The sequence below is a fragment of the Flammeovirga sp. OC4 genome, assembly GCF_000812565.1.
GTDB lineage: Bacteria > Bacteroidota > Bacteroidia > Cytophagales > Flammeovirgaceae > Flammeovirga.
In genome coordinates, this window is sequence record NZ_JTAM01000013.1 from 1 (window position 1) to 57671 (window position 57671).

44 protein-coding genes (1 of these 44 running past the window's edge) are annotated in these 57671 nt (G+C 35.2%); 27 read left to right on the forward strand and 17 right to left on the reverse strand.

What is annotated here, in order from left to right:
- Positions 1-161: 161 nt before the first annotated feature.
- From PL77_RS11220 to rhuM, 8 genes are all read left to right on the forward strand, one after another.
- Positions 162-1118 carry a FecR family protein gene (locus tag PL77_RS11220; RefSeq protein ID WP_044204985.1) on the forward strand — a complete coding sequence of 319 codons (957 nt, stop codon included), beginning with the start codon at positions 162-164 and terminating at the stop codon, positions 1116-1118.
- Positions 1119-1208: 90 nt separating this feature from the next.
- Positions 1209-4529: a TonB-dependent receptor gene (locus PL77_RS11225; RefSeq protein ID WP_172665835.1), complete on the forward strand. Its 3321-nt coding sequence runs from the start codon at positions 1209-1211 to the stop codon at positions 4527-4529.
- Between the two features lie 13 nt (positions 4530-4542).
- Positions 4543-6162 (forward strand): RagB/SusD family nutrient uptake outer membrane protein, encoded by a 1620-nt coding sequence (locus PL77_RS11230; protein WP_044205200.1) that lies wholly within the window; start codon positions 4543-4545, stop codon positions 6160-6162.
- A 67-nt stretch (positions 6163-6229) separates the two neighbouring features.
- Complete coding sequence (locus PL77_RS11235) at positions 6230-7159, forward strand: metallophosphoesterase (RefSeq protein ID WP_172665836.1); 930 nt, start codon at positions 6230-6232, stop codon at positions 7157-7159.
- Positions 7149-8399, forward strand: a complete 1251-nt coding sequence (locus PL77_RS11240) for an NPP1 family protein (RefSeq protein WP_044204988.1) — start codon at positions 7149-7151, stop codon at positions 8397-8399. The genes PL77_RS11235 and PL77_RS11240 overlap by 11 nt, the downstream gene beginning before the upstream one ends.
- Positions 8400-8591: 192 nt before the next feature.
- Positions 8592-9860, forward strand: coding sequence for a folylpolyglutamate synthase/dihydrofolate synthase family protein (locus PL77_RS11245; protein WP_044204991.1), 1269 nt, complete (start codon positions 8592-8594; stop codon positions 9858-9860).
- Positions 9861-9999: 139 nt separating this feature from the next.
- Positions 10000-10485 (forward strand): hypothetical protein, encoded by a 486-nt coding sequence (locus PL77_RS11250; RefSeq protein ID WP_156152327.1) that lies wholly within the window; start codon positions 10000-10002, stop codon positions 10483-10485.
- A gap of 182 nt (positions 10486-10667) precedes the next feature.
- Positions 10668-11690 (forward strand): virulence protein RhuM/Fic/DOC family protein, encoded by a 1023-nt coding sequence (gene rhuM, locus PL77_RS11255; protein ID WP_216595901.1) that lies wholly within the window; start codon positions 10668-10670, stop codon positions 11688-11690.
- 61 nt (positions 11691-11751) lie between these two features.
- Here rhuM and PL77_RS11260 read toward each other — a convergent pair whose 3' ends face one another.
- A complete protein-coding gene (locus PL77_RS11260) occupies positions 11752-13494 on the reverse strand; it encodes an alkaline phosphatase (protein ID WP_044204998.1) in 1743 nt (580 codons plus the stop codon).
- A gap of 298 nt (positions 13495-13792) precedes the next feature.
- Here PL77_RS11260 and PL77_RS11265 point away from each other — a divergent pair, with 298 nt between their 5' ends.
- The gene (locus PL77_RS11265; protein WP_156152328.1) at positions 13793-14020 is read left to right on the forward strand and encodes a hypothetical protein; all 228 of its coding nucleotides are present in this window, start codon (positions 13793-13795) and stop codon (positions 14018-14020) included.
- 260 nt (positions 14021-14280) lie between these two features.
- Positions 14281-14901 (forward strand): DUF4251 domain-containing protein, encoded by a 621-nt coding sequence (locus PL77_RS11270; RefSeq protein WP_044205005.1) that lies wholly within the window; start codon positions 14281-14283, stop codon positions 14899-14901.
- Between the two features lie 463 nt (positions 14902-15364).
- Here the strand turns inward: PL77_RS11270 and PL77_RS11275 are convergent, their stop codons facing one another.
- Positions 15365-16903, reverse strand: coding sequence for a PepSY domain-containing protein (locus PL77_RS11275; RefSeq protein ID WP_044205008.1), 1539 nt, complete (start codon positions 16901-16903; stop codon positions 15365-15367).
- 223 nt (positions 16904-17126) lie between these two features.
- Here PL77_RS11275 and PL77_RS11280 point away from each other — a divergent pair, with 223 nt between their 5' ends.
- Positions 17127-17564, forward strand: a complete 438-nt coding sequence (locus PL77_RS11280) for an Rrf2 family transcriptional regulator (RefSeq protein WP_044205010.1) — start codon at positions 17127-17129, stop codon at positions 17562-17564.
- Between the two features lie 402 nt (positions 17565-17966).
- On the opposite strand, the gene PL77_RS11285 is transcribed toward PL77_RS11280, so the two are convergent.
- Together PL77_RS11285 and PL77_RS11290 are read right to left on the reverse strand one after the other, a co-directional pair.
- Positions 17967-18482 carry a hypothetical protein gene (locus PL77_RS11285; RefSeq protein WP_044205012.1) on the reverse strand — a complete coding sequence of 172 codons (516 nt, stop codon included), beginning with the start codon at positions 18480-18482 and terminating at the stop codon, positions 17967-17969.
- 21 nt (positions 18483-18503) lie between these two features.
- Complete coding sequence (locus PL77_RS11290) at positions 18504-21929, reverse strand: AAA domain-containing protein (protein WP_044205013.1); 3426 nt, start codon at positions 21927-21929, stop codon at positions 18504-18506.
- A gap of 244 nt (positions 21930-22173) precedes the next feature.
- Here PL77_RS11290 and PL77_RS11295 point away from each other — a divergent pair, with 244 nt between their 5' ends.
- Positions 22174-23877 (forward strand): hypothetical protein, encoded by a 1704-nt coding sequence (locus tag PL77_RS11295; protein WP_044205015.1) that lies wholly within the window; start codon positions 22174-22176, stop codon positions 23875-23877.
- Between the two features lie 27 nt (positions 23878-23904).
- Positions 23905-25296, forward strand: coding sequence for a DUF5723 family protein (locus PL77_RS11300; RefSeq protein WP_044205017.1), 1392 nt, complete (start codon positions 23905-23907; stop codon positions 25294-25296).
- Between the two features lie 100 nt (positions 25297-25396).
- Here the strand turns inward: PL77_RS11300 and PL77_RS11305 are convergent, their stop codons facing one another.
- The 3 genes from PL77_RS11305 to PL77_RS11315 all read right to left on the reverse strand — a co-directional run bounded on the left by PL77_RS11305 (position 25397) and on the right by PL77_RS11315 (position 29575).
- A complete protein-coding gene (locus tag PL77_RS11305) occupies positions 25397-26695 on the reverse strand; it encodes a pyridoxal phosphate-dependent aminotransferase (RefSeq protein WP_044205019.1) in 1299 nt (432 codons plus the stop codon).
- Positions 26696-27074: 379 nt separating this feature from the next.
- On the reverse strand, positions 27075-27986 hold the full coding sequence (gldA, locus tag PL77_RS11310; RefSeq protein ID WP_044205021.1) for a gliding motility-associated ABC transporter ATP-binding subunit GldA: 912 nt from the start codon (positions 27984-27986) through the stop codon (positions 27075-27077).
- 53 nt (positions 27987-28039) lie between these two features.
- Entirely contained in the window at positions 28040-29575 is a 1536-nt protein-coding gene (locus PL77_RS11315) for an FGGY-family carbohydrate kinase (protein ID WP_044205024.1), read from the reverse strand.
- Positions 29576-29635: 60 nt separating this feature from the next.
- Here PL77_RS11315 and PL77_RS11320 point away from each other — a divergent pair, with 60 nt between their 5' ends.
- The 3 genes from PL77_RS11320 to PL77_RS11330 all read left to right on the forward strand — a co-directional run bounded on the left by PL77_RS11320 (position 29636) and on the right by PL77_RS11330 (position 32133).
- A complete protein-coding gene (locus PL77_RS11320; RefSeq protein WP_044205026.1) occupies positions 29636-29863 on the forward strand; it encodes a hypothetical protein in 228 nt (75 codons plus the stop codon).
- 176 nt (positions 29864-30039) lie between these two features.
- Entirely contained in the window at positions 30040-31419 is a 1380-nt protein-coding gene (locus PL77_RS11325; RefSeq protein WP_044205028.1) for a glutamate decarboxylase, read from the forward strand.
- Positions 31420-31494: 75 nt separating this feature from the next.
- Positions 31495-32133 carry a YrhK family protein gene (locus tag PL77_RS11330; RefSeq protein WP_156152329.1) on the forward strand — a complete coding sequence of 213 codons (639 nt, stop codon included), beginning with the start codon at positions 31495-31497 and terminating at the stop codon, positions 32131-32133.
- An 8-nt stretch (positions 32134-32141) separates the two neighbouring features.
- Here PL77_RS11330 and PL77_RS11335 read toward each other — a convergent pair whose 3' ends face one another.
- The 3 genes from PL77_RS11335 to PL77_RS11345 form a co-directional block, all read right to left on the reverse strand.
- Positions 32142-34004: a M23 family metallopeptidase gene (locus tag PL77_RS11335; protein ID WP_044205029.1), complete on the reverse strand. Its 1863-nt coding sequence runs from the start codon at positions 34002-34004 to the stop codon at positions 32142-32144.
- A 138-nt stretch (positions 34005-34142) separates the two neighbouring features.
- Positions 34143-34970: an energy transducer TonB gene (locus PL77_RS11340; protein ID WP_082026495.1), complete on the reverse strand. Its 828-nt coding sequence runs from the start codon at positions 34968-34970 to the stop codon at positions 34143-34145.
- A gap of 227 nt (positions 34971-35197) precedes the next feature.
- Positions 35198-36262 carry an aminotransferase class V-fold PLP-dependent enzyme gene (locus tag PL77_RS11345; RefSeq protein ID WP_044205031.1) on the reverse strand — a complete coding sequence of 355 codons (1065 nt, stop codon included), beginning with the start codon at positions 36260-36262 and terminating at the stop codon, positions 35198-35200.
- A gap of 139 nt (positions 36263-36401) precedes the next feature.
- Between PL77_RS11345 and PL77_RS11350 the strand changes: the two genes are divergently transcribed.
- From PL77_RS11350 to PL77_RS11375, 6 genes are all read left to right on the forward strand, one after another.
- Complete coding sequence (locus tag PL77_RS11350) at positions 36402-37226, forward strand: queuosine precursor transporter (protein WP_371199215.1); 825 nt, start codon at positions 36402-36404, stop codon at positions 37224-37226.
- 55 nt (positions 37227-37281) lie between these two features.
- Positions 37282-37626 carry a hypothetical protein gene (locus PL77_RS11355; protein WP_044205033.1) on the forward strand — a complete coding sequence of 115 codons (345 nt, stop codon included), beginning with the start codon at positions 37282-37284 and terminating at the stop codon, positions 37624-37626.
- Between the two features lie 182 nt (positions 37627-37808).
- Positions 37809-38864, forward strand: coding sequence for a pseudouridine synthase (locus PL77_RS11360; RefSeq protein WP_063769015.1), 1056 nt, complete (start codon positions 37809-37811; stop codon positions 38862-38864).
- A gap of 357 nt (positions 38865-39221) precedes the next feature.
- Positions 39222-40562 carry an NAD(P)/FAD-dependent oxidoreductase gene (locus PL77_RS11365; protein WP_082026502.1) on the forward strand — a complete coding sequence of 447 codons (1341 nt, stop codon included), beginning with the start codon at positions 39222-39224 and terminating at the stop codon, positions 40560-40562.
- 229 nt (positions 40563-40791) lie between these two features.
- Positions 40792-43590, forward strand: coding sequence for a phosphoenolpyruvate carboxylase (locus PL77_RS11370; RefSeq protein WP_253273981.1), 2799 nt, complete (start codon positions 40792-40794; stop codon positions 43588-43590).
- 221 nt (positions 43591-43811) lie between these two features.
- Positions 43812-44288, forward strand: coding sequence for a histidine phosphatase family protein (locus PL77_RS11375; protein ID WP_044205035.1), 477 nt, complete (start codon positions 43812-43814; stop codon positions 44286-44288).
- On the opposite strand, the gene PL77_RS11380 is transcribed toward PL77_RS11375, so the two are convergent.
- Positions 44283-45065, reverse strand: a complete 783-nt coding sequence (locus PL77_RS11380) for a TIGR01458 family HAD-type hydrolase (RefSeq protein ID WP_044205037.1) — start codon at positions 45063-45065, stop codon at positions 44283-44285. The two genes, PL77_RS11375 and PL77_RS11380, sit on opposite strands and share 6 nt — an antisense overlap.
- Positions 45066-45176: 111 nt before the next feature.
- Here PL77_RS11380 and PL77_RS11385 point away from each other — a divergent pair, with 111 nt between their 5' ends.
- A complete protein-coding gene (locus tag PL77_RS11385) occupies positions 45177-46163 on the forward strand; it encodes a kelch repeat-containing protein (protein WP_082026497.1) in 987 nt (328 codons plus the stop codon).
- 15 nt (positions 46164-46178) lie between these two features.
- Positions 46179-47243, forward strand: coding sequence for a histidinol-phosphate transaminase (hisC, locus tag PL77_RS11390; protein ID WP_044205041.1), 1065 nt, complete (start codon positions 46179-46181; stop codon positions 47241-47243).
- Between the two features lie 72 nt (positions 47244-47315).
- Here the strand turns inward: hisC and PL77_RS11395 are convergent, their stop codons facing one another.
- The 4 genes from PL77_RS11395 to PL77_RS11410 are packed head-to-tail and all read right to left on the reverse strand — an operon-like array spanning position 47316 to position 50185.
- Positions 47316-48140 carry an aminotransferase class IV gene (locus tag PL77_RS11395; protein WP_044205043.1) on the reverse strand — a complete coding sequence of 275 codons (825 nt, stop codon included), beginning with the start codon at positions 48138-48140 and terminating at the stop codon, positions 47316-47318.
- 4 nt (positions 48141-48144) lie between these two features.
- Positions 48145-48612 carry an SsrA-binding protein SmpB gene (gene smpB / locus PL77_RS11400; RefSeq protein ID WP_044205044.1) on the reverse strand — a complete coding sequence of 156 codons (468 nt, stop codon included), beginning with the start codon at positions 48610-48612 and terminating at the stop codon, positions 48145-48147.
- Positions 48613-48622: 10 nt separating this feature from the next.
- Positions 48623-49330: a 2-phosphosulfolactate phosphatase gene (locus PL77_RS11405; protein WP_044205045.1), complete on the reverse strand. Its 708-nt coding sequence runs from the start codon at positions 49328-49330 to the stop codon at positions 48623-48625.
- Positions 49331-49333: 3 nt separating this feature from the next.
- The gene (locus PL77_RS11410; protein WP_044205046.1) at positions 49334-50185 is read right to left on the reverse strand and encodes a hydroxymethylglutaryl-CoA lyase; all 852 of its coding nucleotides are present in this window, start codon (positions 50183-50185) and stop codon (positions 49334-49336) included.
- A 269-nt stretch (positions 50186-50454) separates the two neighbouring features.
- Here PL77_RS11410 and PL77_RS11415 point away from each other — a divergent pair, with 269 nt between their 5' ends.
- The gene (locus PL77_RS11415) at positions 50455-51276 is read left to right on the forward strand and encodes an alpha/beta fold hydrolase (protein ID WP_044205047.1); all 822 of its coding nucleotides are present in this window, start codon (positions 50455-50457) and stop codon (positions 51274-51276) included.
- Between the two features lie 114 nt (positions 51277-51390).
- Complete coding sequence (locus tag PL77_RS11420; protein ID WP_044205048.1) at positions 51391-53283, forward strand: hypothetical protein; 1893 nt, start codon at positions 51391-51393, stop codon at positions 53281-53283.
- 87 nt (positions 53284-53370) lie between these two features.
- On the opposite strand, the gene rsmH is transcribed toward PL77_RS11420, so the two are convergent.
- Together rsmH and PL77_RS30465 are read right to left on the reverse strand one after the other, a co-directional pair.
- A complete protein-coding gene (gene rsmH / locus PL77_RS11425; RefSeq protein ID WP_044205050.1) occupies positions 53371-54294 on the reverse strand; it encodes a 16S rRNA (cytosine(1402)-N(4))-methyltransferase RsmH in 924 nt (307 codons plus the stop codon).
- 6 nt (positions 54295-54300) lie between these two features.
- On the reverse strand, positions 54301-56613 hold the full coding sequence (locus PL77_RS30465) for a cache domain-containing protein (RefSeq protein ID WP_052444332.1): 2313 nt from the start codon (positions 56611-56613) through the stop codon (positions 54301-54303).
- Between the two features lie 361 nt (positions 56614-56974).
- On the opposite strand from PL77_RS30465, the gene rimO reads away from it, so the two are divergent.
- Positions 56975-57671: the 5' portion of a 30S ribosomal protein S12 methylthiotransferase RimO gene (gene rimO / locus PL77_RS11435; RefSeq protein ID WP_044205052.1), read on the forward strand. Its footprint extends 623 nt past the window's final position; 697 of the gene's 1320 nt are visible here — the first part of the coding sequence; it begins with the start codon at positions 56975-56977; its stop codon lies beyond the right edge, outside the window.

Consider the following 57671-nt stretch of genomic DNA (forward strand, 5'->3'; position numbering starts at 1 on the left):
GCACTTTCAGTGCAGAGAGTGGTTTAGTTTTGACTTGGTACTTACAATTAAAATGAACAAACTATTACTTGAATAAACTGTTTGTGAACACTCCACTTTTTCCTAAAAATGACTACGTGTATCCTTCCTTATTTGATACTAATAGTTGAAAACACATCAATATGAAAGATAAAGACTTTTTACATATCATCGATAAGTACGCTGAACAAAAAGCAAACGACAATGAGACAAAACTTGTAGATCATTTCTTTGAGAAAAGTCAAAGTATTCATTCAAAAGGACAGAGTGATGCCAACAAGTTAGTGACCAAAAAGAGGGTGCTTCATAAAATACATCAAGAGATTGGAGTAAAGAAACAGGTTACTTTTTATCACTCTTCGGTCTTTAGGTATGCGGCCTCGATTCTGTTTTTAGGACTGTTGGTCGGTCTTTATTTTTCTTCGCAGAAAGCAGTTGTTGAAAGAATAACAATACAGACAGCTGTAGGAGAGCAAAAAGTAGTAAAGCTTCCCGATGGATCAACTGTACACCTTAATAATCTAAGTAGCCTTTCTTATGGAAGTGATTTTGAAAAGAATAGGGTTTTAGAACTGCAAGGAGAAGCATTTTTCGATGTGCAAAAAGATAGTTTACACCCTTTTCAAGTGCTTACAAAAAATACTGTAACGCAGGTTTTGGGAACTTCTTTTAATATCAAATCATATGATGAAACTGATGTAAAAGTGGTCGTAAGAACAGGAAAGGTGAACGTAAAAAGTAGAACAGACCACAAGAATTCCGTGGATTTGTTACCACAACAAATGACGAATTATAAAGGAGAACTTAAAGTATTAGAGAGAATAATTACTACCCAAAATGAGGATTTTCAGTGGATGAACAAAGTAATTGTTTTCGATCATACACCTATAGAAAGTGCTATTGAGGAGTTGGAGAGGTGGTATAACATTGAAATTGACATTGCTGATCACAATATCAAAAATTGTCAATTAAACGGTAAATACAAAGTAGGAAAACTAGAGGAAATCTTAGAAGGATTAGCCTTTATGAATAATATTCAATACCAATTTCAGGACAAGGACGTCATCGTTCTGAGTGGTAGAGGGTGTCAATCGCAATAAATAAAAAAACCGACACTGTTGGCGCAGGACGGGTGATAAATCAATCGCAAAATTAATTTATTTATGAGTACAAATGTAAACAAATTGTTGATGAAATTATCAACAAAACGGCTTATTTATGCCTTAATTTTTCTAGGTGTTTTAATTATAAACCCACCAATACATGCATTTCATATTCAAAATACAGATAAGACTATACACTTAAATGTTGAAGGTATTTCTTTGCAAGACTTATTAAAAGCCATAGAAAGTAAAACAGATTATGTTTTTATGTACGATCAATCTGTTGAGCAAAACAAGACGGTGTTTAATATCTCTTCTTCCTCCATTTCTATAACAGAGATTTTAGAAAAAATTACGACTAAGACAGGATATACATTTAAGGTTATCAATCAAACGGTCTATGTAAAACAACCAACTGATACTACAGATAAACCAATTGGTTATTCGAAAGAGCAACAAGAAAAAATTATTGAAGGGCAAGTCATTGATAGTGATACAAAAGAGCCTTTGATCGGAGCCTCAGTTTATATTAAAAATTCTACAAAAGGAGTTGTAACAGATTTTAATGGGAATTTTAGACTTAAAGTTCAAAGCACTACCACAACGTTAGTTTGTTCTTATATCAGTTATCAAACACAAGAGGTGGCTATTGATGGGGAGAACACCATTACAATTGCTTTGCAAGCGGACTTACAAGCACTCCAAGAAGTAGTAGTGGTTGGGTATGGTACACAAGAGGCGAAAGATGTGACCGGTGCTGTTGGTATGGTCAAGGAAGAAAACTTTAACCAAGGAATGATTAATTCTCCAGAGCAACTTTTACAAGGGAAAATGGCAGGTGTTAATGTTGTGGCATCGAGTGGTGAGCCGGGTGCGGCAATAAATATTGTGATCCGTGGAGCAAGCTCAATCAGAAGTGGAAACTCTCCGCTGTATGTAATCGATGGAATGCCATTGGACAATTCTGATGTTTCTCCAGAAGGTGCAGATATGGGTGTAGGGCGTTCACAAGCAAAGAATCCTTTGAATTTTTTAAACCCCAATGATATCGCTTCCATCAATATTCTAAAGGATGCTTCTGCAACAGCAATTTATGGTGCAAGAGGTTCTAATGGGGTCATTTTAATTACAACTAAAAAAGGAAAAGAAGGGAAAGGTACTTTGAGTTATGCCGGATCTGCAGGTCTTTCCACTTTGTCTAAGAGAATTGATGTTTTAGAAACTCCCGCTTTCATCATTGCGACAGATAGAATAGCAGAAGATAATGGAACGGAGAACAATTATATCTACAATCGAAATGTGAATACGGATTGGCAAAGAGAAATGACAAGAACAGCCAAGACCCAAAACCATAATCTTTCGTTTTCAGGTGGAAAAGATCAATCTTCTTACCTAGCTTCTATCAACTATTTTGATCAGGAAGGTATTATGAAGCAGAGTCAACAAACTCGATTTTCGGGAAGAATTAATGTTACTCAAAACTTCTTTGAAGATCGATTGAAACTAGGAGCTAATTTAACAGCAAGCCAGGTGGAAGACTCGGGAATTCCAAGAAGTAATGGTGCAGGATCTGGAGGAGAATTAATCACTAATATGCTAAAGTCTAATCCTACTTACCCTACGCATGATGAAAATGGGGAACTGTTTGTATTCCCTTCCGGTGTCAATCCTTATGCTTTCTTAGAGTTATATCAAGACTACACCAAGACAAACCGTATCATAGGTAATTTTAATGCTGAAATTCAATTATTAAAAGGGTTGAGTTATAAGTTGAATACAGGTGTCGACAATGCTACTTCCAATAGAAATTTACAGATTGACCCAAATAATATTGAATTCTTTAGCCCTGATGGGCGTGCGACAATTCTTAATGTAGAGAGTGATAATAGATTGATAGAGAACTATTTTAACTATCAATTAAAAACAGGCAGACACAATATTAAATTTCTATTGGGTCATTCTTATCAGCGATTTTACAGAAGAACTTATGGCTTTACAGTCAATAACTTAACAACGACTGAGGTCGATGCGATTAATAATCCAAGTATTGGTACTGACTTAACTTCAACTCCACCAACAGGTAGTGCTCAGGTCAATGAACTACAGTCATTCTTTGGAAGAGTGAATTATACTTTCAATGAAAAATACATCTTTACAGCATCATTAAGAGCGGATGGTTCTTCGAAGTTTGGAGATAATAACAAGTATGGTATTTTCCCTTCTTTTGCAGCTGCTTGGCGATTAAGTGAGGAGCCATTTATTCAGAACTTAGGCGTATTTTCTAATCTTAAACTAAGAGCTGGCTGGGGACAGACGGGTAATCAGGAAATTCCAAATAAAATCACCCAAGCGTCTTATTCAACAAGCGTATCGAATGGCTATTGGTTGAATGAAGGTGGTGAAATTACGAATGGAATAACATTGGCTCGTACTGCAAATCCAGATATCAAATGGGAGGTGAATACACAAGCAAATATTGGTGTTGATTTCGAACTTTTCCAAGGGAAATTATATGGTACTTTCGATTATTTCAACAAAAAAACAACGGATTTACTATTAAAAATGACTTCTCAAGATCCATCACCATCTCCTTTCGTTTGGAAAAATGTTGATGGTACGATTACGAATAAAGGTTTCGAATTTTCATTAGGCGGTCATATTATCACAAGAGGGAACTTTAATTGGAATGTAGATGCTAATGTGACTCGCATTCAAAACGAAATCAATAAACTGCCTTTAACTTTAATTTCTACAGGTTCATTGTCAGGTCCTGGTTTATCAGGTGCACAAGTCAATGCTTATGCAAATGGACAACCCATTGGCGCTTTTTACTTGTTAGAGCATCTTGGGTTTGATGAAGAAGGCAAAAATATCTTCAATGATGTAGATGGAGATGGTACTATCACTAACAATGATAGAATCTTTGCTGGAAGCGCACTTCCAAATTACACATTAGGTCTTACGAATAATCTATCCTATAAGAATGTTGATTTATCATTTTCTCTGAATGGAAGTATCGGAAACAAGGTGTATAATAATACAGCTAATGCTTATTTCTCAATTCCATCACTTACGAATGGTAATAATATTACGAATGCCATTGCCAATACCAATGAAAGCAGTCAGAATGTTCCTCAGCCTTCTACTTATTACTTAGAAGATGCCGATTTCTTGAGATTAAACTACCTCACTATTGGTTATAAGTTTAATACAAACAAATGGAACAATGTAAGTAACCTTCGCATTTATGCTACTGGTCAAAACTTATTGACCATCACCAATTATTCAGGATTTGACCCTGAGGTAAACACTGATAAATCATCAGATGGAAACCTTTCATACGGTATTGATTATGCCAATTACCCAAGAGCGAGAACTTACATTTTGGGTGTCAATGTATCTTTCTAAATCTAACAACATCATGAAATCTCTTATCAAAGTATCTTATATATTTTTAGCTTCCGCAATAGTCGGTTGTACAGACCTGAAAGAAGAAATTCTGGACGAAACGCTAAACAAAGATCTCATCACTTCTACTGAAGCAGCAGAAAGTGTTACGGCTGCAGCCTATGCTCGTTTACGTTCCACTTTTACGCACAACGCCAAAGTATTTGGTCTCCAAGAAATCACAACAGATGAAGCCATCTGCCCCACAAGAGGAACAGACTGGGATGATAATGGTCTTTACAGAGAATTGCACACACATACTTGGACGGCCAATAATGGAGCTATCCGTAATACTTGGAATGAACTGAACCAAGGGGTAGCAAAGTCGATGATTGCCATTAAAACAATGCAAGACATGGAGGGTAACTTTGACCGATATATTGCTGAAACTACCGTTTTAAAAGCATTTTATATGATGCATTTATTGGACTTGTATGGCCAGGTACCGACAAGAGATGTTGAAACTTTGAAGTTCAATGAAGATCCTTTAGTGTTGAAAGGTGAAGAAGCAGTACAATACATAGCGGAAGATTTATTGAACACTTTAGATCATTTAGGTACAAAAGAAGAAGTAGGCAGTTCAAGAATCACAAAAGAAGTGGCTCAAGCTTTATTATCACGCTTATACCTCAATACAGCTGTATATATCGATCCGTATGCTTCTTCTTATGAATTCAAATCTGAAGATTTAACGAAAGTAATTCAACATGCGACAGAAGTCATAAATTCTTCAAGCTATCAATTAGAAACCGCTGATTACTTCTCTATTTTCGATACGGATAATCACGGGCATAGCGAAATGATTTTTGCAGTAGATCAACGCTTAGAATACAATTTAGGTGACAACCGTTTTGCAGTCGTTAGTTTAGCAAGGTCACAAAAGCCAACACCCACTAGAAGAGGATGGAATGGATATGCAACATTGCCTGAATTTGTTGATACTTGGGATGTAACAGATCCACGATTCTCAAAAGTGAATTTCGCTCAAGAAGAAGGTACTTTAGCTCCGGAACTCTACGAGTTGAATAGAGGTTTTATGTCAGGGCAACAGTATGGTCCTGTATTAAATGAGGATCAAAGTGATTTTGAAAAAGATGCATCTGGTCAATTAATCATTACGGCCTTGATGAACGATAGAGACGGACAACCGACTGACTTTACAAAAGAAGTGAAGCTTTTTGATAATCAATCTTCTGGGATTCGCGTGGCAAAATATCAATTTGATGTCAATGGCTCATCCAACAGTCGTGGTCAAGTAGACATTCCATTGGTAAGACTAGGAGATGTTTATCTGATGAGAGCTGAGGCGAAATTTAGAAATAATGATGTGGCAGGAGCACTTTCTGATATCAATACTTTAAGAACAGCAAGAGGTGCCGAACTATTGACCTCACTAACAGAGGAAGCACTTTTTAATGAAAGAGGTTTTGAGCTGTATTGGGAAATGCAGAGAAGAACAGATATGATTCGTTTTGGAAAGTTTGAGGATAAGTGGACTGAAAAAAGTAGTTCAGACCCTAATAAAAGGGTTTTCCCACTTCCTCAAACAGCACTAGATGCCAATTTAAACTTAGTACAAAACAAAGGATACTAAATATTTCTAATCAATTCATGGGGATTCAATACTTCATATTACGATGAGAATCCCCTTTTTCTTTACTATGAAATACGCTATCAACAGGCGCACATTTTTACGACTTTCCGCAACTACAATCTCTGCTGTTCCTTTTCTTAGTTTTAGCAATATTATTTCCGAAAAACCATTGTTGCAATTCGGGATGATGACGGACTCTCATTATGCTGACTGCCCTTCGAGAGGAATACGTTTTTTTCAACAGTCAAAAGCAAAAATGAAAGAGTGTGTAGACTTAATGAATCAACGAAAGGTAGATTTTATGATTCATTTGGGTGATTTGAAGGACGAATCCAAACCTGCAATTGAATCAGAAACGCTTCAATATTTGAAGGACATTGAAAGTATTTATGCTGCATTTTCGGGACCGAGATTCCACGCTATCGGCAATCACGATTTGGACAGTATAAGCAAAAAACAATTCCTTGATCATATTGAAAATACAGGTATCCCTAAAGATCAAAGCTATTACTCTTTTGATCAAAATGGGTTTCACTTCGTTGTTTTGGATGCCAATTATCTCAAAGATGGAACAGATCATGGCAATCGCAATTTTCACTGGGAAGACACACAGTTACCACCTGAAGAGCTTCAATGGTTAAAGGAGGATCTTAATAAAATCACTTATCCCACTTTCGTTTTTTTACATCATACACTTTATGATGTAGGGGAAACAGGGAAAAAATATCATGTTACCGATGCAGATCAAATCAGAAATATTTTAGAACAATCAGGTAATGTGATGGCTGTTTTTCAAGGGCATTATCATCGAGAACAGTATCAAAAAATAAATGGTATTCATTACTATGTGCTTAAGGCGATGGTGGATTATTCAGGGAAGGAGAACAACAGTTATGCGATTGTGAAGCTGTATAAAAATGGCGTATTGGAGATAGAAGGATTTCGTAGAGCAATAAGTAAATCATTACATTTCAAAGCAATTAAAAATGAAAACTAGAAACGCTTATTTCTGGATGCTATTCCTTTGTTCAATGACCTTTTATGGTTGCAACAAAAACAGCGACATTCATCAAATGGAAACAGCCCATCTTAAAAACACCAATGTTGTTGTTAATGAGGAAAAGGGTACGTTTGATCTTTATTTTTATGGCGATCAAGTTTCAGTTTCTGATGAAGGACAAGCAAAAGGTAAGGGAGATATTCTTTCTTTTCGTGTAAATAATTGGTCAGAAAATCTGTTAGGAAAACAACTAAAAGTCTCAGAGTTTGGTGATGTTATATTAAGCAATGCAGCAGGTCAGTTAGAGTCATTTACTGAAGGCTATCTACTCATCAATAAAAATAAAGAGGCTTACAACATTTCGTATTCTATTCAGAATGCAACGAAAAAATGGTCTGATCAAGTAGAGGTGACATCATGGAGAGATGTTTCAAAAAGTAATCTCCGATCAGTAAATACAACTTGTGGTACTTGTACTGATACTTATAGCGAAGTGCTAAATCCTTCTGTTAGTCTTCAAGTGGCAGAGCTGTTTGCTCCTAGACTTTATTTCGATAAAGCAGCCAAAACATTTCCTTCTACAGGACAAAAAATCTTTGATTTATCAAAAAATAAAGATTGTGGGCAAAAACTAGCCTTGAACTCTGGGATTGATAAATCAGGGAGTATTGCAGAAGCTGAAACATATTATCAAATCACCAATTGCCCGGACGATAACCGCCGATTGTTTATCACTTATTGGTGGACTTACATAAGACAAGATAATTGTTTCTTTAATTCTGGTGGACATGACTACGATTGGGAGAGAATTGTAGTGCAAGTCAACAAAGATACTTGGACGGCTACCACGGTGACTTATTATCAACATGCGGGTTGGTATACGCATAAACTGACCCAAAATAGGGCAACCGTTTACATCGGTAAAATTGGTCATGGTGCTTACCACAATTCTGGCGGAAGTGGCGGATGTTGTTACTGGGCCGACTATAGAAACCCAGGCCCGCTTTGGGAAACTTGGAAAAGCCCAATCAAAGAACTCCGTTGTGATGGAGAAAATTGGATGGCTTTCGATGGAAAGTGGGGGAATCCTGCACAAGGACCATTATTTAGAGATAGAAATTATTGTGACTTAGATCCATGTAAGGGATCTACAGTTTTAGGATGTACAACAAGTGGTTGTGCACGTAGTGAATATACTTCTACAAATTTAGGAGGCATTGATTACGGTTTCAATTAAATAGAGAAAGCCAAGGGTCATGGATTTTTCGTGACTCTTGGTACTTTTTTATTATGGTTTTAAGGGGAATATTAAAATACAGCGTTAAGTACAAGAAGGTAGAAAAAAACAAGATGTTAACCTTTGTAGGGGCAAGAGTGTTTAAAATCGAAAAATTACCTACATTCGCTTTTCAAAAATTGAATTAAGAATATGACCTACCAGGAAACTTTAGATTTTTTATACGCACAGCTTCCAATGTTCCAGAGAGAAGGGAAGTCTGCTTTTAAGAAAGATTTATCGAATACCATTGCTTTGTGCGAGGCATTGGAACACCCTGAAAATACATTTAAGTCCGTTCATGTTGCAGGAACAAACGGCAAAGGGAGTTCTTCACATATACTTTCAGCGGTATTACAATCGGCAGGGTATAAAGTAGGTTTATACACATCTCCTCATCTGAAAAGTTTTACAGAGAGAGTTAAAATCAACGGTAAACCTATCGCTGAAGATAAGGTAGTTGAATTTGTAGAAGGAATAAAAACACATATAGAAGAGATCAAACCTTCCTTTTTTGAATTGACAGTAGCCATGGCCTTTGATCATTTTAGAAATGAAAAAGTAGATATCGCCATTATTGAAGTAGGTTTGGGAGGAAGATTGGACTCTACGAATGTGATCAATCCAGAAGTAAGCTTAATTACAAATATTGGAATGGATCACATGGATATGTTAGGCAATACTTTAGAACTGATTGCTGCAGAAAAAGCCGGCATCATTAAACCTAATACTCCAGTAGTAATCAGTCAAAAGCAAGAGGAAACGACAACAGTCTTTTTAGATAAATCATCAAAGGAAAATGCTCCAATTACTTTTGCAGAGGAAGTGTATCAGTGGGAAGGTGCAAACCTTTTAAAGAATGGTAGTCCATTTTTAGAAAATGTAGAACTGGAAGCCAAGGGGAATTATCAACGACACAATGCCTTAGGGGTTCTGTCTGTGATTGATCAATTAAACCAAAAAGGGGATTACAGTATTTCAAAAGAGGCCATAGAAGAAGGCTTTAAAAACTTGAGTGCATTAAGTGGTTTGAAAGGACGTTGGCAAACACTACAAACTGCTCCTTTGACGATTACCGATGTTGGTCATAACGAAGATGGTTGGCGATTTGTATTGGATCAAATTTCGACATTAGAATTCAAAAAACTTTGGATGGTACTGGGTGTAGTTCAAGAAAAAGACTTGCCTAATATGTTAAGTAAACTTCCAAAAGACGCGTATTATTATTATTGTAAACCGAATGTTCCAAGAGGACTCGATGCCTCTATTTTGGGAGAAGAAGCAACCAAAATTGGCTTAAAAGGCGAGGTGATCAGTGATGTTAATGTGGCAATTCAAGCGGCCAAAAGTAATGCTTCGAAAGAGGATTTAGTCTTTATTGGAGGAAGTACTTTTGTGGTAGCAGAGATAGATGAGCTTTAAATTTGATAAAAGTAATAAACATCTTTTAACTTAATGAGCTAGTGTATTTAGAATTTAATCCAATACATTTGCTCTTGATATGTAAGAAATCAATTCCGTAAAGGGTTGATTTCTTTATGTTTAACGAACTTTCTAGTTTATGAATTGTAGAAAATTTTTCTACTTTATTACCGTTGTTGCTCTATCGTTTAATTTTTATTCATGCGGTAGAACAGCAAATTCAATGAGTCATCACTCTTTATGTTATGAAAAAATAATCAAGAGTGATCCTGTTAGAAACGAGAACGGCCAAATGATTTCATTTATGGATTCTATGTTTCTTCATTTAGATATTAAAGGCAAAAACGTTGTTGGAACTTTTGAGTGGATGCCTTCTAAAAGCAAGTATATAACAGGTACATTGAAAGGAAAAATTGAAGATAATTTGATCAAAGCCATATATACCTACCAAACTTCTGAAGGTGTAATGCAACAAGAAGAAAGGTTTATCAAGTTGGAAGAAGATTCCGCCTATTTTAGAGTAGGAGGAAAAATGAGGTTGAAGGATGGTGTATATATTTATACCAATGATCAAGAGAATATGCAATTTGGTGCTGCAATTCCTCAAAAATATTGTAGACACTAATCACAAAATTGAAGCTTGATTTTAATTTTAAATCAAGTAGGTAGAAAAAGAAAAAGGTCTTTCATTGATTTGGAAGGCCTTTTTTCGTGGTTATGAATAAAGTAGGTGAAGGTTTGATTCTTGTTCTTAATTCGGATATTTTAGCAGATTATCTCTGATTCATCAAATCTCACTTCAATACAATGAACCAAAACAAAGAAAATCAAGAGCAAACTCAAAAAATGGTAACGTTCAAACCATCTTCTGAACAGGTGGAATATCAAGTTTTATTGGATGAAAAGCAGGAAACGGTTTGGGCAACTGAATTAGAAATTGCAGAAATATTTGGGAGGAATCGTTCTGTAGTGAATAGGCACATTAAAGGTGTTTACAGTGAGCAAGAATTAGAACGAGAGTCAACTAGTGCAAAATTTGCACAAGTTCGTTTTGAAGGTGATAGAGAAATTGAGCGTACTATTTTACATTATAATCTAGATGTTATTATTGCAGTAGGCTATAGAGTAAAATCGCCTTTGGCAACCGAATTTAGAAAATGGGCGACTAGAAAATTAAAAGAATATTTATTGAAAGGCTATACCCTAAACGGACAATTACTTACTCAAAGAAGTGACCAAGTAGTAAGGTTACAAGAAGAAATAGCGCAGTTGAATCAGAAACTACTAGGTAGTCAAAAAGAGATCACAACAGGCTTTTTGGAGATTATTACAAATTATGCAAGATCTTTTGAATTGCTTAGCAAATATGACAATGAGGAGCTTACTACGTCAGGTTTGAATGAAGACATTATTTATGTCATCAACTATGAAGAAGTAAAAAGAGCAATTAAGGCTTTAAAAGAAGATTTAATGGGTAAAGGGGAAGCGAGTGAACTATTTGGAAATGAGAAAGATGATTCATTTCAAGGTGTCTTAGGAAGTATCTCACAGACTGTTTTTGGCCAGTTAGCTTACCCTAGTATTGAAGAGCAAGCGGCACAATTAATATATTCAGTGATCAAAGGTCATGCTTTTAGTGATGGCAATAAACGCATTGGGTCATTTTTGTTTGTGTGGTTTTTAGAACAAAACCAATTTCATCGGGGAGTGGATGGACAAAAAAAAGTCACCGACAATACACTTGTAGCCTTGGCGTTGGCTGTAGCTCAAAGCTTACCAGAGCAAAGAGAATTAATGATTAAGTTGATTATCAATTTAATTAAAACATAACACCCTAAAAACCAAATTAATGCTCTTTAGGGTGGAGTGTATGTAAAGTTTGAGGGTTATATTAACTGACAATAGTAGAATGAGCCATTGTTGTTGATGTATCTTCGGAGAAAACATCATTTACAAAATGCCATTCTGCGTTTGCTGCTGTATTTGAAAAAGTGGCCAATACAAAACCTCTTCTTGAAGCATCAGCATATTTTAAACCTTCAATTAATGCAACATTAGCCTGTTCAAAAGGACCAATGGTAGAAGGATTTGTTCCAAAGATACCTTCAAAACCTGGAGAGGAAACAGAGGCCGTCGCAAATTCTTCTCCTATTTTATTTCCGGAGGCATCCATTAAATTACTGTTCCATGCATTGTGAGTATCTCCTGCTAAGGTAATAAGTTGTTTTCCAGCAGCAGCACCAAATATGATTTCACGCTCAACAGGGTAGCCATCCCAAGCATCAAGATTATAAGGAAGTACAGTTGTCAACCTTGCTTTCTCCTCAGCAGTTACTGTAGGGTCACCTTGAGCAATTCGTCCTTTGATAGTTAGAAGTTCTGTAACGCTTTGCTGGTATTGTGAAACTAATGCTGAAGAAGCAGCACCTGAAGCAGCAATTGCCGCAACAATTTGAAGAAGTTCCACAGGTATGGTGTAAGTCCCCATTAAGACTTGGCTTCCTAGTACTTGCCATTTTGCCGTACCTGAAGCCAATTGACCTGCTAACCATCCTCTTTGTTCAGCTCCTAAAAGTGTTCTGTTGGTATTACCCCAATCCGCCATAAATTTAGCCGCATCCAATCCTATCGCTGTAAAATAATCACTATAGTCTAATTGCTTTTCTCTTCCAATGATTCGAGTATCCAACATATGAAGATCAACAATTCCACCAAAGTCGAAGCTTCGGTATATTTTAGCATTATCAGTAACTCTAGCAGGTAAGTACTCGTGCCAAACTTGAAGTGCGTATGCTTTTCTAGTTTCATAATCACCTTCTCCTTCGTTATGATTTTCAGCACCATCTTTATAGGCATCATTGGTGATTTCATGATCGTCCCAAACACAAATGAAAGGTTTGGTCTGATGCAGCTTTTGAAGTTGAGTGTCTTGTCTATACTGACGGTAGCGGGTTCTGTAATCTTCTATGCTTAAAATCTCATCTTTTGGTTGGTGAAAACGGTCTAAAGAAGCGGTCATCGCATTGATACCATATCCTTCAGCTCCATATTCATAGATATAATCCCCAAGGTGAATTACAACATCAGCATCAGAGAGGGCAACAGCACCGTAGACATTAAAAAGACCTGCTTGATAGTTTGCACAAGATACTACCGCCATTTTTACATCATTGACTTCCCCGGTAGCAGGAAGTGTCTTTGTTTCGCCTATTGGAGAAATTGCTTTAGAAAACGAACTTGAAAAACGATAAAAATAACTTGTATTGGAGTTTAAACCACTTACGTCAACATTGACAGTGTAGTCCGAAGCAGTGTCGATTGTTACTTTTTCATTGGCTATAACATTTAAAAACTCAATGTCAGTAGCTACCTCAAGAGTGATTTCGTTTGTAGTTTCATTGCTTGCAGGTGTATATCTTGTCCACAATAAAATTTGTGAGCTGCTGGGGTCAAAACTAGCAACACCTTCAAAGAAACCATACTCACCTTCAGGAGCAGGTTCAGGGTCAATTACTTCAAGAATTTCATCTTCTGTACAAGCCGAAAGTGGTAGAAGAGTAGTACCACTGGCTACAATAATAGAGTTTCGGATAAATTTACGGCGAGAAACCGCATTCATTATATTTTTTTTCATTAATCAATGGGAAGTTGAGTGTTTAAGTTTTGTCAAAATTAAGGATAGTACATGACCTTAAAATGAATAGTATATTGTTGAATAGTTATTCATTTATTAAGCGTGTTATATATAGGTTAATAATGTTACGTTCTTGAAACAATTGACTAATGTGATGATTGGTAGTGTTTTATGTTTCAAAGGCTACTTCTGATAGATTTGTACTTTTTTTGAAATTGAAAATCACCTACTTTTGCACTAACACGTAATTATTTAATCCAAGACAAAAGATAAAATGATGGATGAAAATATGATCGCAATGCAATTTGCAAACGCGATAAATACAACTGAAGACGAGAATCAAATTGTACAAATGATGCAAGCCGCTTTCGGAATGTTACAAGGAATGAACCTTCCTGAGGAAAACATTAAAGACATTGCTGGTAAAGTTTCTACTTTCTTGTCTGAGTTAGAAGTTGAGGAGGGATCTCAAGCAGCAAAGAACAAAGCAAAAGCTGTAGAGACGTTAGCAACATTGATTGGATAGTCAAATTACTGTCCTTGTAAATAACAAAAAACACTTTATTTCGGTAAAGTGTTTTTTTGTGTCTATACTTTTTTGATAATTAAATATTTAATGGCAATTCTCAATGATTTTGTTAACATAATTCAATATTATGTTTATTAATACTCTCTAAAGGCCTATTTTACACTTTTTAAGATGCTATACTAAAACTTTTTCTATTGTGAACGTATAATATTAAACAATCAGTTTTGCAAAGAAAATTATCATTAAAACTATTTATTATGAGTACGGCGATTTTCAAAAATTACATTATTGCATTGAGTTTAATCTTTGGTATATCTTTTACTGCTTTTGCACAGGAAGAGGCAGATCAAAATTTATCGAAGAAAGAACAAAAAGCTTTAAAGAAAGAGCAAAAGAAAAAAGCAAAAGCTGAGAAAAAAGCACAAGCTGAAGCTTTTGAAAAAATACAACATCAACAGGCTCTAGTTGCAATTGATAGTCAACAATTTGTATTAGAAGCCAATCAATTATATGATAGACGAGGTAGAACCGTGAATGTACAGTCGAATATCAACTTTATTAAAGTAGAAAAAGACGTTGGAGTTTTACAAATCGGTTCCGCAAATTTAATTGGCTGGAACGGCGTTGGTGGTATTACCGTTGATGGTAGAATTTCTGACTGGAAAGTGAGTAAAGACGACAAGAACGGTAGAACAACAGTTTCTTTCAACATTATGGGATCTATGCTTCAGGCAAGAGTCATTTATGATCTTGACGGAACAGGCAACTACTGTAATGTAAGAATTGATGGTGTATTTAGTGCTCGTCAATTAAAAATGAGAGGAGTGTTAGTTCCAAATAATATGAGTTCAACTTATGAGGGAATGATCCGTTATTAATCCTCCATAATAAATAATATCAAGCCCATGAAAGAGTATTTTTATTCTTCTTTCATGGGCTTTTTCCATTCTAATTACTATACTGTAAACTAAGTTTTTGAATATTTATGATGTTTAGAAATCAGGAGATTTCTGCTGATCTGTAGGACACGAATGACGCTATCGCTTAACATTCGCGTCAGTGGACTTACTACCCAATTCATTTGCTACTTCTTCTCTCGGCCTTGAAGAGAATATTGAGCCGTTAATAATGATTTTGCTGTTTGAGCATCTCAAAACGATGAAGTTTTGATCGAGTTAACCTTTTAATAGGCAAGAGAAATGGAATTTAGCTTTTGACTTCAAAGCCTTGAATTTTTTGCTTCGTTTTTGTTTCAAGACAAAAATGAAGAAGAAGGAAGTTTGAAAGTAGATCCTATAAATGCTTGCAGAAAGGTCTATTAAAAGTTGACGATAATTTAGTTTACAATGTAGTACTTGTAAATAACTTTTTAATCTTCTTTCTTTTCCTGTAAATGTATTCATACAGGCCTGTAATCAGTAGAATATTGAAGAGTAACCCCAAAAGTGGAATTAATAAAATGCTGTATTTATCAAAGATGAATTGGAATAACCTGCCGTTATGTAATTCAAACATATAATTCCATAATGGAAGTTGATACTCTTCCTTTATTTCTTGCGGAAAGTGATAAAAAGTATCTTCTTGTGGAGGCGTAATGGCCAATAAACCTTGAGAATATGCAGAAATATATTGCTCGCCTTTTGGTGAAGTAAAGGCTGCCACTGTCATAAAATCTCCAGGTTTTTGGATGTTGTCAAATAACGAAACACGCTCTTTCGTCAACACATTGTTGCTGAAACTTTCTCCTTCTTTATAATCATATAGACCATAAAATGAGCCTACTAGAAAATGTTGATTTCCTAGAGGCTCAAAGATTGTAGCACCCATCACAAATATATTCACCTTCCACTCTAACTTTTCAAAAGCAGTTGTAGCATTACTCTTCCCTCCAAAAATTCCTTCTGTAGTATCTAAAATAATTCGGTCTGTTTGTGGATCATACATTGCATTTCGGATCGAATGATACCACTCATTTTCTAAAAATCGGTCTGGAATTATTGAAGTTGGTACTTTACCATTGTATAATGCCACAATCAAAGGAGGACGCATTAGCATTCCGGTTCCTCCAATAATCAACAAAAAAACAAAGGTCCATACCCCTATCTTCGTATGATAAGTAATAATGAAAGCCTTCAATTTTTTTGAAATCGTATTCGTTGCTTTTTTCTTTTTGAAAAAAGTAATGTACAAAGAAGTCAATGAAAGAAAGATTAGAATGAGCGATAGAAAATCATAAAATAATCTTCCTGGTGTCCCCCAAAGCCATCCACTATGCAATGCAAAAGTGAATTGAATCATATCGACATAATTTCTCTCCTTCTTGAAAATGGGGTAATTTACTAATTGACCACTCTTTATTTTATAAATATTGGATTGTGAGACAGCAAAAAGCTCACCTTTGATCTCCATTATCTTCACAAATTGCTCTATGTGATTTGTCGGAGTCCTTAATCCTTTCCAATTATTTTGAGAAAGATTGAATTGATATACTCCTCCAAAGGTTGCAGCAAAGATGGTGTTTTGTAAACTGTCATAGTACAAGTCATTGACCTTTTGATAGTAGATCTCCTCTGGAAAGCCATTCTTCATCAGTGAATGAAATGATTTACCACTATTATCACTTTTCCAAACACCTTGTTTACCACCAATAACGATGGTGTCACTACCAATATAGACCACATCTTGAATACCACCTCTATTCCAATTTTGGGGTAGATATTCTTCTGGAAAATAGCTTTTTGAAACAGAACAATGAGCAATCAGGTCAGGGTGATTTAAAAGAATGCCAGAAACACTCATCCACACCAAAATCACAGAAAGAAATAGACCAATATATTTATGCCAGCTAACTGCCTTTTTATAGATTTTCTTAAAAATCATTCTTCGTTTGTAGATCAACACATGGTTGAAAATAGGATAACTCTGATAGAAGCAGAAGAACAAAATTACCAGATAGATTTTGTTCTTTCTTGATACAAACTTACTAAAAAATAATAAAAGACAAAAATATCTTTTATTTCTTTTGTAAAAGGAAATCTTAAAAGGTTTATATTTGTAGTGATATCGATTTGAATCAATTATAATTATCAGAAGTAATACATTGATGTTTTCAAAAGCATGTACTTACGGTATAAGAGCACTTATTTTAATAACGCAGCGAAGTAACGAGGGAGAGAAAATAGGAGCGAAGGAAATTGCAGAAGTAACTGCAACACCTGAACCTTTTACCGCTAAAATTTTACAACAGTTATCAAGGCAAGGTATCATTCAGTCCGTAAAAGGACCTAGAGGTGGTTTTTACTTAGATGACGAACAACAAAATACCCCACTTTATACTGTTGTAGCAGCAATTGATGGTGATCAGTTGATGACGGGTTGTGGTTTGGGTTTTTTAGAATGTTCTGATGAAAAGCCGTGTCCAATGCATGCCAAATTCAAATCCATTAGAGCTTCTATCAATAAGATGTTACAGTCTACTACTTTGAAAGATTTAAGTAATGATGTAGAGGGAGGTTTGTCTTTTTTATCATTGAAAAATTAGGTCATTGTAAACTTAATTCTCGAATATTTAGGTATTTATAAATCAGGAGATTTCTGCTGATCTTTAGGACACGAATGACGCTATCGCTTAACATTCGCGCCAGTGGACTTTCTACCCAATTCATTTGCTACTTCTTCCCTCGGTCTTAAAGGGAAAAGCGTCAAGAATTTCATGAAGTGAGCCGTTAAAAATGATTTTGATGTTTGAGCATCTCAAAACGATGAAGTTTTGATCGAGTTATCCTTTCAAAAGGCGAGAGGAATGGAATTTAGCTTTTGACTTCTAAGCCTTGAATTTTTTGCTTCAAGAAAAAAATGAAGAAGAAGGAAGTTTGAAAGTAGGCTCTATAAAATCTAGTAGAAATACAGATTGAAAGTTAACAGTAATCTAGTTTACAATGTACTAATTAATACTTTCTTTTTTCTTTAACCCCAAAAAAGATTTTACACTATCTTTAATAACGACTTTTTGATATAAAAAATAATCTTTAGCAGCAATATAAAGTAGTTTGTCTGTTTTAAATTGTGATTTCAGTAAGAATGCAAAACCAATGTAGGGAACACTGGCAAGGTAAGCCCCTCCAACTGAAATCTGACTTTTTAGTCTCCACTTTATAAAAATGGCTTTTAAAGTAGCATTTGTAATTAAAAAAATGAGGGGAATAGCAGTAGCCCAACTGATTTCTTTTTGAATAAAAGTATACCCTGCAGCACCCGGTATTAAGATATTATCAATCCATACCGCTACAAAGCTCCAAACGATCAAGATATATCCCACTCTAAATATTTTGGAGACACCTTTACCAAGACTATGCTCAACAAGGTAGGAACTTTCTTCAGGTGTATATTTTTCATTGTTTTGTACAAAATTGCAAAAATTATCTCTTGCACATTCACAATATTCATCAAAGTCTTTCATCGTAATTATATGCTACTAACACTACGAAAATAATGAAGAGTCAGACGCTATCCAACCCTTTTTTTCTTTAATCCAATTCATTAGTCGTTCATGAATAGAAGAGCGGATTAGAATAGAAGGATTACCCAAAAATACCATTTGTTGCTTTGCTCTTGTAATGGCAACATTAAGTTTTCGGTCCACAATACCATCATCAGTGAGTGAAAGCATATTTTCCAACTGAAAAGGGGTATTGGCACAAAATGAAATTAATATTACCTCTCTTTGACTACCTTGATAACGCTCTACAGTATCAATACTGATCTGATTGGCTTCTTCAAAACCGATTTCTTCTAACGCTTGTCGTATCGCCGCAATTTGGTTTCGATAAGGAGCAATAATTCCTAACGTTTTATCAATATCAAAATGTCCCTTTTGCTCTAAATATCTTTTCTTCGTTAATACGGCAATTTGAGCAATTTTTCGAGCTTCCTCCATATTGATTTTATCAGATGTAGAAGTAGCAGTGTTTTTAGTAGGGAAGAATAATAAACGATTTTCTTTTAAGCGCTTTTCAAGGGCACTGTCTCCTTCGTTTATTTCCCAATGGATACTTTCACTTTGCCAAGGTAGAGGAACAGTCATCAGATTACCTTGATAGAAATATTCATTGGCAAAGTACCCAAGGTCTTCGTGCATTCTTCCTTGATTTTTGAGTTGATCAAAAGCCCAATCCCAATTGTTTTTCTGACAGAGTGAAAAAATTCTCTCAAAATAGGCATTTCTTCTATTTGTCAATTGAATTTCATCTAAGCCTTTAAACTGAATTTCAGAAACACTTTTGTCTTGCTGAGTAATGGCAGGAAGCTGTTTTTGATCTCCAATTAACACAAAACGATTGACCTTGGTTAATAAATCGACAAGTTGCGGCTCTAGAATCTGAGAGGCTTCATCAATAATGGCCATATCAAATTTCTTGATCTTGAAAAGTGAAACCCTTCCTGAAATTGAAGCCAGTGTAGTCACAAAGACTCTATGTTGCTCTATCCCTTTTCGAAGTGAAGCTCTATTGTTGGCACTTTCTGCCAGTTTATTGAGGAGGTTGTTTCTGTATTGTGGGGCACAAGAATGCTCTGAACCAATTCGTAAAAACTTTCTACCATCAGGTAAAGGGTTTACAATTGCTTCTTCCAAAGCTTCACAAATTTCATCCACCGCTCTGTTGGTGTAAGCAATAAACAATATGTTTCTTTCTTCATCTGTATGATAAAGAATATGGGCTAAGTTCTTCAACATTCTAGAAGTTTTCCCCGTGCCAGGAGGTCCAACTACTAGGCAGTAATCTTCTGTAGATAAGGCCTTCGATAATGTGTTTAACTCTACCTTGTTTAAGTTTTTATCTTGTGCAAGGTCAAGTACTTCTTCATGCGAAAACATTTTAGAAGGGTAGGTAGGAGGCTGTAGCCCAAGCAGTATATCTTTTTTCTTTTTATTGTTCCATGTGATAAATTGATACAAGCCTCTGTACATTGCATTAAAAGAAGCTTCCATAAAATCACCTTCAAGGGCCCAATTGGTATCAGCATCAAAGATTTCATCATTTCTTTGCTGATGCCTTAATTGTACAATGATTTCATCTTTACTAATCTTAGTGATCGTACCTTTATTGATTTGTCCATGTGTAGGGAGTTCCTCATTGGTATTTCTAGGGTAGAGCGTCACGATATCACCTTCTCTAAAGTTGACAAAAGCATTTTCAGGGTTCGTTCTTTTGAACACCAAAATAGGAGTAGGGTCATTTGCGAAATTTTCAGAAAGTTCTAAATCGAATAAGATCTTGAAACTATCTTTTTTCGTATCGAAATCATCGAGCCATAAAGAAGCTACACCTTGGCTAAATATTGTATCTCCCACTTTTGCAAGTTGATGTTCTTTGGCAATAAAGCTGATAAAGGAGAATAAATAAGCACGTTCTAGTTGAGTAAGACCTCTAATATTTTGAATGAAGTGATTGACCTCTTTTTTGACAAAAGGAGCCGCTGCCGCAAATGCAACTTCATTGACCTGTCTGAGTACAGCAGCAACATCTTGTAGGGTTTCTGATTTGGATAGCAATAGCTCATTCAATACCATTTCATTTCTAGTATAAATGATCAACTGCTCCATTTTTGAAGTGTAGGTGTCGTATCTCAAAGGTGCTTGATGGGCCTTTGAATAAAAAATCATTGGAAAAATGCTTTGCTGATCACATTGATAAGCATCTTTCAATAACATCTGATACATAAGGGTTTGCACTGCGTGATTACTCCATAATCCGGAGTTACCTAATCCCGCTTGAGGAGGTTTCCCTGACTTTAATTCTACAATTCTATATTCATGTTTTTCATTATTGATATGCAATAAGTCTAAACGTCCTTGTATACCATATTTAGGAGAATAAAACGATGGTTCAATACAGCAACCATCTTTATCAATCCCCTGTTGTCTGAAATTATCATTGACGGTTTTAATGATGTTTTGGAATTGCATTTTAGCATTTTCCATAAATTCATTGAATCCCGAACGACTTTCCAGTTCAGGTAAAGTGATATAATCTAACGGGTTGGCTTTAAAAGTTTTTGAAAAAACATCGATAAAGTTCAGTGAGTTGGGGTCTTCAGCATGAATGGCTTCATCAAGGAAAAAGTTGGCCACACTACCCAAGAGTATCGGGACACTTGAAGCAGAAGGTGTAAACTTTTTCAAAAGTATATTAAGTGGAATACTTCCCGTTCGGTTAAAGGATTCTGCCACTGTAGTGACATCAACTAAAAAATCAGGTTCGATGACAAAATGCTGAGGAATCAACTGATCATTACTACTTAGCCTAACATTCAACAAATGTAGCTGAATACCCTCCCAGATTTTGGCAATTGTAGTGGTGTACATGTCATTGACATTGGCCACGTCATACCTCACTTTTATCGGGGTTTCACTCTCCGCATCATCATCTTCAATGCAGTGTAGAAGCTTGTTTTCTTCATCTATTTTAATGACTTCTACTCTTAGCGTATCAATGAAATTTTCCTTTTGTTTTTTGGACTCTTCTATGGTCGGTAGAGGAGGTAAGGCTTGGTCGAGTACATCAATTATATCTTCGTTATATATAATTTTAACAGTTTCAGCTACACTCCTACAGGCAAAGTTGATATCATGAAAATGAATAACTTTCGCAGATCTTTTAGATAAACGATCATTGATTCTAACCTTTTGCAAGCGCCATACAAGTTGCTGAGGTAGCTTTAATTTTTGACCCAAATAAGCAATTCTAGCAAATAAACTGGATAGTAAAATTTTCTCACTTTTTGTCTGATCTTTACAAATCCACTCTAATAAATCTTTGATTCTGTGATGCTTTTGTGGAAGTGTAAATTCCTCGTTATTTACAGTGTTGTACAGGTAGTTATAATAATCTTTTGCTGTTAGCATATTGTATTTTAATGAGATCACAAAAAAAAAATTCGAATCAAAAAGTTGAAAAATGGATCTTCATTTTGTGACAAAAAGTGATTTAATATAAACTAAAGATAAAATTAAATTAGATTTTAACCATGTTGTTCAAAACATTTATTTTATTTGTTTAACGAATTAGAAAAATGTGTTAATTTTAAATTCGTAACATGTTAATTGATGAATAACCTATCAATTTATTTTTTGCTATAACTTTTTGAAAATGCTTAATAAAAAACTCTTTAGTCGATCAGGGTTACTGGCTTTGGCAGTACCTATGTTTCTTACATCGTGTGGCCCAGAACTTGGTGAACTTGAAGTGCCACCACTAGAAGGTTACAAAATTGGTATCCCTCTAATTAATAGTGATAGTGAAATTGGCTTTAGAGATCTTCTGAGTGAAGAAGATTTAGAAGACTTACAAACAGATCCCGTAACAGGTGATATATTTTTCGCTTTTGAAGACTCATTTGATATTGCATCAACCAACGACCTAGTACAAGCTTTTGGTAGTGCTAGTGAAGATGATTTTTTCAGTATTAACTTCCCTAATCCAATCCCAACCGAAATTCCATTTTTGACACCCATCAGTGTTGGCTTTACGGCAGACGCGACAGGTACCTGTAATGGTGCAAGCTATTGTATTCCGTTGGCCAACGATATTCAAGATGATGTAGCAATCTCTTATTTAAGATTTGAAAGAGGAGGCTTACAGGTTGAATACAGAGCAAGTATTGGTGATGTGATCACATTATCGATGACAGGTGTTGAAACCGCTCAAAACACAAATACGATTACAGTCACTGAAACTGTCAACACCACACAAACTACATTCATTACTTTACCTTTAAGTAATGTAGCCTTAGACTTGGTCAATAGCACACCTACCTTATCGATTTCAATCGAAGACGGAGCTGGTAACCCAACAGGTTTTATATCAGGTATTGAATTGACACCAACAAATACAGCTGACCGTGTGAAACTACTTTTTGGAAGTGCACTAACGGCATCTCTTGATATACCAAATGAAGAAATCGATACCGATTACTTATCGGATATTTTCCCTGAAGAAGCTCAAATTAATTTTAAATCACCTACGGTACAATTTAGATTCAACAACCCGATTGGTGCAGGAATTAAAATTGACTTAGGGAAGAATGGAGGTATTTATGGTGAAAATATTTCTGGAGAGACAGCTCCTTTAAGTTTTAATCTAGATTCAGCTTCAGCTATTGAGGGGAATTCATGTTCTCAAGCTATTGATGTGTTAGCGGCCACTGATTTTGATCAGGTGGAAGTAACCAATGTTTTTGCATGTCAAACTGCTGAATTATTAAATATTAGACCAGTAAAACTTTCTTATGCAGGTGAAGCAAGTTATAATTTGCAGCCAGGAGATGAGGTTTTATTTGCGAAAGGAGCTGAAGTAAAAGCGTATTTCAGTGCCACAATACCATTGTACTTAGGCTTTACAAACATGGTTTATGAAAGTGGTGCAGATGCAGATTTTGATTTCAACAGTGAAATTGAAGCCATCACTTCTGCTATTTTGAGATCAGAGGTAACCAATGGTTTGCCAATTGGTGGTACGTTAAAGCTGACAACAAAAGAAAGTGAAAACGGCCGAGTGACTTCAGAGATTTTTATCAATGGAGGTAACAATAATAATAAGTTGATTAAAGCTGCTCCAACTACAACCGAAGGCATTGTCACTGGATCTTCTACAAATTACCTTGAAACCAACCTAAGTGAGGATCAAGTAAGAGCGATTTTAAATGCAGGTTACGTAGATATTTCTTTTGAACTATCTGCCGATGCAGATTCTACAACGGATACACCAGACCCTGTTCAAATTACTACTGAACAAACAATGAGGTTTGAGATGGGTATTTTACTTGAAGGTACCATTAATTTCGAATCTGAATAATCCTCTTTTAACCTTAAGTAAGATCCAATGAAAAATTTAAAATATATATTCTTTAGTCTATTTACATTTATCCTTGCTGCTCAGGCAAGTGCACAGCAGGTAAATACATTATATTTCATGAACAGTGTGGCACAGTCCACAAAATATAATCCAGCCAAACAAACAGAGGCAAAGTTTACTTTTGCATTTCCTGCTACCAACGCATCATTACACGTTTTTAATCAGTTTAACTTCAATGATGTTTATACCACAGAAAATGGAGTTGATCAGCTGGATTATGAAGGGTTCTTAAGCAAATTAGACCCTAATAACTCTCAACTGAGTTCAGTATCTTCTGAAGTAATTGGTGCTTATTATCAAAAATATAAGTGGGGTGTTCATTTAAGTATCAATTATCAGGCTTTAGAACACTTAACGTATACAAAATCACTTTTCAATACTTTACTGAAAGGTCCTGGTCAAGAATTGGGAGTAAGACAAGATTTGAGTTCGGTAGCCAACGTGTATGGTTTTTATGATGTAAGCCTTGGTGGTAACTATAGAATCAATGATAAACTTGTTTTAGGTGCCACTTTGAAAGTTTTATTTGGAACACATCAATTGAATGCTAAAGTAAATGGATACGCTCTTCAAGATGATAATACAGCGATGGATTTTAGTCTTGGCGGAAATATTGAATTGAGATCAAGAGGTTTGGGAGAAGTTGTGAATGAAGAAGGAGATTTTGAAGTAGATCTTGATGATAATGAATTAACGAAATCACTGACTTCTATGTCAAATACAGGTTTTGCGGTTGATTTAGGTGCTGTGTATCAATTCAATGATGAGTTGACTTTTGAGGCGTCTGTAAGAAACTTAGGATTTATCAAATGGTCTGACGATGCAAGTAACTATGTAGCTCCTTTAGAAAATATCGTATACACGGGTGCAGATATGAAAGCCTTGTTAGATGGAAATATTGATGACGCATTCCCTTCGATTTCGGATTCTATTGTTTTCAAAAATACAGATACTTTATCCGTAGAAAGTACTTCTACATTGCCAACAGTAATCAATTTAGCCTCTACTTATGAGTTTTGGGAACGTGCAACAGCAGGTGTTTTATTCTCTCAGATGTTTTATGAAGGAGAATATTACCCATCGCTTACTTTATCAGTAGACAAGCAGTTTGGTAAATACTTTGGGTTAGGATTAAGTTATACAGCCAATAAATCAAGTGCTGCAAACGTAGGTGCATTGGTATCGTTTGGCTTCCCTGGTTTCCAGTTGTATGTAGTTTCTGACAATCTTTTAACTGCTGGGTTTAATTGGGATCAAGCAAAAACTGCCAATGTTAGATTTGGTGTGAATTTACCTTTCGGTGAGGTGGATAAAGGAGATAAAATTCCTAATAGCTTGAAGAGAAGACTGAGAAACTAATTCAGTTTTTGTACAAGTTTAATATAAAAGAAGGCCAAGTAGTTTTGAATTACTTGGCCTTTTTATGTTGATGGAATTACTCAGAAAAGAATAATTTCAATTATTGACAATATTCGATCACTGCCTCTCTTATGTGTGTGAAAGTCTCATGTAGTAGCTCTTCATTTTCTTCAAGTAATGTTACTCGGAAACCTTGAAGATCTGAACAGAAAGATGAAATAGGTACTACACAAACCCCTTTCGCAGCCAATAAATTGTAAACAAATCGTTTATCATGTGGCATTGCTTCAGCGGTCCATTCGTTTAACATTTGTTGGACTTCAGGATTATCTACTTTCAGTGATTGTCCTTCTTTTAAAACACCATCTTTAAAGATAATGGTATTGTAGAATGCTCCATATGTTTTGTTAAAGGTCAACTGAGGAAGATCGCCTAATAATTCAGCAATGATTTCAGCTCTCCTTCCAATCGCATTATTGGCTGCATCTCTATAAGGTTGATAACGCTCATCTTGCATAATTCTAGGAATAGCCATTTGAGGTAATTTCGTCGAACAAACCTCAATCATTTTCGCATTATCTAAGGTCTGACAAAGACCATCAAATTGTTGGTCTTTCTCTCTGTTGTAATATTCCATCCAACCACAACGAGAACCCGGCCATGGGAATTCTTTCGAAATACCTTTTAAGGCAATCCCTGGTACGTCTCCAATGTACTCTGCGAGTTGATGTGTTTTTGCTCCATTGTAAGTGACATTTGAATAGATTTCATCAGAGATCAAAATCAAATTAAACTCTTTAGCAATGGCTACAAATTGTTCCAAAATCTCCATAGGATACACCATTCCTGTAGGGTTATCAGGGTTGATGATCAAAATACCAACAATGTTCGGATTGTATTTTACTTGTAAATACAAGTCCTCCATATCAGGGTACCAGTGATTTTCTGGATCTAATTTGTAGGTCAAAGGTGTCGTATTGGCGTGGGCGGCTTCGGCGGAAGAGTGAGTAGAGTAAGCAGGTGAGGGTCCAATGATTCTTGATGTAGGTAACAAGAATTGATATAACTTTGAGATCGCATCTCCAAGCCCATTGAAAAATAAGATGTCATTGGCATCAATTTTAACCCCTTGAAGAGCATTGGTGCGTTCAGCTAGAAACTCTCTTGTTTCTAAAACTCCTTTGGAATGACAATAACCAAAAGTACCATTTTCATCCAACAATCCACCGATGATATCTTTCATCCATGTTGGCATTTCAGCATTTTTCTGAATGGGATCACCGATATTTTCCCAATAGATTTTCTGACCTAGTTTTCTTAAACTATCCGCTTTTTTTACAATACCACGGATTTCATAACTAAGTTCATTTGCTCCTTCTCTTAAAAGTTTCTGTCTCATCTTCCGTTTTTTTTAGTAATTACCCGCCAAAGTAATTACTCAAGCATTTTATCATGCTTCTATTAAAAATATAAGCCTATTCTAAATGAGTTCACAGCACACAATTGTGAATAAGATTTAGAATGTTAATCTCAAAATTGCTTTTTCATTATGAGAATATCAATATTCTTAACAAGATATTGATATAATTTTATGAATTAGTTGGATAACTTGTAACTTTATAAGGATATCAACTTGGATAAAAGAAAAACAGCGACTTATTCACATTAAATGAATAAGTCGCTGTTTTTTTATAATGTAAAGATTACTATTAAAATCAAAAAAGATGATATATATGCTTATTTAGGTCTTTTGTTTATTAATATCATCTTTTTTGATTTTATTTCTGAGCTAGTTTTGTGAATATCTCTTCCATAGATTGAATTTGTGTATTCATTTCTATGATGGCTTGTTGATATTCGGCTGTTTTTCTGAAAATATCACCTCTCAAATCCATTTCGTTGGGGTAGTAGATCAAAACTTGTTGATTATTCAACATTTCAATCTTTTCAACACCTTCTACACTTTCTAGGAATTGAGCATCAGTAGGATTTTCGAATGTGACATTCAAAATAGTTTTAGAGCCTAAATGTCTTAAATTGTTGACATGATCGTTGGCTACAATATCGCCTTTTCTGATAATAACGACTTTGTCACACAAAATTTGAACTTCCTGCATGATATGAGTAGATAGCATCACTGTTTTATCCTGACTCACCTTTTTTATTAAAGCTCTGATATCTTCTAACTGAATTGGGTCAAGTCCAGTAGTTGGTTCATCTAAGATCAACACCTCAGGATCATGAATAAGTGCTTGAGCAAGTCCAACTCTCTGACGGTAACCCTTTGAAAGTGCCCCAATTTTTTTCTTTCTTTCTTGCGTGAGCCCCGTCAGCTCAATCATTTCCTCAATTTTACTTTTTTTCTTTTGCCCTTTTAACTTGTAGATAGAAGCACAAAAATCAAGGTATTCACGCACGTACATATCCAGATACAATGGGTTATGTTCTGGTAAGTACCCTACTTTTTTTCGAACTTCGATTGGATCATTGACTACATCATAGCCACATACGTTGATAGTGCCTTCTGTAGGTGGAATGTAACAGGTGGCAATTTTCATGGTGGTTGATTTTCCAGCACCATTTGGTCCCAAAAAGCCTAATATTTCTCCTGGTTTAGCTTCAAAAGAAATGTTATTTACAGCTTTTTGTTCTCCATATATTTTAGTTAAATTTTTTACTTTAATGCTCATAGGGCGAAGTTAAAAAAGTGAGACTACCAATTCAAAAATAATGTACTCCTACCTCATTTTTTAGGATAGCCTGTAATTTTTTGAATCTTTTTATAAATAGGTTGTAATTGAGGGTACATCTTAAGATATACTTTATCATAAAGCTTTTGATAAATCGCTACTTCTTTTTTTTGAGGATAGAATGTTTTTTCAAATCGAGTCATTTCTTGAATTGCAGAAGAAAGAGTGTGTTTTCCTAATCCAATATAACCCAACATGGCCGCACCGAGTGATGATGTCTCAAAAGTATGTGGTCGGTGTGTAGGAAGGTTGAAAATATCGGCTGTTAGCTGCATAGCAACATCACTTTGAGATCCACCACCAGAAACTCTTAGTTCGGTCATTTTATAACCTGTTCTCTTTTCTGTTTGTTGAGCACCCTTTTTAAGGGCATAAGATATTCCTTCTAAGATGGCCTTATAAATATGTGCTTTGGTGTGGATATCCCCAAATCCAATAATACTTCCTTTGGCTTCTCGTCCGGGGTTTTTTATGCCAGGAGACCAGAAAGGTTGTAATGTCAAGCCCATAGATCCTGCGGGTATTTCTTTGATCATATCTTCAAAAAGTGATTCAGGCGCAACATTCATTTCCTCTGCGTGTAAAACTTCTTGATGTCCAAATTCTTTTTTAAACCAGCTGATCATCCAAAAACCTCTATACACCATGATTTCTGTATTATTACTTCCTTTTACGGCACTACTGTACGAAGGGAAAAAGGGAATCACTTCTTTGTATTTGGGGATATTTGTAGAGACAGTAGCGGTTGTTCCAAAACTCAAACAACCTATATTGGGCTGATCTGCTCCAGAACCAAGCATTTCACAAGCTTTATCTGAGGCTCCAGCAATTAAAGGAGTTCCCTCAGGAATTCCAATTTCTTTTGCAGCCTCTTTTGTAATTGTTCCAATACGCTCTGAAGGGTGGACAAGTTCTGGTAGCTTATCCATTGGGATATTGAATAACTTATGCTTTTGATCATTCGCTTTTGTCCAATGATGAGTTTTGTGATCATAAGGCACAAAGCCTACCATATTTCCGGTCGTTTCCTTGTAAAACCCTGTTAGTTTAAAGTGAAAATAGCCAGATAAGAAAAGGTATTTGTAAGTGTTCTTCCATATCTCAGGTTGATTTTGACGAATCCAATTGGACTCGCTTTCCAAAATAACATGTTCAATAATGTCATACATCCCAAGACCTTTCATCGCAAATTTTAGAAAAGGAGAGGGGTAGTCTTCAAGTTTGGCCTTTCTTTGATCTAACCAAACAATAGCAGGACGGAGTGGTTTTCCTTCCTGATCCACATTAATGACCGTACCTCTTTGTGTTGTAATAACAACCCCTTCAATATTGACCTCGTTGTCTGCTAAAAGTTTTTTGACAGTAATGCATGTATTTTCCCAATAATAATCGGGATCTTGTTCAGCCCACCCAGGTTGAGGGGAATGATAAGGAGTAATTGGAGTTTTTTGAAGAGCAATAATATTCCCCTTCTCATCAATTAAAGAAGCCCTTATGGATTGTGTTCCTGCGTCGATGGATAGTATCATGATGTTAGTTTTGTTCTGTATTGATGCTTATATTTCGGAAAAAAGTAATGATACTATAAAATGAGAAAAGGTACAAAAAGATATTATGGTCAAATGATTACTTCAAATAAAGAATCGTTTGTGGGAAAAGAGTTAGATGTAATCATGAAAAATGGACAAAGTTATCATGGTGTCATTAAAAGCGTCAATGAGTCTGGATTTCAGATGAAAGATGGCTTAGATGGGAAACACGAATTATTGTTTGCTAACATTGATGAAGTGTTAGAAGTGATTCCTGCAAAATATTAATTGAATAATCATCTCATTCTACTTCTAAAAACTAACATTAGTTGTTCATAGATAGGGCTTTATCAAAAAAAAATCCCTAAATTTTAAAGTCGTTACGTTCTCGTGTATTTGAGAAGTAACGACTATATTCTTTTAAAAACTATTCTATTTCTTTATATCATAAATGATATTTCGCAATGCTGAAAAAAAATAAGAAAATTAGCGACCCCCATGCCCTTCACAATGCTGTCAAGTCAATCAGAAACCAAGTTCAAGTTCCTAAGTATTCTTTACCAGAGGAACAGATGGAACCCGCTCAAGCCTATAATATCATTCATAATGAATTGATGCTGGATGGGAATGCCAGACTCAATATGGCTACTTTCGTTACTACATGGATGGAACCGGAGGCTGAAAAATTAATGGCTGAAACCTTCGATAAAAACATGATTGATAAAGATGAGTACCCTCAAACAGCAGAAATTGAGGAGCGTTGTATCAATATAGTTTCAAAGTTATTCCACGCACCTGACACCGGAAATGCAGTAGGTTCTTCAGCAATTGGATCTAGTGAAGCAGTGATGTTGGCAGGGATGGCTTTTAAGAAAAAGTGGAAAGAGAGAAGAGAAAAAGCGGGATTGTCTACCGATAAACCTAATCTTGTGTTAGGTACTAATGTGCAGGTAGTTTGGGAGAAGTTTTGCCGTTATTGGGACGTAGAACCTAAATACATTCCGATGAAAAAAGGAAAGTATGTCATTACAGCTGATGAAGTAGTCAATACCGTAGATGAAAATACTATTGGTGTAGTCGCAATTTTAGGAACAACATTTACAGGAGAATTTGAACCAATTGAAGAAATTCATGATGCATTGGTTGAGAATAATACAAAGACGGGTTGGGAAACACCATTGCATGTTGATGCGGCGAGTGGTGGCTTTGTTGCACCGTTTATTCATCCTGGATTAAAATGGGATTTTAGATTGCCACTTGTGAAGTCGATCAATGTTTCTGGGCATAAATATGGTTTGGTATACCCTGGTATTGGTTGGGTAGTTTGGCGAGATGTATCAGATTTACCCAAAGACCTTGTTTTCCATGTGAACTATCTAGGAGGAGATATGCCCACATTTACCTTGAACTTTTCACGCCCAGGAAACCAGGTCATCGGCCAATATTATAATTTTATTCGACTGGGAAAACAAGGTTATCGTCAGATCATGAAGGATCTCCAATTTATAGCTATGAAAATTTCATCTGAAGTGGAAAAGTTAGGCCATTTTGAGTTGCTGAGTGATGGAAGTACAATTCCAGTTTTTGCCTTTAGTGTGAAAGATGGATTGAACTTCTCAGTCTATGATATTTCAAGTAAATTAAGAGAGAGGGGGTGGTTGGTTCCGGCGTATACTATGCCAGCCGATACAGAAGATGTAGCCGTACTGAGGATCGTTGTCAGAGAGGGCTTTAATAGTGATATGGCCACCATGTTGATCCATGATATTCAAAAAGCAGCAGAACACTTTATTGCAAGGGGAGATCGAGAAATGAGGACATCGGGTTCTAGTTTTGCTCATTAATTATACTGAAAGCTCAGTTTTCAGATAAAGCTGAGCTTTCTTTTTCCATTACAATATCCCTTTAAAACTTATATTATGCATATACATTTACATCCACTTACGTCAAGAAGAATGGTGTTATGGATGTCTATATTATTTATGGTAGGAGCATCTTGTTTCATCTATTCAAGTTTTACGTTTTTGCTCCCTCATCCCAATGAATCATTTCTCAATATTATCTTTTTTATAGGTTCTATTCCTTTTACTTTCGCTGCATTTTTTCAGTTATTGAATGCTACAAATCAGAAGAATCAGGAATGGAAACTTATGGCTTTCCGCCCTAAAAATAGCGGTTATATTGCAGGGTTAACACAATGGCTTGGTACATTACTATTTAATATCAATACGTTTGATGCAACTCGAAAACTCGATTGGTTAGAAGGGGATTTACTGGTTTGGGTACCCAATATGTTAGGGTCCATTTTATTTCTGATTTCTGCTTTTTACTTACTTAAAGAAATCTCCTTTAAGCTCAATTGGGACGATAGGGAAAACCTAAGTATTTGGATCAACATGCTAGGATGCATCACATTTATGATATCTGCCATTGCTTCAATTTATTTACCGCAACCATTGCCGCTAGCCTTTGTTCAATTTGCCTTGGTCAATACAGGAATTGGTGCCATTTGCTTTTTTTTAGCAGCATTTATTGGATTGACAAGATTACCAGAATAGTATTTGTATTAATACGTTTTTTCAAAAACAGAAGTATTACCAGCTCTGTCCGTAATGATCATTTTAAACTTTCCTTTCAAAGGTTGCTTATCATTCAACAGTCGGGTCTGAATGTAATCTTTCTTCGCATCATATTCTAATAGAATAAATTGCCCATTTAAGGTCGCTTTATAAGAGGCGATTCCTGCATCTTCATCTTCAATTTTGAAACGTAGTTGATTACTTTTCCATTTCTTTAGAAGTATAATTTTTGGAGGCGTATTTTCAGGTAAGATAGTAAACTTACCCAATTTAGAGGTTCTGAAACTGATAATATTATCATTCCATCGTCCACCTAAAAAGTGTTTCTTTCCTTTCTGATCAATTCTGAAAACAAAGTTTTTGTCATCAATAAGTGAGGAATCATTGACTTCATAATGTACCAAAGCACTAGCGTGTAGTGGTGTATAGTAGTCATTAATTTTTAAAAGGTTTTGGCCTTCTTCAATCGTTAGATATAGTGTGTCAAATAAAGAATGTTCTCTAAATTCAATATTGACATTTTTACCATAATACTTTAATGATGAATGATGGGGAACCTGATATTCTAAATGCGTGTCTAACTGAGTGGAATCAATAGAACACATAAATGGAAGGCCATCTCTTAGATCCCATAAATAGTAATTGACATTTCCTTTGTGGTAAGCAGGTTGAATTTTTTGATTCCAAAGTGGGAAATGTAGTTGAAGTGATTTTCCTTTCTCGGCAGGGATAGCCACTTTCATAATATTTTCTTCGATTGATATGGAGTCAAATTGCTTGCTAAATTTAGGTGTGGGGATGTGCCCTTTAATAGTGAATTTGGTGACGGTGTGATTGTCAAAACTATCCCAAAGTTCAATTCTTATATTCTTTCTCTCATTGGGGTTTACTTCAATAAATCCAGTGAGTGAACTGTCTGGATAAATTGGTAAGTGGTTACTGTCAAACTTGTACAGCCTTTGGTATCTCCTTTTAGTGTCTAAAAATGCTTTGTAGTCTGTAAACGTATTAATATTTGCACTCTTGTCGAAAGGAATACGATTGATGATGTGCTCATAGATAAGTTGATCATTTTCAAAAACTTGAATTTTGTTGATACCATATTTATTATAAGTACCATCAGCACGATCATAGGTGTCAATTTCTACACCTACTTTTCCAAGAGCATTAAAAGTAGAGGCTTGATAATAACCATATTTTCCGGAAACGGACTTCAAAATTGGTGCAAATTCACCTTCAACTCTGCTGTAAATTTCAAGGGGTCTTAATCGTACGCTTCTTACCGTAGGGGGAATGTTATCCATGACTTCGCTAAAACCGAAATCAACGGGATTGAGTGGTCTTTCTTCTTGGTCTCTAATTTCAAAATGGAGGTGAGGTCCGGCTGAAGAACCCGAATTTCCAGAATACCCAATGATATCACCTTTTTTGATGACAAATAGGTTTGAAGGAAGGTTTTCTAAATCAATTTCAAATGACTCTTTTTCGTATTGTTTCTTGACAATATATTCTTCCAATTTTGGGGCAAAACGTTGTAGGTGACCATAGACAGTCCATTGACCATTGGGGTGCATCATATACAGACCGCGGCCATAGCCAAACGGAGAAACTCTCATTCGGATGATATAACCATCTTCGGCGGCATAAATCGGAAGACCTTCTACACCTCTTGTTTTAATATCTAAACCACCATGAAAATGTGTTGTTCTCAATTCACCCATAGAACCCGCAAAATAGTTCTGTTTTCCAGGTTCAATCGGAAACAGGTAATCAGGAGTGTAAGATGTTTCTTGGGCAATGCTGAGTAAAGAAATACTCATTAAAGAAAAGAACAATTGTAATTGTCTCATGAAAAGTTAGATAAATTATTAGCTACTAAGTACAAATTCAAAATTGACTTTGTACTTAAAAGGTCAGAAATAAATGCATAAAAAAAAACCGATGTTACAGTAAATATAACATCGGCCTTTTGAAATCAAAGGTTTGGATTAACCTAATTTGAATGAAATTGGTAATACCATTCTTTGTTTTACTGCACGTCCACGTTGCTTACCAGGCTTCCATTTTGGAGCTTTCTTCAATACGCGAACAGCTTCTTCGTCACAACCAGCACCGATACCACGAACAACTTTGATGTCCGTTAAAGTACCGTCTTTGTCAACGACGAACTGAATGTATACTTTACCTTCCACACCCATACGCTTAGCTTGCGAAGGGTATTTCATGTTTTTACCTACCCACTTGTAGAATTTACCCATACCACCTGGGAAACCTGCAGGGTCCTCTACGATTTCGAAGATTTCCTCAACTGCTTCTTCTACTTCTTCCTCTTCAACTTCTACTGCTTCTTCAATTACAGTTTCTTCGTCAAATTCCTCAGGGATTTCGATTTCGATTTCGTCCTCGATTTCCTCTTCGTCTGGCACCTCAACGATTACTGGAGCAGTAACTTTTGGTGGTGGAGGTGGTTGTTGTTGTGTAACTGGTACATCCATCATTTCCTCTTCAGCAAAATCAATTGAACCTAAGTCCATTAATGTTTGATCTTCATACGAAGGGAATTCCAATGCCACTAATACAAAAAGAAGTGATAATGAAAGACCAATTAAACCAAATAATGTAGAATATTTTGAAACGTCTACATCGTTATACTTTTTTACAAGAATACTTCCTTCTTGTCCTGATTTCTTTCCTGACAAAATATCAGACCCTGTTTTGTTGATTACAAAACGGAAAATCTGAATTAGTGCTAGGAAAAAGACTACGAATAAGACTGCTGTCCATGTCGCGCCTAAAGATCCTAAGATATCTACCATCTGAATACGAATTTAATGCTGCGAATAATCCAAATCATATTTTATTCAGCGCCCGAAATTACGATTAGTATCCGTTATTTACAAAAAGAAACTGTAAAGAACGGTTAAAAATTGTTTATACGTGTTTTGGGACGCTAAACATAATATGGCACAAAATAATTATGTGAAATCTTATAATGAGTAAATTTAACTGTTTTAACAGTATCTTGTAAGCTATATTTCAAAAATTAAGAATTATCCCCTTTTTTGAATGATTTAAAAAAGGAAATCAAATGTTCAAAATCATTGTCTGAATGGGCAGGAAAATTAGCAATTCTAAAAGAATTATTTTTCCAAGGTCCGTAACCATTCCCCAATAGAATTCCGTTTTCAAGTGCTTTTTCTTTAATCCTTAGAAGTTCGTCAGGGTTGCATTTTACACCAATGACAGTCTCAGATTGTAATTGTGAGTTACTGATTAGTGGTGTGAAACCTAACCGGATTAATTCTTTCTTTACTCTATTTCCTCTTTTTCTTAAGTGATCATATATTTTTGAAATAAATGCTCGATTTTCCATCACTTTTTTCAGAAGAAAGATATTTAGAATATTAGGAGTATGAGTTGTTTGAAATTTCAAGTTGTTTTGATAGATAGAATGCAATGAATTATAGTGGAAATCTTCCTGTTTCATTTCTTTCAACAACTTTGGAGAACAAACCATCACAGATAACCCCGCAGGTAGCCCAAAACATTTTTGAACTGAAGCGTACCAAAAATCAGCAGAGCGCCAATTAATATTGACACCAGACATTGCACTTGTTGCATCTACAAAAATCAACGATTTTGGAAATCGACTTCTAAGCTTTTGAATAGTCTTAGAATGCACTTTTGTAGTGTTAGAAGTTTCGCAATTCGTTAGACAAAAGATATTTTTTTGCTTTTTGTCTATTTTGACTTTGTTGAGACTGATCCTTTTTTGAGGTGAATAAGGAATGTGAGTTACTGACTTATTGATGTGCTCATTATAGTTCGCCCACTTTTTCCCAAAAGCACCATTATATATATGTATGAAATTAGCATCAAAAGATTGAGCACTTATTTCCCAACATTCCGTAGCACTCGAAGCAAAAAGTACATGATAATTTTTAGGGATGTTGAGTTTTTCTTTCACCACCTTTATACATGACTTCATCATCTCCATAAATTGTGGACTTCTATGGTTGTATTCTATCAACTGACTATCCATTGCTTCTTGCATATAATCTCCTACAAGAGGTTCTATTTTACTAGGTCCAGGATAAAATGAAATCATTTATTTTACATTTAATTTAAAACAAGTCGCAAAGATAATAGTTCAAAAAGAATATACAGTCAAAGTGATTTGCAATTGAGCATAAGAAATCTGTAATTTAAATCATAATATAATCTACTAACAACGCTTTAAACACTCTATGGCAGTTCAATTTTCTAACATGAATCAGGCAAAGGATAATAAATCACAGGAGAAAAAATACCAGACCTTATATATAGGTTTATGTGCAATATTTATAACAAATGCTATAGTGGCAGAAATGGTTGGGCCTAAGATTTTCTCTTTGGAAACCCTACTAGGAGTTGCTCCTATGCAACTAGAAGTAATAGATTCTTTTGTATTGGATTTTAACCTTACAGCAGGAGTGGTCATTTGGCCTGTTGTTTTTATTACTACAGATATTATCAATGAGTATTATGGAAAAGAAGGCGTAAAGAAGATATCATTTATAACTGCCGCTTTAATCTCTTATGTCTTTTTTGTGATTTTGATGATCACCGATTTGCCTCCAGCCCAATTTTGGTTAGATCTGAACAATGTGGACAGTCAAGGAAACCCTTTCAACATTGAAGAAGCATTTGATAAAATCTTTACACAAGGACTAGGAATTATAATTGGTTCATTAGTAGCATTTCTTATCGGTCAGTTTTTGGATGCTTATACATTTCAATGGTTGAGGAAATTTACAGGAAGTAAACAAATCTGGGTACGTGCTACAGGGTCTACCTTATTCTCTCAGTTAGTGGATAGCTTTGTCGTATTAGGAGTCGCTTTTTATATCTTTGGAAATTGGTCTTTAGAGCAAGTGATTGCGGTAGGTATTATTAATTATATCTACAAATTTGGAATAGCGGTTCTAATGACGCCTATATTATATGTTGCACATTATTGTATTGATTTATATCTTGGGAAAGATTACTCAAAATATGTGACGGATAGAGCATCTAAAACAAGTTTGTTCTAGATCTTTTTTAAGATTGAAAATAGATTTTATTACTTCGAAGACCCTTAATAATATCATGCTAACAAATGTAGATTTTAACGGACTATATGACATCGCTGATGGAGATGAAGAATTCTTATTTTCTATTCTTTTAGTGATTGAAAAGAATTTAAAGGAATACCCTGCAGAGTTGACGGCATTGCTAAGTAACAATGCAATCCTTGAGTTTGGTAAGAAAGCACATAAACTAAAATCAAGTACAGCCTACCTTGGACATGAGGAATTAGAAGAACTATTGATCTTTATGGAAGATGCAATTAACCATGAAAAGAGTGTACTTGAAGAAAAACTGAAACAACTTTATGCATTGTCTGATGCTGTTCTTATCGATATTCAAAAGAAAATTGAAGAATTATCTTAAAATTTAGAGATTGTTTTCAATAATTATTGAAAGAATACCTTAAAGTTCACGAACTTTGTGCTTTGAATAAGTACTTGGACATGAACACCCTTTTGTTTTTGTGAGAGACTTTTCAAAATCTATGGTCTCCATAGACAGTTTACTGCCGTGTTGGCAGCATGTTGAATTTCTAATTTATTTAGATGAAAAAGCGTACTCCTAATTCAGGAAAATCAAACTTGAGTCCTTTCAAAAAGTTCATCAAGGAAAAACCAAAGAGAGAAACGTTCTCTGAAAAGCCTGCTCCAAGAAGAAAACCTAGTAAAAAGCTAGAAGAAAAGCTCAAAGCAAAAAAAGATCAAAAAATCAGAGAGACGGTATACGGATCATCAGACAAGGAAATCAAAAAACCTATATATGATGTAAAGAAAGTAATTTCTGTTGCTAAAAAGGTTAGAGAAGAAAGCGAAGAGGTAAAAGCAAAGAGAACGAACGAGGTACGGTTAAATAAATATATTTCTAATGCAGGAGTTTGCTCAAGAAGAGAAGCTGACAAGCTGATTGCAGAAGGTCTTGTAAAAATCAATGGTGAAGTAGTGACAGAAATGGGCTACAAAGTACAGCCAAATGATAGAGTAGAGTATGAAGGAAAGCTTTTAAAGAAAGAACAGTATGTATATGTTCTATTAAATAAGCCGAGAGGATTCATTACTACCACTAAAGATCCATTGGAAAGAAAAACAGTAATGCAATTGGTGCAAAATGCTTGTGAAGAACGTATCTATCCTGTAGGTCGTTTGGATAGAAATACCACTGGTTTATTACTTTTTACAAATGATGGTGAGTTTGCAACGAAAGTGGCACACCCATCAAGTAACACTCAGAAGATTTACCGTGTAGAGTTGGATCAGCCTTTAAAAGAGGAAGATGAAATGACTTTACGTGATCGTAAATTTGAATTGGAAGATGGTTCCCCTTATATCGATGGGTTGTCTGTTAATGAAGATGATCGTAGAGAAATTGGTATTGAGCTTCACTCTGGTAAAAACAGAATTGTTAGAAGAATTTTTGAACACTTCGGCTATACGGTAGAAGTTTTAGATAGAACGGTTTTAGCTGGTTTGACTAAGAAAGACCTTCCAAGAGGTAAATGGAGATACCTTTCTGAGCAAGAAATGATCTCTTTAAAATACCTTTCTGGTTTGGATAAAAAGAAAAAGAAGCCTGCTAAGGAAAGTAAAGCGAAAAGAAGAAGATAAATAAGGCTTGTACTTAATATATTATTAATCCTGATTTTGAATAGATGATATTCGAGGTCAGGATTTTTTTGTGCAGCGATAATCTTATTACTGGTTAAAGGTGGTTAAGAGTGTGAATTCACTTACAATTAAGTGAAAAGAAGTAGCGGAAAACCATTATTCAATTAAAAATTAGGAAGTCATTACTTCAGATAGAAAAATCTATTGTTTTAATGGACTTTTAGTACTTAAATGGTGTATTTTTATAGTTATTAATAAACTATACAAAATTGGTATTCAGAATTATCTCAAATCATCATTTTTTACAGATTATTGATGATCAACTCTCGCTTACCACAAACAAAAATTCACTGTTATATGGACAAAGTTATTGACGTACCAGACCTAGGAGTACCAAGAATAGTAATTGTAGGAGGAGGTTTTGGAGGATTAGAATTAGTAAGGCACCTAAAGAAAACAGACTTTCAAGTGGTATTGTTAGACCGAAACAATTATCACACTTTCCAACCATTATTATATCAGGTGGCAACAGCAGGTTTAGAGCCTGATTCCATTTCATTTCCAATTCGAAAACTTTTTCATGGGTTTTCCAACTTTTATTTCCGATTAGCAGTTGTCCAAAAAGTAGATATCGAAGGCAGTAGAGTATTGACTGATATTGGTGAACTAAAATATGATCATTTGGTGATTGCCTCAGGATCTAGAACCAACTTCTTCGGTGATGAGAAGATCAAATATCACTGTATGCCTTTAAAAACAGTAGTACAGTCACTCCAATTAAGAAGTCTTTTATTACAAAACTTCGAGCAAGCACTTCAAACAAAAGACCTTCAAGAAAGATCTGCACTGATGAACTTTGTAATTGTTGGTGGAGGTCCTACTGGTGTGGAATTAGCGGGTGCCATTTCAGAACTAAAAAAATATGTACTTCCCGTTGATTATCCAGAGTTGGATGTAAGAAGAATGGAAGTGCACTTGGTAGATGCTGGAGACAGGGTGTTGAATGCTTTATCTCCAAAATCATCTCAAAGTTCTCAGAAGTACCTGAAGAAACTTGGTGTGATTTTACATCAAAATACATTTGTAACGAGCTACGATGGTGAAGTGGCAACGACGAAGAAAGGAGATCAAGACGGTGTGATTTACTCAAGAAACTTGATTTGGTCAGCAGGTGTGGAAGGAAACTCGCCTAAAGGGTTAGATGCTTCTTTAATTACAGAAAGAGGTAATAGAATTTTAGTGGACGAATATAGTAAGGTGCTTGGACAGGAAAATGTGTATGCAATAGGAGACGTAGCGAGCATGAAAACCAAAGATTACCCTAATGGTCATCCGATGGTGGCACCTGCGGCAATGCAACAAGCAACACAGTTGGCAAAAAACTTCAAGAACGAAGCAAAAGGAAAGCAGAAAGAGCCTTTTGTCTATAAAGATAAAGGGAGTATGGCTACAATTGGTAAAAATAAAGCTGTAGTTGAGGTAGGAAGTTTCAAGAGCTCAGGGCCTTTTGCATGGTTTATATGGATGTTTGTGCATATTATGTCCTTATTAGGAATGAGGAATAAATCTATCGTATTTATCAACTGGTTTTGGAACTATTTGAATTATGACCGATCTAATCGATTGATTACAAATAGGTTTAGTAAAGAAGAACGGAAGCAAATGAGAGATCAAGGAAAAGCAGGCGTTGTAATTTAATACAGATGTCAACGAATGTATTGCTAATGATCATTATTTTATAATAGGATAGGTAATTAAGATCATCTTAACTATGATTAAGAATTAAGATATTTGTTCCATAAAGAAAGATAAGATTTAGGAATTTACTATAAATCTCAAACTTATTTACTTAATTTGTAATCAAAAGCAACTTTGATTGCATATTGTGTAAAGAATAAAATTATCTCATAATTATAATAATCGCAGAATGTCTAAAGAAACAGCAGTAACGCCACTGAGCGCCCTTGAGGTTGTGAAGAAGCATCTGGGTAAACCCTATGAGGACCTAGAGTTTTTACTTCAGTGTTTAAAAGAGGTATTAATCGAGAATGGCGAAACAGAACTAGCAAACGCAATTCCATGGATTAACGAAGGAACTTCTTCCCTCAAAAAAATAGACGAGAAGCATATGCAGCTTTATTCTATCGTATTCCAATTGTTGAATATGGTAGAAGTAAACGGAGCCGTGCAATCAAGACGTAAGAAAGAAAACGATTTCGGTCTTGCGAGCGTGAAAGGTTTATGGGGAGAAAGATTAAAAGACTTAAAAAATCAAGGTTATACGCAAGAGCAGATTGCAGACCTTTTACCACAAGTAATGGTCGAGCCTGTATTAACAGCTCACCCTACAGAGGCTAAAAGATCTACAGTATTAGAGCACCATAGAACATTGTACTTATTGTTAGTTCAGAGAGAGAACACAATGTACACTGGTATCGAGCAACGCTCTATCAATGCTCAAATTAAATTAATATTAGATACATTATGGAGAACAGGTGAGATCTTCGTTGAGAAGCCAGATGTAGCTTCTGAAAGAAGAAACGCTATTCACTACCTTACAAATGTTTTCCCTGAGGTATTACCGATCTTAGATCAACGTTTCCAACAAGCTTGGGGTGAAGTTGGTTTTGATAAAGACCTTATCAGAAACATCGGAAGCCGTCCAAGAGTATCTTTCGGTAACTGGGTTGGTGGTGACCGTGATGGACACCCATTAGTAACTCATGAAGTAACTGAAGAAACATTAAGCGTTTTACGTTTAAATGCATTCGTATTAATTAGACGTTCTTTATTTAACCTAGTGAAAAAGCTTTCAGTGTCTTGTGATATTGAAGATGCTCCAGCAGCATTACAAGCTCGTATCGCTGAGTTGCAAAAAGAATTAGGCGAAGACGGTAAGCAAGCAATTGATAGAAACGTAGGTGAAGCATTCAGACAGTTTGTGAACTTATGTTTAGCGAAATTACCTGTAGACGTAAAAAGAGAGCACGCTGTAGAATTACAGGAGACTGAAGGTAAATATAGAATGGCTACTGAACTTAAAGCTGATTTGGAGTTACTTCAGTCAACTTTAGTAGAGTACGGTGCTAATAGATTAGCTTATTCTTATGTAAATGATGCGATTAGAGTATTAGATACATTTGGATTCCACTTAGCTCGTCTTGACATCCGTCAAAACAGTGCATTCCACGACAAAGCAATTTCTCAAATCTTAAACGCAGCTTCTTTAGATGGTGATAGCTTCTTATCATGGTCAGAAGAGAAGAGAGTAGCGTTTATGAACAACGAATTGCTTTCAAACAGACCTTTCACTCACCCATCTACTCAATTACCAACTGAAGCTAATGCGGTAATTTCTACTTACAGAGTAGTTGCGGAACACGTGAAAAACTATGGTACAGCAGGTATCGGAGCGTTCATTATCTCAATGACTCGTTCAGTATCTGACTTGATCGCAGTTTACTTATTAGCAAGAGAGGCAGGTTTAATGGAGCAAACTCCAGAAGGTTTAGTTTGTAAACTTCCTGTAGTGCCATTATTTGAGACAATCGAAGATTTGGATATCTCTCCTCAAGTAATGCAAAGCTTCTTGGATCACCCTATCACTCGTCGTAGCTTAGAATACCAAAAACGTCAAAGCGGAGATAAGAAATTAACGCAGATGGTAATGGTAGGTTACTCAGATAGTAACAAAGATGGTGGTATCCTTGCTTCACAGTGGGCATTACACCATGCTGAAACAAGCTTATACGAAGTGGGTGAGCATAGAGATATTGCGATCAACTTCTTCCACGGTAAAGGTGGTACTATTTCTCGTGGTGCAGGTCCTACTCAGTGGTTTATCCAAGCTTTACCTCACGGTGGTGTAAACGGTAACTTCCGTTTAACTGAGCAAGGTGAAACAATTGAGCAAAAGTATGCCAACAAAATGAACGCGAGCTACAACATGGAATTGTTATTAGCAGGTTCAGTAGGTAATACTGTAAAAGATAACTTAGGTAAGAAAGCGAAGCACGAGCTTGAAGGTGTAATCTCTTGGATGGCATCAGAAAGTAGAAACTTCTATGTAAACCTATTAGAGGATCCTAAGTTTATCAAATTCTATGGTGAGGCGACTCCAATTGATGCGATCGAGTCATCAAGAATTGGTTCACGTCCAGCTCGTAGAACGGGTAGAAGAACATTAGCCGATCTTAGAGCTATTCCTTGGGTATTCTCATGGAGCCAAGCTCGTTTCAATATGACTTCTTGGTACGGTGTAGGTTATACTTTAGAGAAATTATCTAAAGAAAGACCTGAAGACTTTGCGAAGTTGAAAGAATTGATCAAAACAGACCCATTGATCAGATACGTATTCACTAACGTTGATACTTCATTAGAAGCTACTGATGAAACTATCATGAAGGATTACGCTGCAATGGTATCAGATAAAGACGTAAAAGATTCTATCTTAACTATGCTTCTTGAAGAGTTGACAAGAACTAGAAAAATGATGGATAGCTTATTGAAAGAATCATTTGCTGAAAGAAGAAGTAATCATTACTACTCAAGCTTTATCAGAGCTGAAGCATTAAACCCGCTTCATAAAACTCAAATTAGCTTGTTGAAGAAATGGCGTAAGATGAAGGCGGACGAGAAAGCCAACCCAGAAGATGTGGAGGCTGTATTGTTCCAATTATTGACTTCAATCAACGCGATTGCATCAGCATTGAGAGCTACTGGTTGATACTTAGCTTGTTTAGCAACAAAAAACGATTCTCTGAAAAGGGGATCGTTTTTTTTATGTCTACAAAAAATATTTCTAAAATAATCCAATTGATGCTATGAAAACCAAATGATTATACCTAAATTTTATTAACTATTTTAAGAAGTGCGAAAAGTCAAATTTGACAAATAACTTTCAAACTACTTCAAAAGATTTTTTTACTAAATCTATTTTTCTATTTAATGAAAACATTACTTCTTATAAGACATGCAGAAGCCGAAAGTGCATATTTCGGTGTAGATGACAGAAGAAGGGAGCTAACCCAAGAAGGATTTACACAGGCAGTACATCTAGGAAAAAAAATAGCTTCTGGTAATTTTCAACCTGAGGTTATGTTTTATTCTGATGCTGTTAGAACAACAGTGACTACACAATTAATCTTAGAGCAATTAGATATGCCACAAGAAGCAATTTTTGTAGAACCCTCGTTTTATGAAGCCAATGTGGGAAGGCTGCTAGATTTTATCAATCAAAGGGCAGATCAAGCAGATAGTTTAGCAATAGTAGGTCACAATCCTGCCATCAGTTTTCTAGCAGAATATCTGACAGGTGACGTTATTGGAAATTTATCACCTGCAGATGCTGTAGTTATCACTTTTGATTTAGAATCATGGGAATTAGTTTCTCAAGCAACAGGATCGCTCCTGACTAGGTTATAATTCGTCCAATAATTCATTTAAAGCATTAAAGTCATCAACAATTATATCAGGTTGTATGATGGCTTTTTCTGTTAACTCTTTTCGGTATTTTCCTGTTTTTACCTGGATAGCGGTCAATTGGGCTTCTTTTGCCCCTTGAATGTCACCAATTATATCATCACCGATCATTAAAAGTTCACTGGCATTCAAACCGATTTTTTGAATGGCAGATTCATAAAATGATTTGTCAGGTTTACCGATACACACGGATGTGGTAGAAGTAGCAAACTCAAGTCCTTTGATAAATGCTCCAATATCGATCCTTAAGCCTTCACTAGCTTTCCAGAAGCGTCCATGATGTAGGCCCACAATTTTACTTCCGTTGATCACCTTTAGGAAAAGCTCATTCATCAGCTCATAGTCCCAGTTTTTTCCAATATCACCGACTACAATCACTTCTGGATCTTCCAAGTTCATCTCTATTTTTTCGTAGATCATCTCCTTGATAGAAGTGCTTGCTAATACTTGAGCATTTTTGAAATTATTGTTGATTAAATAATCTCTTGTTGCTAATGGAGGGCTTAATACTTCTTCCTCCTTTAAAGGAATCCCCATTTTATCTAATTTATGAAATAGTTCATTGGAAGTGATACCTGATGTATTGGTAACAAATAAGAATGGGTAACCTTTTTGTTTTAGTTTCTTAATGGTATCCACAACACCCTCAATCAATACTCCGTCATTGTAAAGTACTCCATCTAAATCACATAGAATACCATTAATATGTTTTAAATTCATGGATATAAGTTGTATTTTTCTAATTTTAACTAAACATAACATCAAAGAGTAAATTCAAACAATGATACTACTTACCTATGTTGTACTTTTGTATTAATAATTGAAAACTATATGAAGCTGTTATCTTCTTCAATATATGGATATTGTCTTTTGACGCTTAGCGTGATTATACAGTCATGTGTATCCGCCAATATATCAAAAGAGTTTGAGAATGCTACTTTGCGTTTTTCTAAAGGTACACCTATGCCATCACCTCGTGCATACATGGGTTATTGTAATACCCCTAAAACTACTTTTGTAGTAGGAGGAATGAACAAGGCAGAAGAGCATTACAATACAATACTCTCGTATTCTCCCAAAAATGATAGCTGGAATGAAGTGACTCCTATCAATATCAAAGGAGAGAAACTCATCAACACTACCATTTCAAGCGGAAGTATGTTCCTGTTTAACGGAACGAAAGGGAATGAAGATGATCCCATGGCTAGTATCGATGTCAATGTGAGAGAGGTAGCCTATAATAACAGAGTACCAGAAATTATGAATGTGTCTTTAAATCCTCAGGCTATTCATAAATCTTCCATTGCAGAATGGAAAGGAAGGGTATTCTTATTCGGAGGTAAAATTGACAATGACACTTACTCTAACACGCTGTTTTCATTTGATTCAAAAAAGAAAGAATGGAAACAATTAGCCCATATGCCAAAGCAGATGATTACTTATGGGGCAGTTTCAAATGGTAAATTATATGTGTTTGGAGGTAAAAATGAGGCTCCTATTGATGAGATCTACATGTATAACATCAAAGTAGACCGATGGGTGAAAGTAGGGAAATTAGCAGAGCCAATTGTGGATGCTACAATCACTAGCTACGGTAGTAATATTGTTATTTTTAGTAATGAACAACTCTTTATTTACAATACAGATAAAGGTACTTTGAAGCGTTATCATACGAATATTGGAAAATTAGTAGGTAACGGAATGACAATTTCTGCAGATAAATTGATTATTTTTGGCGGTGTGAAAACCAATAGTGTAGGAAAGGATGTTTATTCCTCAACGGTTTACACTTTGGACGTTCAAAAAATATTACAATAAGTTTATCTGTATACCATGAACAAAACTAACATAGATATACAGTCATTGTTACGTGAACACATCCGCTCAATGACGCCTTACTCATCAGCAAGAGATGAGTTTGAAGATGTATCAACGGAAAATATATTTCTTGATGCAAATGAAAATCCTTTTGGAACGGCTACGGGAGAACCTTATAATCGATACCCTGATCCATATCAAAGGGCAGTTAAAGCAAAGTTATCTCCAATAAAGAATATTCCAACAGATCATATTTTCTTGGGAAATGGCAGCGATGAACCTATTGATTTATTGTTTAGAGCTTTTGTCGAACCTCAAAAAGAAAATGTAATTATTCTCCCTCCAACTTACGGAATGTATAAAGTAAGTGCGGACCTCAATAACGTTGAAGTGAGAGAAGTTGCATTGACCGCTGAATTGGATTTAGACGTGGAGGGGATATTAAGTAAAGTAGATGAGCATACAAAAATCATATTCGTATGTTCTCCAAATAATCCAACTGGAGGAGCTGTTAGTTCTGATAAAATAGAACAGTTATTGACAAGTTTCGACGGGTTGGTGATTGTTGATGAAGCTTATATTGATTTTTCATCTCAGCCTTCATTTATCTCAAAATTGTCATCATATAACAATTTGATTGTGTTACAGACTTTTTCTAAAGCATGGGGAATGGCTGGCCTTCGCTTAGGAATGATGTTCGCTTCACCTGAAATAATAAAAGTGTTCAATACAATCAAACCACCTTATAACATTAATCAGTTGACACAAGAAAAAGCTTTAGAGGCTTTAGATAATGTGGATAAAGTGGAAGAGATGGTGCGTAAACTTCTTGCAGAAAGAACAAGATTGGAAGAAGAATTGGATAAAATGCCTTTTGTAAAAAACAGGTATCCTTCTGATGCAAACTTTATTTTAATCCAAGTAGAGGCTGCAGATAAAATGTACAATGAGTTGGTGGAAAAAGGGATTGTGATCAGAAATCGCTCTAAGGTATTATTATGTGATCAAGGCCTCCGTATCTCAATTGGAACCGAAGAAGAAAATAATAAATTCTTAGCAGAGTTTAGTCAGTTAGGCTAATTGATTATCTCAAAATGAATACCCCATAATAGTTTGAAAATCAATTATGGGGTATTTTTTATAAATAATATCTTAGTCATAAGCTTGTTCAAAAACTTTTTTCCAAGCGTCGACAACTTTATATTGCTTTTCGCCAATTTCTTTGATCATCGTCACACCTGTTACATTTGTTGTCATTACTGTATCTGCTTCCATCAGTTCGGCTTTTCGAGCAAATACTTTTCTGACTTTATATCCCTTTAGTTCTAAATGAGCAATGATATTTTTTCGAGCAATACCAGACACACAACCAACAGCCACTTTTGGAGTATAGATGACTTTATCTTTAATCCAAAAGAGGTTTCCAGAGATTGTTTCAGCAAGGTAGCCATCATAATTGATTAAAATAAGATCATCAAGTGCTCTCGTTTTCTTTTCAATACCTGCAAAGGTATAAGTCATAGAAGACAAAGACTTACAAAACGATACTGGAGTCAAAGGAACTTTAATGGACTCTCCATAATCAACTATCAAAGATTTTTTACTATCTGCTTTTTCAAAAGGTTGAATCGATAAAAGTGTGTAGTAGTTAGAGTTGTTAGGAGTATAGAGACCACCTTCTTTTCGCCAGATCATTAACTTTATTCTACAGTCACCTTCAATATCATTTTTCTTTTTCAATGTCTTGAAGGCACCATAGATATATTCTTTATCTTGAAAATCTGAAGGAAAGTTGATCTGAAGTTCTTTTAATCCACGTTTTATTCGATCAATGTGATCATCTAAAAATCGGATAGTCCCATTCTGGGAAATCATAGTTTCAAAAAGTCCATCGCCGTATTGAAACCCTCTGTCAGAATAAGATACTCCCGTTTTAGATGCTTTTTCGATTTCGTTGTTAAATAAGACGTAACTCATAAAGTTAGTATTTCATTCTAGATAACTCTCTTTTTTGATCTTTCTCTTTCAGATCATTACGCTTGTCATAAAGCTTTTTACCTCTTGCTAAGGCAATTTCTAATTTTGCTAAACCTCTATCGTTGATAAAAAGTTGAGTAGGGATAACCGTAAAACCTGTTTCTTTCACTTTTCTATCCAACTTATCTAATTCTCTTCTTGTCAAAAGAAGTTTACGGTCTGCTTTAGCTTCGTGATTATTGTAGCCACCCATTTCATAAGGAGCAATGTGCATGCTTCTTACAATCAGTTCATCTCCAATAAACAGGCAGAAAGCATCTTGTAAACTAACTTTCTGCATACGAATTGATTTTATTTCGGAACCTTTTAAAGAAATCCCTGCTACGAGTTTTTCAACAAACTCATACTCATGAGAAGCCTTTCGGTTTTTGATTTTTACTTTTTGTTTTATTTCTAATTTCTTTCCTCCCATAATGCTGATTTTAAATTGTTATTTCCCCATTCTTAAGAATAGGAAGTGCATCACAATAATCCTCCTGAGCACAAAAGGCAAGGTCAGACTTGGCTTTCAAACCACTTAATCGTTTAGCATGTGAAGCATTGAATTGAATGCTCTCTACTAGATTGTCTTTACATGCTTTATATTGGGTCAATGCCATGAATGAAGCATCGTCTGTAAGATTACATTCATCTTGTAATCTATCAATTAGAGCACCCGCAAATAAAGTATCTTCAAGACTTGGATTACCTTTCCATCCTGCACAAATAATGACAACGTCTTTTTGAGCTGATTTCAAAAAATTAGCAACAGCTGAAACATTCAATAAAGCACCGATAACGATCTGATCTGCTCTTTTCTTTGCTTCCGTAATCGCCACTGTACCGTTTGTTGTAGTCATGCAGATGTCCTTGCCGCGGTATTCTTCCTGCATGTGTTCTTGAGGAGAATTACCAATCGTGAACTCCTTTACTTTTACTCCCCCTCTTTCTCCAGCTGTAATATAGCCTTTTTTTGAATAATCAAGTGCTTCCTCAACCGTCATAACGGGGATAACACTTTTCACACCTGCATTTAAACCTGCAACCATACATGAAGTTGCTCTCAAAACATCTGTAACAACGGCAATTTTTCCTTCGAGTTGATGTAAGGATAAAATCTCCGGGGTGAGACAAGTCTCTATATTTATCATTTTCTAACCTATATTTTGACGTCTAAATTCTGACGCCTTCTTTAAAGTATCTAAGTTTAAGGCGGGCATTAACGAAGGTTGATCTTGGAGAGCCTCAATAAGTGATTCGGTGGCTAAGTTTCCAGTAAGACTGTCTTTAGCCATAGGACATCCTCCAAGTCCGCCAAGGGCTGTATCTATTCTTCTACAACCTGCATTAATTGCTGCTCTTGCTAGTTCAGTTGCCTTAAAAGGATTACAGTGCAAATGTACACCCAATTCTGTATTGGTCAATAATTTTGAGGCATTTTCAAATAAAACTTGAATATCTTTTGCATTTGCAGTACCGATTGTATCCGATAATGAGAGTATTGTTATGCCCATTTCAGAAAGTTCGTGTGCCATTTCTAACACTTTAGAGGTTGAATAATCCTCTTGATAGGGGTTGCCAAATGCCATTGATAAGTAGGCGACCGTTACTTTTTGATGCGCTTGTGCAATAGTATTGATGTTGTTTAATGCTTCTTTTGCAGCTTGGATCGATTTTTTTGTATTTCTTTCTTGAAAAATTTCTGAGACAGAAAGGGGAAAGCCTAAATATTCAATTTCAGCATGTTGTACCGCATCATTGGCACCTCTCTCGTTGACTACAATGGAGAGCAGTTTTGTATTCGTATTTTCCAATTCTAAACCAGCCAAAACTTCCTTTGTATCTTTCATTTGAGGAATGGCTTTAGGAGATACAAAACTTCCAAAGTCTAAGGTGTCAAATCCTACTTTTAGCAATAAATTCAAGTATTCAATTTTTGTCAGTGTAGGGATGAACTGAGAGAGCCCTTGCATTGCATCTCTAGGGCATTCTATAATTTTAACCATCGTTAGTAGTGTTTATTTTTGTGTGTATTATTGGTTCTCTTATTGAACTTAATGAAAAAAAAGATAAGCTGTAAATTTCCTCTACAAAAAATAATGTTGAATGGTTAATCAACTAGAAATGAGGAATATGTATTTTAAATTAATAATTTCTTATCATTCTGTAAATGAGGTGTTTACATTTTTATTTCTGATTAGAAATGATTATATTAATTGGATTAAATGAATATGAGAACTACTGTTCTGTCAGAATTTTAACCAATTAACAGACTATGGCTTACCTAAATGTAAACAACCAATCATTGTATTATGAGGACCATGGGGATAAAGAGGCTCCGGTAATACTTTTTATGCATGGCTTTTTGATGAGTTCAAAAATGTTTGCGTCACAAGTTGAATTCTTTTCTTCTTATCGTATCATTACTTTTGATGCAAGAGCTTTTGGTAAAACGAAGTGGGATGGAAAACCTTTCTCTTTATATGATACCGTGAGTGACTGTATGGCAATTTTAGATCACCTTGGCATTGAAAAAGTGATATTGGCTGGAATGTCACAAGGTGGGTATGCAGCATTGAGAGTTGCACTCCGGTTTCCCTCAAGAGTACAAGGCTTAATCTTGATTAGTACTTCAGCACATATTGATTCTGAAGAGGTAAAAACAGGGTATAGAGAAGTAAGAGATACATGGATGAATCATGGATTACTATCAGAACTACATGAGAATCTTATGACGGGTATTATAGGTCCTAAAGACGGAAATGAATGCCATTGGAATAAATGGACTCCGTTGTGGCAAGAAAGAACTGGAGAACAAATATTTCATGCCATGAATAACTTGATTGATAGAGATGATATTCAATCTTTTTTGCCCGACATCAAATGCCCAGCTTTAATTATTCATGGAGATCAGGATTTTGGAGTACCGTTTTCGATGGGACAATACCTTTATCAAAACCTTCCTAATGCTGTAGGCTTTATTAAAATTGAAGATGGTGCACACGGTGCGATTATGACACATGCAGAGACCGTCAATGGTACATTACTCTATCATTTGGAAAATCACTTGTTACCTAAATTGGAAAAGCAAGATTAGTTAAAATGAATCATGAAAAGGTTAAACTGTTTTAATATCGAGATAACCCTTTTGTTTTCAGATTGATCAATAAGTAGTTTACTGGAACTTACTCTCTAGTAAACTATTGTTGATATGAAATATACATTACTAATTATTGCCTTTTTGCTGGGTATTCACCCATCGTTTTCTCAGAAGAAAACAAATCAATCAATTACAGAATTTAATCAATTTTTTAAGACGAAAGATCGTAGAGTACGAACATTTCTTGAGGTCAATAAATTAACGAATCAAATTGAATTATCTATTTTTCCAAAAGATGCTTTTGATGACTTTTTTAAATATAGTGATGACGGAATTAGTATAGATGTTGTTCAAAAGAAACAGTATACTTGTGATGAACTTGATGTAGTTAAGCTAAGTAAAAGAGGAAGATATAGAGGGATTTTACTAAAGAAAGTTTACAGAGACTATTTAGTAAACGCAAGGAAAGTAGACAATCGGTCCAATAAGTATGTTATTTCATTAGGGGAATTACCCAAAAGATACGACCTCAAAGATATCGAATTAAACTATTTTATAATTAGAGGAGGTGTGGATTATTACTATAGAAGTACTTATCATATTCCGGGAAAAAAACTTCCGGCCTATGATTTACCTTTGATTTATTTTTCACCCCCAAAAAGCAACTCTATCCTTCATCAGTCAATCAATAAAGAAGAAATTGAATATACTTTACATTATAAGATAAATGAAACGAATTTTGATTCACTTGAATTTCAAAAGCTTTACAACTATCTCCATTTAAGCGATTACAAGATTACCTCTTTTTATATCAAAGCTTTTTCGTCAATTGACGGAGATAAGGAAAAGAATACAAGTTTATCGTATTTAAGAGCTCAAAACATCATCAATGAATTATCGCCTTTTATGACAAAAGGAGTTCAGTCAATAATTGAAACGGGTGAAAATTGGAAACAATTTTTTGAAGACATTGAGAAGACAGACGATAAGGGTTTGTTACTTAAAAGTAGAGATGCCATAAGACAAGAAATCAATAAGAATCCTGATCGATTTGAGCAACTGTTATCTCAACAACGGATAGCTACAATCAAGGTGCGATTAGAGAAATTAGTGTCGTATGAATCACTAGAGGAAGATCAAACTTATGAATTATTTGGGCAGTTAGTTTCCAAGGAAAACTATGAAGAAGCTTATTTATTGCAAAGTTTTATTATTGATAAGGTGAAAAATGGGATTTACTCTACAGAAAATTTAGAAGAAAAAGTTCAGTTACCTAAAGTGAAAGATAACATAATGCTTCATCAAAATTTTTTAGTGATGTATGATGATATTTCTACTTATTATTATAAAGATGAGTTAATTGATTCTTATCGGGAAATGCTTCAATTAGCCCCCGAAAATCCTACATTGATTTATAACCTAAGTGCTTTGTTGGCTAAATGTATATTTTATAAATGGGATAATAGGAGCATAAAAGAAGTAGAAGATAACATCACTTATTTAAAAGCTAGAAATTTTAATAAAATACTAGTAGATAAGTTGATCCTCAACCGATGGCTGATATTGAGTAGAGCAGCTTATAAAAAAGGGAACTTTAAGAAATCAGATCACTATAATCAGAAGGTCTATAGTTATTATAGAAATCTAGATTTTGATCAAGAAGACAAAGTAAGGCTCGCTCAGCATTTTGTGGAATATTCACTAAAAGATTGGGCAAAAGAAGTTTTGATGGATGGGATTTTGGCTGCAGATGTATCCGAAAAATTGCTATTCTATTATATCAATTTGACGATAATCGATGACGATCAAGTGGATAGAATGATTTACACTGATTTATTAAAAAAAGCGATTAAAATGAATAGACTAAGGTTCTGCGTATTATTTAATTCGTACAATGATCTCCAAGAAGGGATAACATTTCAGCTGTTAGATCATCCAAAATTGAAAAACTTATATTGTGAAGAGTGTTTCGATTATATTCAAGAACATGATGTTTTTAATTAGTTTCAAAATCGAAGAAACTAAAAAACCTTTCCCAATTATAAAAATTGAGGAAAGGTTTAAAATATCTTTTGGAAAAGAATAGAAAGCTTACTTTTGAGTCACTTCAGGAAGTTTAATCGCTACCCTCAATTTCGCACTTCTCGCTCTTCTATTTCTTGCAATTTCTTCTTCAGAAGCAGTAATTGGTTTACTTTTCAAAGGCTTCAATGGGCGTAAAAGGTTGCCATAAAAATCTTTGTTCATTTCACCTTCAAAATTACCTGTTTTGAAAAAGTTCTTCACCAAACGGTCTTCTAATGAATGGTACGACTCAATCACAAAATAACCGCCTTCTTCTAGAACTTCAGCACCTTGTTCAATCATTTCTTTCAAAGTCACTAACTCTTCGTTGACTTCAATTCTGATGGCTTGGAAAACCTGAGCGTAGAAACGATTTTCTTTCCCTCTTGGAGCCATAGGTTTTAAGGCATCCATAAGTTGTTGAGTAGTTTCAATTTCTCCCGCAGAACGAGCATGAATGATCAAACTAGCAGCTTTGTGTGGTTGGTTCAATTCACCATAAAGCTTGAACATTTTGCGAAGTTCAATTTCTTCATAATTATTGATCACCTCTTTGGCACTCAATACACCACTTTGTGCCATACGCATATCCAAGGGAGCGTCACCTCTAGTAGAGAAACCTCTTGAAGTTTCATCAATTTGATGTGATGAGATTCCAAGGTCACCTAAGATTCCAGCAACTTTTTTGATACCATTTAACCTCAAATATCTTTTTAAGTATCTAAAATTAGCAGCACAAAAAATCAGACGATCGTCATTGATTGCATCTGCATTTTTTTTAGCATCAGGATCTTGATCAAAAACCACTAATTTTCCCGTTGTCAAACGGCTTAATATTTCTTTTGTGTGTCCTCCGCCACCGAAAGTAACGTCAACATAAGTTTTGGTAGGGTCAATGTGTAAACCGTCTACACACTCTTGCAGCATTACTGGAACGTGATAATCACTCATATTTTTTTAGTACTCGTTTTTTAAATCGTCTTCACCCACTAGTGGAAGAATGATTGAAAACTCTGTGAAAGAGACTTCATCAGAGTCGTCGTTTTTATATTTTGAAGAAACCATAATTTCACCACCGTGTTTTTTTATGATTCCGTAGGAGATGGATAATCCAAGACCAGTACCTTCACCCACTTCTTTGGTGGTGAAGAAAGGATCAAAAATTTTATCAATAATAGCTTGAGGCATTCCTTCACCATTGTCTCTTACTTTTATATTGATATAATCATCTCCATCTGCATAAGACGTAGAAATTTTAATCTTACCAGTACGTTCTTCAACGGCTTGAATGGCATTGTTGATGACATTCATAAATACCTGATTCAATCGGCCTGGAAGACATTTTATTTCAGGAATATCACTTTGAAGTGCTACTTCCATTGAAATATCTTTTTTCTTTACCTTATTATTTAAAATTGTAATCGTAGATTGAATTCCTTCGTTGATATTGGCACTTTTGAAAGTGTCCTCATCCAACCTTGAGAAAGTTCTTAATCCCAAAACAATTTCTTTTGTTCGAAGTGCACCTTCTTCAATACCATTAATCAATTCTTTGATCTCTTCTTTAACGACATTGATTTCAATTTCGTCAGCCAATTCATTGATTTCATCCACTCTTTTTTGGAAAGCTTCTGTACTTTCAAAATCTTTAGTCAAGTCATTACAGCTATCTAAAAGTTTGATCAAATCATCAATGTCATCTTTCAAAGGTTGTACGTTCGAACTCACAAAGTTAATAGGGTTATTGATTTCATGAGCAATTCCGGCTGTTAACTGACCTAAAGAGGCCATTTTTTCTGAATTAATAAGCTGTACTTGGGCCGATTTAAGCTCTTGCATCGCTTCCTCCAACTTTTGATTGGTGTACAACAAACTTTCAGACTGTTGTCTTAATTCTTCTTCCGAAGTTTGAATTTCGTGATAAGCTTCAATAATTTTACGTCTGTCGCTTTCTCGGTCATCTAACATTTTATTGGCAAGTGTGGCCAGCTGATCAAATTCGGCATAAGCCAATCTGTCTTTATTGATCTTAACATGTTCTTTTGAAGCTTCATCGAAGAAAGTAGAAAACTCTTCAATATTATTTGTAATTCCAGTAGCGACTTTTCGGAGTCTCCACCACAAAATAGCAATCAAGAGCGTCGATAAAGATAAGATTCTAAAAAGTTCAGTCGTCAATTCGGTGATCAACATACTTCTTTTTGCAGCAATTTGATTGTCTAATTCATCTAAATAAACTCCAGCTCCAATGGTCCAGTCCCACTTTTCAAAATATATGATGTAAGAAAACTTTCTTTTGATTTCATCTGAATTAGGTTTTTTATAATCATAATAATAAAACCCGCCATTATTTTCAGTGTTGACTAAGATAGAGGGCAAATCCTTGAAGTAAGTCGTATCCCCATTTTCATCTGTGATAGGAAGACTGATATGATATTCGTTTGCAAGTGAGTCTGCATTATCATAATGTTCCCAGTTTATCAATAATGGAGTTCCTCTTTTATTCACAAAAAGATAACCATCCTTCCCAAACTTTATAGAGGACATACGTTCAAAGGCTTGTCTTTGCATATCTCGAGTCACATTGTCCATATATTCTCCAGTTCCAATAACTAACCCTAGAGGCTCAAAGTACCTTAGATAGGAAGTTTTAGGATATTGTTTGTTTCCATTTTGATCAGGTTTAATCCAATAATATTCGAAAAAGCCTTTTCCTTTCGTTTTGGCAATTTCCATTTCCTTTCGGATAAAATAATCTCCTCTTGCATCTTGGAGGTCCATGATAGGCTGTCCTTCTGATTCTGGAGAAGAAGCATTCATGACGGCATATCCATCAATATGATCAATAAAATAATAACCTCTATTGTAATTAAAGCGGATAGGTCGGAGTGAATCCTTGATGAGATTGACAATCTGCTTCTCGGAAAGTTTTCCTTTGTTTCTTTTGTAAATGTTGTCCACGATTTGGAAGGCCTCATCTACTCTGTTGATTAGGTTTTCTTTTAATCGCTTTTCAGTATTTCTTTCAAGGTATTCAATGTATTTAAAGGCATTCTTTACCTCATTAACAGTGACGTTTTTCTGTTTTTCAGTAAACTCTTGCTCAAGCTGATTTACATCTATTTTATAGTCACGAAGCTCTTTGATAGACCAAATCCCCACTAAAAATGTAATGGCAATGACAGATAGGGTCATAACAGGAATAAAAGTCGCTTCAGAAACTCTCTCTTTATTCTCTTTATGTATATTATTTTGCTCGAAGAGCTTCATACTTTTTCAATTAATATTAGAGAAGTCAGTGATAAAAAATGGAATTAATTTGGCACTAACTGTTTATATAGGTCTATCACACAAAAATATCTGTTTTTCTGATAATATTAATATATAAAGTATAGTTTAGACTAAAAAAATATTTCAATAATAGTTGCCGTTTTCAAGGATTATTTTGATTTCAAATTCTTAAGGTTATTAAATGAGTAACATCTCTTTAATTAAATAGGTTGTTATGCAAGTATTTATCTGATATTTTTGCAGAACTTATTTTTCTGATGATGAATTAAAACAAAGATATCTATTCATTGTTCTGTAAAAATAAAAATCTCATTAATAGGAACTTTAAAGAAGTAATCTCTTGAAAACCAAGACGCTTAAAGAAAATAAAGTCAACATCATTACACTCGGGTGTTCTAAGAATATTGTAGACTCAGAGGTAATTATGACTCAGTTAAAAGGCAATGGCATTGATGTAGTTCATGAAGCTGAAGATGATAAGTTCAATATCGTGTTAATTAACACATGTGGATTTATTGGACATGCCAAGACTGAATCTGTTGAAACGATTCTTCGTTATGCTGATGCAAAAAAGGAAGGGTTGGTAGATAAAGTATATGTATCGGGCTGTTTGTCTGAAAGATATAAAGAGGATTTAGTACAGGAAATCCCAGAAGTAGATGCTTTCTTTGGTACTCGTGAGGTGCCGAACTTATTGAGAGCTTTGAATGCGGATTATAAGAAAGAACTTCTTGGCGAACGTCTTTTGACAACCGATAAGCACTTTGGTTACTTAAAAATCGCAGAAGGTTGTGATAGACCATGTTCATTCTGTGCCATTCCATTGATGAGAGGTAAACACGTTTCAGTGCCTATCGAAGATTTGGTAAAGCAAGCGGAAGATATGGTAGCTAAAGGTGTGAAAGAACTTTTACTGATTGCTCAAGACTTGACTTACTATGGATTAGATATCTATAAGAAGAGAAGATTAGCAGACCTTTTACGAGCTTTATCTGATGTGGAAGGTTTAGAGTGGATTCGTTTGCACTATGCTTACC

Coding starts and splice junctions, on each gene's coding strand:
- PL77_RS11220 (WP_044204985.1), top strand. CDS start 162: ATGAAAGATAAAGACTTTTTACATATCATCGATAAGTACGCTGAACAA.
- PL77_RS11225 (WP_172665835.1), top strand. CDS start 1,209: ATGAAATTATCAACAAAACGGCTTATTTATGCCTTAATTTTTCTAGGT.
- PL77_RS11230 (WP_044205200.1), top strand. CDS start 4,543: ATGAAATCTCTTATCAAAGTATCTTATATATTTTTAGCTTCCGCAATA.
- PL77_RS11235 (WP_172665836.1), top strand. CDS start 6,230: ATGAAATACGCTATCAACAGGCGCACATTTTTACGACTTTCCGCAACT.
- PL77_RS11240 (WP_044204988.1), top strand. CDS start 7,149: ATGAAAACTAGAAACGCTTATTTCTGGATGCTATTCCTTTGTTCAATG.
- PL77_RS11245 (WP_044204991.1), top strand. CDS start 8,592: ATGACCTACCAGGAAACTTTAGATTTTTTATACGCACAGCTTCCAATG.
- PL77_RS11250 (WP_156152327.1), top strand. CDS start 10,000: ATGAATTGTAGAAAATTTTTCTACTTTATTACCGTTGTTGCTCTATCG.
- rhuM (WP_216595901.1), top strand. CDS start 10,668: ATGAACCAAAACAAAGAAAATCAAGAGCAAACTCAAAAAATGGTAACG.
- PL77_RS11260 (WP_044204998.1), bottom strand. CDS start 13,494: ATGAAAAAAAATATAATGAATGCGGTTTCTCGCCGTAAATTTATCCGA.
- PL77_RS11265 (WP_156152328.1), top strand. CDS start 13,793: ATGCAATTTGCAAACGCGATAAATACAACTGAAGACGAGAATCAAATT.
- PL77_RS11270 (WP_044205005.1), top strand. CDS start 14,281: ATGAGTACGGCGATTTTCAAAAATTACATTATTGCATTGAGTTTAATC.
- PL77_RS11275 (WP_044205008.1), bottom strand. CDS start 16,903: ATGATTTTTAAGAAAATCTATAAAAAGGCAGTTAGCTGGCATAAATAT.
- PL77_RS11280 (WP_044205010.1), top strand. CDS start 17,127: ATGTTTTCAAAAGCATGTACTTACGGTATAAGAGCACTTATTTTAATA.
- PL77_RS11285 (WP_044205012.1), bottom strand. CDS start 18,482: ATGAAAGACTTTGATGAATATTGTGAATGTGCAAGAGATAATTTTTGC.
- PL77_RS11290 (WP_044205013.1), bottom strand. CDS start 21,929: ATGCTAACAGCAAAAGATTATTATAACTACCTGTACAACACTGTAAAT.
- PL77_RS11295 (WP_044205015.1), top strand. CDS start 22,174: ATGCTTAATAAAAAACTCTTTAGTCGATCAGGGTTACTGGCTTTGGCA.
- PL77_RS11300 (WP_044205017.1), top strand. CDS start 23,905: ATGAAAAATTTAAAATATATATTCTTTAGTCTATTTACATTTATCCTT.
- PL77_RS11305 (WP_044205019.1), bottom strand. CDS start 26,695: ATGAGACAGAAACTTTTAAGAGAAGGAGCAAATGAACTTAGTTATGAA.
- gldA (WP_044205021.1), bottom strand. CDS start 27,986: ATGAGCATTAAAGTAAAAAATTTAACTAAAATATATGGAGAACAAAAA.
- PL77_RS11315 (WP_044205024.1), bottom strand. CDS start 29,575: ATGATACTATCCATCGACGCAGGAACACAATCCATAAGGGCTTCTTTA.
- PL77_RS11320 (WP_044205026.1), top strand. CDS start 29,636: ATGAGAAAAGGTACAAAAAGATATTATGGTCAAATGATTACTTCAAAT.
- PL77_RS11325 (WP_044205028.1), top strand. CDS start 30,040: ATGCTGAAAAAAAATAAGAAAATTAGCGACCCCCATGCCCTTCACAAT.
- PL77_RS11330 (WP_156152329.1), top strand. CDS start 31,495: ATGCATATACATTTACATCCACTTACGTCAAGAAGAATGGTGTTATGG.
- PL77_RS11335 (WP_044205029.1), bottom strand. CDS start 34,004: ATGAGACAATTACAATTGTTCTTTTCTTTAATGAGTATTTCTTTACTC.
- PL77_RS11340 (WP_082026495.1), bottom strand. CDS start 34,970: ATGGTAGATATCTTAGGATCTTTAGGCGCGACATGGACAGCAGTCTTA.
- PL77_RS11345 (WP_044205031.1), bottom strand. CDS start 36,262: ATGATTTCATTTTATCCTGGACCTAGTAAAATAGAACCTCTTGTAGGA.
- PL77_RS11350 (WP_371199215.1), top strand. CDS start 36,402: ATGGCAGTTCAATTTTCTAACATGAATCAGGCAAAGGATAATAAATCA.
- PL77_RS11355 (WP_044205033.1), top strand. CDS start 37,282: ATGCTAACAAATGTAGATTTTAACGGACTATATGACATCGCTGATGGA.
- PL77_RS11360 (WP_063769015.1), top strand. CDS start 37,809: ATGAAAAAGCGTACTCCTAATTCAGGAAAATCAAACTTGAGTCCTTTC.
- PL77_RS11365 (WP_082026502.1), top strand. CDS start 39,222: ATGGACAAAGTTATTGACGTACCAGACCTAGGAGTACCAAGAATAGTA.
- PL77_RS11370 (WP_253273981.1), top strand. CDS start 40,792: ATGTCTAAAGAAACAGCAGTAACGCCACTGAGCGCCCTTGAGGTTGTG.
- PL77_RS11375 (WP_044205035.1), top strand. CDS start 43,812: ATGAAAACATTACTTCTTATAAGACATGCAGAAGCCGAAAGTGCATAT.
- PL77_RS11380 (WP_044205037.1), bottom strand. CDS start 45,065: ATGAATTTAAAACATATTAATGGTATTCTATGTGATTTAGATGGAGTA.
- PL77_RS11385 (WP_082026497.1), top strand. CDS start 45,177: ATGAAGCTGTTATCTTCTTCAATATATGGATATTGTCTTTTGACGCTT.
- hisC (WP_044205041.1), top strand. CDS start 46,179: ATGAACAAAACTAACATAGATATACAGTCATTGTTACGTGAACACATC.
- PL77_RS11395 (WP_044205043.1), bottom strand. CDS start 48,140: ATGAGTTACGTCTTATTTAACAACGAAATCGAAAAAGCATCTAAAACG.
- smpB (WP_044205044.1), bottom strand. CDS start 48,612: ATGGGAGGAAAGAAATTAGAAATAAAACAAAAAGTAAAAATCAAAAAC.
- PL77_RS11405 (WP_044205045.1), bottom strand. CDS start 49,330: ATGATAAATATAGAGACTTGTCTCACCCCGGAGATTTTATCCTTACAT.
- PL77_RS11410 (WP_044205046.1), bottom strand. CDS start 50,185: ATGGTTAAAATTATAGAATGCCCTAGAGATGCAATGCAAGGGCTCTCT.
- PL77_RS11415 (WP_044205047.1), top strand. CDS start 50,455: ATGGCTTACCTAAATGTAAACAACCAATCATTGTATTATGAGGACCAT.
- PL77_RS11420 (WP_044205048.1), top strand. CDS start 51,391: ATGAAATATACATTACTAATTATTGCCTTTTTGCTGGGTATTCACCCA.
- rsmH (WP_044205050.1), bottom strand. CDS start 54,294: ATGAGTGATTATCACGTTCCAGTAATGCTGCAAGAGTGTGTAGACGGT.
- PL77_RS30465 (WP_052444332.1), bottom strand. CDS start 56,613: ATGAAGCTCTTCGAGCAAAATAATATACATAAAGAGAATAAAGAGAGA.